The organism is Bacillus sp. H1a, from assembly GCF_000633475.1.
GTDB lineage: Bacteria > Bacillota > Bacilli > Bacillales > Bacillaceae_G > Bacillus_A > Bacillus_A paramycoides.
Genome location: NZ_AYMH01000001.1, coordinates 230686 through 288356, shown reverse-complemented (window position 1 = coordinate 288356; position 57671 = coordinate 230686). Strand labels below are relative to the sequence as shown.

48 protein-coding genes and 1 pseudogene (2 of these 49 only partly in view) are annotated in these 57671 nt (G+C 32.7%); all 49 read right to left on the bottom strand.

The features are described from left to right. Nucleotides 1-165: the 5' portion of a glycosyltransferase family 2 protein gene (locus tag U860_RS0101370; protein WP_025147117.1), read on the bottom strand. Its footprint begins 612 nt before the window's first position; 165 of the gene's 777 nt are visible here — the first part of the coding sequence; the start codon lies at nt 163-165; its stop codon lies beyond the left edge, outside the window. 93 nt (nt 166-258) lie between these two features. Next, complete coding sequence (locus U860_RS0101365; protein WP_025147116.1) at nt 259-1662, bottom strand: lipopolysaccharide biosynthesis protein; 1404 nt, start codon at nt 1660-1662, stop codon at nt 259-261. 124 nt (nt 1663-1786) lie between these two features. Continuing rightward, nucleotides 1787-2773 carry a glycosyltransferase family 4 protein gene (locus U860_RS0101360; protein WP_025147115.1) on the bottom strand — a complete coding sequence of 329 codons (987 nt, stop codon included), beginning with the start codon at nt 2771-2773 and terminating at the stop codon, nt 1787-1789. Nucleotide 2774: 1 nt separating this feature from the next. After that, on the bottom strand, nt 2775-3575 hold the full coding sequence (locus U860_RS0101355) for a glycosyltransferase family A protein (protein WP_025147114.1): 801 nt from the start codon (nt 3573-3575) through the stop codon (nt 2775-2777). Between the two features lie 77 nt (nt 3576-3652). Beyond that, entirely contained in the window at nt 3653-4819 is a 1167-nt protein-coding gene (locus U860_RS0101350) for a glycosyltransferase family 2 protein (RefSeq protein ID WP_025147113.1), read from the bottom strand. A gap of 21 nt (nt 4820-4840) precedes the next feature. Then, nucleotides 4841-5454, bottom strand: a pseudogene (locus tag U860_RS30995) (acetyltransferase). Continuing rightward, on the bottom strand, nt 5451-6095 hold the full coding sequence (locus U860_RS0101340; protein WP_025147112.1) for a sugar transferase: 645 nt from the start codon (nt 6093-6095) through the stop codon (nt 5451-5453). Before U860_RS0101340 ends, U860_RS30995 begins: the two are co-directional and overlap by 4 nt. After that, on the bottom strand, nt 6095-7210 hold the full coding sequence (locus U860_RS0101335) for an aminotransferase class I/II-fold pyridoxal phosphate-dependent enzyme (protein ID WP_025147111.1): 1116 nt from the start codon (nt 7208-7210) through the stop codon (nt 6095-6097). The genes U860_RS0101340 and U860_RS0101335 overlap by 1 nt, the downstream gene beginning before the upstream one ends. Nucleotides 7211-7233: 23 nt before the next feature. Next, nucleotides 7234-9045: a nucleoside-diphosphate sugar epimerase/dehydratase gene (locus U860_RS0101330; RefSeq protein ID WP_025147110.1), complete on the bottom strand. Its 1812-nt coding sequence runs from the start codon at nt 9043-9045 to the stop codon at nt 7234-7236. Nucleotides 9046-9105: 60 nt separating this feature from the next. Further along, nucleotides 9106-9987: a UTP--glucose-1-phosphate uridylyltransferase GalU gene (gene galU / locus U860_RS0101325; RefSeq protein ID WP_025147109.1), complete on the bottom strand. Its 882-nt coding sequence runs from the start codon at nt 9985-9987 to the stop codon at nt 9106-9108. 231 nt (nt 9988-10218) lie between these two features. After that, entirely contained in the window at nt 10219-10986 is a 768-nt protein-coding gene (locus U860_RS0101320) for a CpsB/CapC family capsule biosynthesis tyrosine phosphatase (RefSeq protein WP_025147108.1), read from the bottom strand. 83 nt (nt 10987-11069) lie between these two features. Beyond that, nucleotides 11070-11759 carry a CpsD/CapB family tyrosine-protein kinase gene (locus tag U860_RS0101315; RefSeq protein ID WP_025147107.1) on the bottom strand — a complete coding sequence of 230 codons (690 nt, stop codon included), beginning with the start codon at nt 11757-11759 and terminating at the stop codon, nt 11070-11072. Then, on the bottom strand, nt 11749-12489 hold the full coding sequence (locus U860_RS0101310) for a Wzz/FepE/Etk N-terminal domain-containing protein (protein ID WP_025147106.1): 741 nt from the start codon (nt 12487-12489) through the stop codon (nt 11749-11751). The genes U860_RS0101315 and U860_RS0101310 overlap by 11 nt, the downstream gene beginning before the upstream one ends. Before the next feature lie 602 nt (nt 12490-13091). Next, nucleotides 13092-13526: a 3-hydroxyacyl-ACP dehydratase FabZ gene (fabZ, locus tag U860_RS0101305; protein ID WP_002184592.1), complete on the bottom strand. Its 435-nt coding sequence runs from the start codon at nt 13524-13526 to the stop codon at nt 13092-13094. Between the two features lie 1194 nt (nt 13527-14720). Beyond that, nucleotides 14721-16523 (bottom strand): ABC transporter ATP-binding protein, encoded by a 1803-nt coding sequence (locus tag U860_RS0101300; RefSeq protein ID WP_025147105.1) that lies wholly within the window; start codon nt 16521-16523, stop codon nt 14721-14723. A gap of 2 nt (nt 16524-16525) precedes the next feature. Continuing rightward, complete coding sequence (locus U860_RS0101295; protein WP_025147104.1) at nt 16526-17713, bottom strand: nucleotidyltransferase family protein; 1188 nt, start codon at nt 17711-17713, stop codon at nt 16526-16528. 22 nt (nt 17714-17735) lie between these two features. Beyond that, entirely contained in the window at nt 17736-18188 is a 453-nt protein-coding gene (locus tag U860_RS0101290) for a lasso peptide biosynthesis B2 protein (RefSeq protein WP_025147103.1), read from the bottom strand. A 45-nt stretch (nt 18189-18233) separates the two neighbouring features. Then, complete coding sequence (locus U860_RS0101285) at nt 18234-18533, bottom strand: lasso peptide biosynthesis PqqD family chaperone (protein WP_000095761.1); 300 nt, start codon at nt 18531-18533, stop codon at nt 18234-18236. Next, entirely contained in the window at nt 18533-19462 is a 930-nt protein-coding gene (locus U860_RS0101280) for an aldolase (protein WP_025147102.1), read from the bottom strand. The genes U860_RS0101285 and U860_RS0101280 overlap by 1 nt, the downstream gene beginning before the upstream one ends. A 107-nt stretch (nt 19463-19569) precedes the next feature. Beyond that, nucleotides 19570-19701: a paeninodin family lasso peptide gene (locus U860_RS34840; protein ID WP_000808480.1), complete on the bottom strand. Its 132-nt coding sequence runs from the start codon at nt 19699-19701 to the stop codon at nt 19570-19572. A gap of 14 nt (nt 19702-19715) precedes the next feature. Then, the gene (locus tag U860_RS0101270; RefSeq protein WP_025147101.1) at nt 19716-21653 is read right to left on the bottom strand and encodes a lasso peptide isopeptide bond-forming cyclase; all 1938 of its coding nucleotides are present in this window, start codon (nt 21651-21653) and stop codon (nt 19716-19718) included. A 1029-nt stretch (nt 21654-22682) separates the two neighbouring features. Further along, nucleotides 22683-23852: an aminotransferase class I/II-fold pyridoxal phosphate-dependent enzyme gene (locus U860_RS0101265; RefSeq protein WP_025147100.1), complete on the bottom strand. Its 1170-nt coding sequence runs from the start codon at nt 23850-23852 to the stop codon at nt 22683-22685. 13 nt (nt 23853-23865) lie between these two features. Then, nucleotides 23866-24498, bottom strand: a complete 633-nt coding sequence (locus U860_RS0101260) for an acetyltransferase (RefSeq protein ID WP_025147099.1) — start codon at nt 24496-24498, stop codon at nt 23866-23868. 13 nt (nt 24499-24511) lie between these two features. Continuing rightward, nucleotides 24512-25108 carry a sugar transferase gene (locus U860_RS0101255; RefSeq protein ID WP_025147098.1) on the bottom strand — a complete coding sequence of 199 codons (597 nt, stop codon included), beginning with the start codon at nt 25106-25108 and terminating at the stop codon, nt 24512-24514. Between the two features lie 347 nt (nt 25109-25455). After that, on the bottom strand, nt 25456-27003 hold the full coding sequence (locus U860_RS0101250) for an oligosaccharide flippase family protein (protein WP_025147097.1): 1548 nt from the start codon (nt 27001-27003) through the stop codon (nt 25456-25458). 48 nt (nt 27004-27051) lie between these two features. Beyond that, a complete protein-coding gene (locus tag U860_RS0101245; protein ID WP_025147096.1) occupies nt 27052-28059 on the bottom strand; it encodes a glycosyltransferase in 1008 nt (335 codons plus the stop codon). A gap of 43 nt (nt 28060-28102) precedes the next feature. Beyond that, a complete protein-coding gene (locus U860_RS0101240; protein WP_025147095.1) occupies nt 28103-29029 on the bottom strand; it encodes an SP_1767 family glycosyltransferase in 927 nt (308 codons plus the stop codon). Nucleotides 29030-29157: 128 nt separating this feature from the next. Continuing rightward, nucleotides 29158-30324: an acyltransferase gene (locus U860_RS0101235; RefSeq protein ID WP_025147094.1), complete on the bottom strand. Its 1167-nt coding sequence runs from the start codon at nt 30322-30324 to the stop codon at nt 29158-29160. 71 nt (nt 30325-30395) lie between these two features. After that, nucleotides 30396-31577: a glycoside hydrolase family 88 protein gene (locus U860_RS0101230; protein WP_025147093.1), complete on the bottom strand. Its 1182-nt coding sequence runs from the start codon at nt 31575-31577 to the stop codon at nt 30396-30398. A gap of 20 nt (nt 31578-31597) precedes the next feature. Beyond that, nucleotides 31598-32779 carry a glycosyltransferase gene (locus U860_RS0101225; RefSeq protein ID WP_025147092.1) on the bottom strand — a complete coding sequence of 394 codons (1182 nt, stop codon included), beginning with the start codon at nt 32777-32779 and terminating at the stop codon, nt 31598-31600. Nucleotides 32780-32791: 12 nt separating this feature from the next. Then, on the bottom strand, nt 32792-33982 hold the full coding sequence (locus tag U860_RS0101220) for a glycosyltransferase (protein ID WP_025147091.1): 1191 nt from the start codon (nt 33980-33982) through the stop codon (nt 32792-32794). A gap of 13 nt (nt 33983-33995) precedes the next feature. Beyond that, the gene (locus tag U860_RS0101215) at nt 33996-35156 is read right to left on the bottom strand and encodes a polysaccharide pyruvyl transferase family protein (RefSeq protein WP_025147090.1); all 1161 of its coding nucleotides are present in this window, start codon (nt 35154-35156) and stop codon (nt 33996-33998) included. Between the two features lie 17 nt (nt 35157-35173). Next, nucleotides 35174-36205 carry a glycosyltransferase gene (locus tag U860_RS0101210; protein ID WP_025147089.1) on the bottom strand — a complete coding sequence of 344 codons (1032 nt, stop codon included), beginning with the start codon at nt 36203-36205 and terminating at the stop codon, nt 35174-35176. Between the two features lie 84 nt (nt 36206-36289). Next, a complete protein-coding gene (locus U860_RS0101205; RefSeq protein ID WP_025147088.1) occupies nt 36290-37486 on the bottom strand; it encodes a glycosyltransferase in 1197 nt (398 codons plus the stop codon). Nucleotides 37487-37495: 9 nt separating this feature from the next. Further along, entirely contained in the window at nt 37496-38236 is a 741-nt protein-coding gene (locus tag U860_RS0101200; RefSeq protein WP_025147087.1) for a capsular polysaccharide synthesis protein, read from the bottom strand. A 103-nt stretch (nt 38237-38339) separates the two neighbouring features. After that, nucleotides 38340-39413 (bottom strand): EpsG family protein, encoded by a 1074-nt coding sequence (locus U860_RS0101195; protein ID WP_025147086.1) that lies wholly within the window; start codon nt 39411-39413, stop codon nt 38340-38342. Nucleotides 39414-39563: 150 nt separating this feature from the next. Beyond that, complete coding sequence (locus tag U860_RS0101190) at nt 39564-40466, bottom strand: glycosyltransferase family 2 protein (RefSeq protein WP_025147085.1); 903 nt, start codon at nt 40464-40466, stop codon at nt 39564-39566. Nucleotides 40467-40496: 30 nt separating this feature from the next. Next, entirely contained in the window at nt 40497-41588 is a 1092-nt protein-coding gene (locus U860_RS0101185; protein ID WP_025147084.1) for a hypothetical protein, read from the bottom strand. A gap of 57 nt (nt 41589-41645) precedes the next feature. Continuing rightward, nucleotides 41646-42746, bottom strand: a complete 1101-nt coding sequence (locus U860_RS0101180; protein WP_025147083.1) for a glycosyltransferase family 1 protein — start codon at nt 42744-42746, stop codon at nt 41646-41648. Beyond that, on the bottom strand, nt 42731-43885 hold the full coding sequence (locus U860_RS0101175; RefSeq protein ID WP_025147082.1) for a glycosyltransferase family 4 protein: 1155 nt from the start codon (nt 43883-43885) through the stop codon (nt 42731-42733). The genes U860_RS0101180 and U860_RS0101175 overlap by 16 nt, the downstream gene beginning before the upstream one ends. 115 nt (nt 43886-44000) lie before the next feature. Then, nucleotides 44001-45815: a nucleoside-diphosphate sugar epimerase/dehydratase gene (locus tag U860_RS0101170; protein WP_025147081.1), complete on the bottom strand. Its 1815-nt coding sequence runs from the start codon at nt 45813-45815 to the stop codon at nt 44001-44003. A 441-nt stretch (nt 45816-46256) separates the two neighbouring features. Next, on the bottom strand, nt 46257-46916 hold the full coding sequence (locus tag U860_RS0101165) for a CpsD/CapB family tyrosine-protein kinase (protein ID WP_025147080.1): 660 nt from the start codon (nt 46914-46916) through the stop codon (nt 46257-46259). Then, nucleotides 46906-47604, bottom strand: coding sequence for a Wzz/FepE/Etk N-terminal domain-containing protein (locus U860_RS0101160; RefSeq protein WP_025147079.1), 699 nt, complete (start codon nt 47602-47604; stop codon nt 46906-46908). Before U860_RS0101160 ends, U860_RS0101165 begins: the two co-directional genes overlap by 11 nt. A gap of 558 nt (nt 47605-48162) precedes the next feature. After that, a complete protein-coding gene (galU, locus tag U860_RS0101155) occupies nt 48163-49044 on the bottom strand; it encodes a UTP--glucose-1-phosphate uridylyltransferase GalU (RefSeq protein WP_025147078.1) in 882 nt (293 codons plus the stop codon). A gap of 310 nt (nt 49045-49354) precedes the next feature. Beyond that, nucleotides 49355-50515 carry a glycosyltransferase family 4 protein gene (locus U860_RS0101150; protein ID WP_240184442.1) on the bottom strand — a complete coding sequence of 387 codons (1161 nt, stop codon included), beginning with the start codon at nt 50513-50515 and terminating at the stop codon, nt 49355-49357. A gap of 62 nt (nt 50516-50577) precedes the next feature. Then, on the bottom strand, nt 50578-53826 hold the full coding sequence (locus U860_RS0101145; protein WP_025147076.1) for a CDP-glycerol glycerophosphotransferase family protein: 3249 nt from the start codon (nt 53824-53826) through the stop codon (nt 50578-50580). A 207-nt stretch (nt 53827-54033) separates the two neighbouring features. Then, nucleotides 54034-55626, bottom strand: coding sequence for a CDP-glycerol glycerophosphotransferase family protein (locus U860_RS0101140; RefSeq protein ID WP_025147075.1), 1593 nt, complete (start codon nt 55624-55626; stop codon nt 54034-54036). 145 nt (nt 55627-55771) lie between these two features. Further along, nucleotides 55772-57400 carry a teichoic acids export ABC transporter ATP-binding subunit TagH gene (gene tagH / locus U860_RS0101135; RefSeq protein ID WP_025147074.1) on the bottom strand — a complete coding sequence of 543 codons (1629 nt, stop codon included), beginning with the start codon at nt 57398-57400 and terminating at the stop codon, nt 55772-55774. A gap of 15 nt (nt 57401-57415) precedes the next feature. Beyond that, on the bottom strand, nt 57416-57671 hold the 3' portion of the coding sequence (locus tag U860_RS0101130; protein ID WP_025147073.1) for an ABC transporter permease. Its footprint extends 548 nt past the window's final position; the window shows 256 of its 804 coding nt (coding positions 549-804); its start codon lies off the right edge, out of view — the gene reads right to left on this strand; it ends in the stop codon at nt 57416-57418.

Here is a 57671-nt window from a genome sequence, read left to right as displayed (position 1 = left end):
ATCTTCTTTTATAAAACCATCAACTTTTTGTTCTGTCTTATCAGTTGATCCGTCATCAATAATTAACCATTCAAAATCTCGGAATGATTGTTTCTTTAAGGAGTCATATAAAACCCCTAACTCATTTTCTCTATTATAGGTTGGAGTAAAAATAGTATATTTCATCTTCTGTCCTCTCTAATCTCAATTTTCATATAACAAATTACTATAAAAAATCTAGATAGAAGGGGAATTTTTGTAATTCGTTAGCATTCCTTTTTATCTAGTTGATCTTAATAAATCTAATACAGTTATCAGGATATTTTTAAAAATATAAATTAAGATAACCGCTAAAATTAATACAAAAAGAATCAAGTATATTCCTTCGAAGTAATAAAACACAAAAATGGAAATTGTTAAAGTAGCTATTCCTCCATATAGTACGGAAGCTTCCAGGCTAATATTGTATTGCTTCTTTAGTTTAATTGTAATTATTAAGCCATTAATAAAGAAGGCTATTGTAAGAGAGATTGTTGCACCTATTAATCCAAAAATATTAGTTAATAAAACTAATCCGAGTACATTAACAACCGCACTAATTAGAGTAGGCATTAATAATTTACTTGATTCCTTCTCTGCTAAAAATAAAGTACTCGCAAAACTTGCATATGAATTAATTAATACACCTATAAATGTAATAGGAATAATTGTTAGTGCTTCGTGATACTGTTCTGCAATTATATATGGAAATATAAGTTTAATAATAATTAACGAGATTGAACCAACATATAAAATAACTTTTAATATATAGTTCAAACTTTTTCCATAATACCCCTTTTTATTTTCTTCTTTCCCCATAGAATATGACATTTCATACCATGCTAATTGAAAAGAATTAACCACTAACACCATTACGCTAGATAAACGATTAGTAACCCCGTATAATCCATTTTCATACATCCCTAATTTATTACTGATTACGAGTCTAATTAGTCCACTTAAAAGCCAATAAGATATAGTTGTTAGGCAGAGCGGTAAAGAAAAAAGTATTAGCTTCTTTATTAGAGAAAGGGAAACTGTACTCATTTTAAAATTACTTATTATTTTAACTTTTATTTCTAGTATCATAATTTGAAGTAGCGTTCCGACAATATATGAAATATATAATGCTTCAATTCCCATATCATAAATTACAATTAAAATTATATTAATCAAAATACTAATAATACTATTCAGTAAACCTGTCGCTACTAATAAAGTATTCTTCGAAAAGCTTCTAGCCACAAAATTATAATAATACTGAAAAGCAAATAACACTCCTTGAATAAAAATTAAATATTTGTAATGGATATTATAATCAATATAATTAATCATAGTAAAAAAAGTGATACTATATAAAAATGCTCCAAAAATTTGAATTGTAATTCCATTTGAAATTACAGCATATTTATCCGTTATCTTCTCATAATCAAAAGTGAAACGAAAGATTCCATCCCACACTTGAAAGAATAGGATTGGAATTACTAAATTAATCAAAGAAATAGTTAAATCGTAATACCCAAAAGATTCAGGACTTATTCTCGCGGTGTATAATGGTAACAAAAAAATCCCTATTAACTTAGTCAATGTATTACCTATAAAAAATACCCCTGATGTCCTTATAAATTGTTTTAAATAATTCATTTATGCTCTCAGTCCTTATAATTCAGCCATTAGAATCTATATACTCTACATAGTTTTTTATCTACTAATTCATTTCCCTAAACATATTTTTATCATAATTAATCCGAACTCATTTATAATATTTCTATTTTTTGAGTGTATCCACTATTTGAATAGCAGCAAATTCCACAGATGTTTCTTTTGGATTCATACTACTAATCAGCTTCTTATTATTGCTATTAGCAAGTAAAAATTTTATTTTTTTTGAAATTTCATTCACATCATAAGTGTTGTAAACGATGTCATCATCTTCTAAATCTGGAATTACCGATCTAGCGCCAGTTTCCTTGGATAAAAGCAAATCGCATCCATTAACCAGGGCCTCAATAGGAGCAAGTCCAAAAGTCTCGAAACTACTATTTTGTACAAATAACTTTGCCCTTTGATAATAAAAGGATATTTCATCATGTGGCACCTTTTGATAATATTGAACAAAAGGAAACGAAAGGATTTCTTCGAGATCCTTTCCTTCATTTCCTATAACAATAAGTTGAAGGTCCATTTGATCTTTTTGATTAATTAAATCAATTGCCTTACAAATTGATTTAATATTTTTTAACGGTACACCTCCTCCAACTGCCATTAAAGTATGTTCTTCTCTTCCTATATTTACTTTTCTAGCTGCAGTAAGAATTCCCCAATCAATCCCATTATTTACATAGGTTAGTTTATCTTCATATTGGGGATAATTTTCTTTCATCCAATACATAAAATTTTCGGAAACGCAAATAATTATAGGGGCTAATTCTAATACCTTATTTTCGATATCAACATCATTTTGATTATAATTCCCGTTAATTTCTCCTTCTATATTACGACATCCATGCATTAAATACGCAGATTTAACCCCTAACAATTTAGAAATTTTAAATCCTATAATATTTATTTTAGACATTCCAGAAAAGAGAACTGCATCTACTTTTCGTAGTTTAACGACAAGCTCCAAAACCCTACCAATTATTGACCTTTTTTCTAAAAACATAGTACTACTAGGTAAATTTTTCTTTAGTGCTTTATTAACATTTGCTGGACCAGTGTTACCAATAAGATCTCCTACAAATAATAACCTCAAATCACTTCTCTCCCAGTTTTCTTTTATACTCTTGATGACCGTTGAACATTTCTCTAATTGCCTGAAGTACAGTCATATTAGATTTATATTTCTTATAATGCCTAAATGCAAATTGCAATATAAGTACTGCCGCCCACCTTTTTGATAGCGCACTAAATATTGCACCACGATCATGAAAATATTTTTTATTAAATCCTTTAAACCAAGAAGATTCACCAATATATAAATCGGCAATCTTAATGGGTTCATATTTGATTTTTAATCCTTTTCTTAAACATTCATATAAAAATATATTTTCTTCTCCCATCCTATAAATAGAACCTGCTCCAAATTGCTCATTAAATTGAATGTTTGCTTTTTTAATTTTTTCAATTCTAAATGCAATTTCGACAGAAGAAGTTTTTAAGGAACTAAGATATCCTAATTTTTTACTTTGATTTTCATACGTTTTGAATGGCTTATTAATTCCTTCAACCTGGAATCTAACAATGTCATAATCTGGATTTTCATCAAATGTCTTTTGGATTAATTCACTATAATTATCAACGTATACTAGGTCATCGTCTGCTAACAAAACAATACCGTCATCATGTGAATTAGATATTGCCTTATTACGACTTTTACTTAATCCTATATCCTCGCTACACGCATAAGTTAATTTATAGTTCTGTACACATAAAGCTTCTTGTTTTTCATACCCACACTGATTTACTATTACTGCATCCGATGATATATTCATCTTTTCAAACAAATCAACAGGGTTTGACCTATTCATTGTTGAGACTAATACCTGAACACACATATTTTCACACCCTAAACTCGATAAATAAAATAATTACTTTCTTCCAATAACATATATCCTACAATTGAAAACTTTATCTATCTTGTACTCTCAGCTTTTTCCCAAAACGGTTTTGCTTTTCCAGTCAATATATTATAGACACCGACCCATTGTGCAATTATCGTGACACAATAATAATAAGTTAACGTTACATACTTATTATTTGTTTTAGTTATTACTTTTATCAATGCCATGAAATAAAATAGCACTTGTCCAATAAATGTTATTAAATAAAACCACGATGCTGTTACCAGTAACGCATTGGATATTAGTACCACAAGATGTGCGATCCATAGCAAATACCTGCATGTTCTATGTCCAAAATAAAAATAAGAAAACCATTTATACTTAAATATATTAAGTATCCTTATATCTGGTAAAATATGCTTCAAAATAATTCGATTCATTCTTACTTTACGACCAAATTCATCTTCAATAACTTCACCAGCTTTTTCATAAGCAATTGCATCATGATTCGCAATCGCCCTTTTTCCTTGAAGTGCATACAATGGCGGCATTGCACTATCATGGCATTGTATTGGAGTAAAGTCATAATAATCCTTAACTCTACATGCATATAAAGCCCCATTACCAGCTGTTATAGTTTGCATTCTTCCTTCAATTTCACGCATCACCATATCGCTATCCCAATAACTTGCTTCAGCATTACTTACATCACTAGACCCTTGATTAACAATCATTAATCTTCCCGAAACATACGCAATTTCTTCTGACATAAATGCTGCCATAAGTTCTTTAACAGATTTTTTATCCATCATAGAGTTTGCATCCGTCATAACTAAATACTCTGTTTTCACAGTTTTTTGTGCTTCATTTTGTGCATTTGTTTTCCCTTTGCGAGCTTTCACTTCATAAATTCGCATTTTTCTATCTTGATTTTCCTTGATAAACTCTCTAACAATTTCATTCGTTTTGTCTGTACTGTTATCAGAAGCTATTAAGAATTCTATTTTATCTTTGGGGTAATCTAACTCTAAAATATTATGAAGTTTATCTAAAATTACTTTTTCCTCATTATGAGCAACTATCATAACAGTTACTGTTGGCTGATGAGAATAATTCTTTTCAAGCTTTCGATTCTTATATAAACTTCCAATTAATTTTAATGATATAGGATAACCCACCATCGCCCAAACTATAATAAATCCACTTATATAAAATAGATATTTATATACCGATTCCATTTATCTTCTCCCTTAATTTTTCTATTCGTCTATCCTTTTTGCCGGAACCCCTACATAAGTTCCAATTTCATTTATATCTCTAATTACCACCGCTCCTGCACCAAATTGGCATTCACTAACAATACTAATGTTATTACTTACTATACTAACCAAGTGCCCAATCCAACCTTTACTGTACCAGCTAAATACGCACCTGGTGATATATGAACGTAATCCTCGATTATATTGTCATAATCTATTGTAGAAGCAGTATTAATAATGCACCCTTTTCCAATTTTGGTACAACAGTTAATGACAGTGCCTGCCATAACTATAGTTCCCGCTTCTAAATAAACTTGTTCTCCAATAATTGCACCCGGATGAACTAAAACCGGAATGCTAGCTCCTTCAGCTTCAAGTTGTCTCTGAATCTTCTCACGTATAGCATTATTACCAATTCCAACAAAGAATTCATAATCATCTATGTACTTTGAAATACTTGTTGATTCATCAATTATTTCTATTCCCATTGAAGATTTTACATTTTGGTTATCATCTAAAAAAGCAATACTCTGCCATTTATTCATTTTCAGTGCGCTATCAGCTATAACTTTCCCGTGACCATTAGCACCTATTATAAGAAGTTTTTTTGTCATAACTTGATACTTCCTTTGCCATTCCCTTTAAATGGCTCCATAGTAGCAGCAGTTTCTGAATTAATTCCTTCTCTAATAAAGACTTTCTTAATCGTTAAAAGAATAATTTTCCAATCCATAATGAAACTTACATCCTCAACATACTCTACATCATAATTAAACTTTTCTTCCCAACTAATAGCATTCCGACCGTTAACTTGTGCTAAACCTGATAATCCTGGCCTAACTTCATGACGGCGCTTTTGATGTTCATTATATAACGATAGATACTGAACTAATAAAGGTCTAGGTCCTATAATTGACATATCACCTTTAAAGATATTAAACAGACCTGGTAACTCATCAAGTGATGTCGAGCGTAAAAATTTACCGAACTTAGTAAGTCTTACACTATCAGGTAACAGCTCACCATTTTCATCTTTTTCATCTGTCATTGTTCTAAATTTATACATTTTAAAAATGTTCCCATGTAATCCTGGTCGCTCTTGTTTAAATAACACTGGACTGCCTAACTTTGTTTTCACGAGAAAAGCTACTATAAGAAATACCGGACTAAGCACTATAATAGCAATTAAAGACAGCGTAAAATCCATTGGTCTTTTTATAAACTTTCTATAGGCGCTACCTTTAGAGCTCCTCATTATGCTAACCACAATCCTTTAATAATTTTCACGATTCTATCTAAATCTTCATCCGTCATTTTCGTATCACTTGGTAAGCAAACACCCTTCTCAAATAACTTCTCTGCTACACCTGTTCCAACAAAATCATACTTCTCAAAGAATGGTTGCAAGTGCATTGGTTTCCAAACTGGTCTAGATTCAATGTTTTCCTTTTCAAGAGCTTCCATCACATCGATTGGTCGAATCTTACCATTCAAAGTCATAGAACTTAACCAATAGTTTGGTTCATTCCAATCATTGCTAGGCATAAACTCAATGCCTTCAAGATTTCCTAATTCTCTCTTATAAAACTCGAATATGTATCTTTTCTTCTGAACTCTCTGATCTAATACTTTAAGCTGCCCTCTACCAATTCCGGCAACTACATTACTCATACGATAGTTAAAGCCTAATTCACTATGTTGATAATGTCTTGCTTGATCTCTGCTTTGAGTAGCCCAAAATCTTACTTTTGAAATTCGTTCCTTATCATTAGAAACGAGCATACCGCCACCAGAAGTAGTAATAATCTTATTTCCGTTAAAAGAGAAAATACCATAATCTCCAAAACTTCCAGTATGCTTACCTTTATAATAAGTACCTAAAGACTCCGCTGCATCTTCAATTAAAGTAACACCGTACTTTTTACAAAGTTCAACGATCTTATCCATATCCGAAGAAAGCCCATAAAGATGAACCACTATAACTGCCTTTACGCTTGGATATTTTTTGAATGCCTCTTCCAATGCTTTAGGACACATATTCCAAGTTTCATAATCACTATCTATAAAGACAGGAGTAGCATTTTGATAAATAATAGGATTTGCAGTAGCTGAGAATGTAAGTGTTTGACAAAAAACAACATCCCCCTTCCCTACTTCCGCCGCTTTTAGGGCCAGATGAATTGCAGCTGTTCCAGAAGATAGTGCTGCCGCTGCTTTAGATCCCACTTTCATAGCTAATTCTTTTTCGAATCCATTCACATTTTCCCCAAGTGGTGCAATCCAATTTGTATCGAAAGCTTCCTTAACATAATGCATTTCATAACCTTCATCACTCATATGTGGTGATGAAAGAAATATTCTGTCTCCCATTTAAAAAACTTCCTTCCCTTAAATTAATGTTTAAGATTAACTTTATTATTGGCAATATCTAATAATCGTCCTCTTATTTCCTCTTTACTAATTTCCTCAAAATCATTCATAAACTGTCTTAAAATCTCTTGATCCATTAAAACAGCTTTTCCTATATGAATCTTAGGGAATATTTGCTCCGGATGAATTTCACCTTCATTTAATAACTCTTCATACATTTTTTCACCTGGTCTTAATCCAGTAAATTCAATTCCAATTTCCTCAATTGAATACCCTGAAAGAGTAATTAAATTTTTAGCTAAATCAACAATCTTTACTGGGTCCCCCATATCTAGTACGAACAATTCTCCACCTCTAGCTAGCGTTCCAGCCTGAATAACTAATCTTGAAGCTTCCGGTATTGTCATAAAGTAACGAATCATATCAGGGTGAGTAACTGTTACAGGTCCACCTTTTTGAATTTGTTTCTTAAATAACGGGATTACACTTCCCCTACTTCCAAGAACATTACCGAATCTAACTGCAACAAAACGTGTACCAGTACTAATGGATGCCATATGTTGGACAATCATTTCCGCAAATCGTTTTGTAGCTCCCATTACATTCGTCGGATTTACCGCTTTATCTGTAGAAACCATTACGAACGTATTTACTTTAAATGTATCAGCCGCTTCTGCTACATTTTTCGTACCAAAAATATTATTTTTTACAGCCTCTTCAGGATTACGTTCCATTAAAGGTACATGCTTATGTGCAGCTGCATGATATACGATATATGGTTGATGCTTGTTCATTATTTCAAAGATTTTATTTCGATCTTGAATATCAGCAATTTCTGTCGTAATTTCCACTGTATCTTTATAAGTAACTCGCATTTCCATTTCAATAGTATAAATGCTATTTTCACCATGTCCTAAAAGAACAATTTTTGCAGGATTATACTTCATCACTTGACGACAAATTTCTGATCCAATTGATCCGCCCGCACCCGTTACTAAAATCGTTTTACCTGCAATCTTTTCCCCGATGCCCGCGTCATCTAATTGAATTGGCTCCCTACCTAATAAATCTTCCACTTGTACGTCTCGAAATTCATTAACAGAAACTTTGCCATCTAAAAGATCTTCAAGCATTGGTACAATTTGCGTTTTTGCTTTCGTTTTTGTACACTTCTCAAAAATTTCGTTTATTTGATTTCTATTTAAAGAAGGAATAGCAATAATGATATGCTCTATATCATTATCTTCCACAATCTCTTGAATATGATTTGTTGTACCAACAACCGGCACATTATAAATCTCCAATTTTTGTTTATTTCTATCATCATCAACAAACGCAATTGGATATAGATCCACTTCTTTATTATGTTGCAATTGTCTTACTACCATAGTTCCCGCTGAACCAGCACCGATAATCAATGTTCGTTTTTTATCTGTAGCTTTCGTAATATATGTATCGCGAAACATACGCCATACAAAGCGAGAACTACCAATTAATAATAAATGTAACATCCATGCGATTGCTAAAATTCGAACATAAATATCATGATTTATAATTTGTTGAACAATTGCTGTTACAATAATAGAAAGTGTAATTGCTTTAAATATTTGTATTAATTCTCCAACACTTGCATATTCCCATGCCTTATTATAAAGCTTATAAATAGCTGCAAAAATATGATGGCTACACAATAATGTAATAGAACTAATAATTACTGTCGTAGGAATTCTGTTTAATACATTAGGATGTACGAACCAATAACTTAAATACACGGCGGTTAATACGATAAATGAATCTAATAAAATTAATAATGAGAGCCGTTTTTGATAACTCAATATATATGTTCCCTTCTTTATATAATTAGTATCTTATTTATAATAAAAAGGTACATTCGCTTATGAATGTACCTCTTCCTTTTTTACAAGTCCCTCTATATATTTCATTAAATCTAATTTCAACTCTTCATTTTGAAGTGCCATTTCAATCGTTGTTTTAATAAATCCGAATTTTCCCCCAACATCATATCGAGTACCTTCAAAATCATATGCAAACACACGTTGGATTTCATTTAAACGTTGAATCGCATCTGTTAATTGAATTTCTCCACCTGCACCTGTTTGTTGGTCCTCAGGGAACATGAAAATTTCTGGTGTTAATACGTAACGCCCCATAATTGCTAAATTAGATGGTGCTGTTCCCTGTGCTGGTTTTTCAACAAATCGGCACACCTGATATTGACGACCATTTTGCGTGATTGGATCAATAATTCCATAACGATGCGTTTCATTTTCGGGTACTGTTTGCACACCAATTACAGACGAATGTGTTGCCTCGTACTCATTCATCAACTGACGTAAACATGGCGTATCAGCTTGTACGATATCATCACCAAGTAATACTGCAAATGGCTCATTCCCAATAAATTTACGAGCACACCATACTGCGTGACCTAATCCTTTTGGTTCTTTTTGTCTTATGTAATGAATATTAATCTTTGAAGATGCTTGTACTTTTTCAAGCATTTCATATTTACCTTTTTCTAAAAGGTTTTGTTCCAGTTCAAAAGAATGCTCAAAATGATCTTCAATTGCACATTTTCCTTTTCCAGTTACAATAATAATATCTTCAATGCCAGATTCAATTGCTTCTTCTACAATGCACTGAATCGTCGGTTTATCAACGATAGGTAACATTTCTTTCGGCATCGCTTTCGTCGCTGGTAAAAATCTTGTTCCCAGTCCAGCAGCTGGAATAATTGCTTTCCTTACTTTTTTCAAATCAGTACCCCTAAGTTTTTCTATATATATTAATGTAACGATAATAAAAAACCTACCTATAGAGTCATATTTATAACTCCATAGGTAGAGTTTCAATTATGGGCATCTAACCCTACCTCACATCATGCTTTTGACAACAAACGCGTCTAAGGTAGAAATTTACTCTACCCACAGCATAGCCGAGTGTCTCCATTGATATTGGTTAGGAGGCATCACCAAGTGGTTTTCTCTTTAAAAGAGACCGAATATTTTTTTTCGTCTTATTTTCTCGGGCTCTTCTCGATAAATCATTTTTCCACTTATTAGTTCATATGTATTTTCTTTGAAGTAGTACAATGTAGAACTTCCAAATGTTTTCTCTACTGTTTCATACGCAGCTTGCAAGTGAAAGGAGCGCGTTGTTGTGTTATGAGCATCTGATGATATGACATGTGTTAAATGATGCTCAATAAGTTGCAATGAAAACTTCTTGATTTTCTTTCCGAACTTCCCTGTGACGCTTCCTGCGGTAATTTGTGTCAGTGCCCCTTGATTGACGAGCTTATACAACACATCGGGGCGTTCAATAATTTCCATATTCCGTTCTGGATGAACAATAACCGGCGTGATCCCTTTCACACGTAATTCATATAACATTTTTTCTGCATAGCGCGGGACATGGTTTGCTGGAAATTCAATTAATATATATTTATCGGTACGATTCAGTGTAATAATACGTCCCAAATCATAGTCTTCTAATAACTCTCCGTACAACCTGATTTCTTGGCCAGGTAAAATGGTTAAATTGATATCCTCTTCTTTTAATCTTTCATTTAACTGCTTTACCTGATGAAGAATGCTTTCTGCTAGATTCATATAAACCCCATTTTGGTGATGAGGAGTAGCAACGATTGTATGAATTCCTTCTTCGCATGCTGCCTTTGCCATTGCAATGCTGTCTTCGATTGATTGTGCTCCATCATCGACATTAGGCAAGATATGACAATGTAAATCAATCATTCTATTTCATCCCCTCTCCACATATTCTTCACATACTGAATATAAGAAGAAAAGATGAATGTTCACCTTCCCTTCTTTTGCATTTAGTTAGAACCGTAATAGTAATATTCGGATCCATTTTGTTCTTTATCGTTTAAGACAACGCCAAGTAATGTACCTTTTGCGCTATCCAATGATTGTTTTGCTTTAAGTGCCGCCTCTTTTTCTGTTGCACCACTTCGAATAACAAGTACAGAAGCATCACATTGATTTGCCATAATTTGTGCATCTGTAACTGGTAAGATTGGTGATGTGTCAAAAATGACAAGGTCATACGTGCCATAAGCTTCTGAAAGTAAATCTTTCATCGAGCTTGCACCCAGTAATTCCGCTGGATTTGGTGGGATTGGACCACATGGTAAAAATGTTAAATTACCGATTTTCGTTTGTGTCACACATGTTTCTAGTGTTTTACTACGTGTTAATACACTTGTTAAGCCAAATATATTATCCACTTGCATCATTTGATGTAATGCTGGTTTACGTAAGTCTGCATCGATAAGTAATACTTTCTTACCTTGTTGTGCGAAAACAGTTGCAATATTAGCAGCCGTTGTTGTCTTTCCTTCACTTTGATTCGCAGATGTTACGATAAGAGAACGAATCTTCTTATCAACAGATGCAAATTCAATATTTGTTCGTATATTTCGGTATTGCTCTGACACAGCTGATTTTGGTTGTTCATATGCAATCAGCTGACGGCGAGCACGTAATATTTTTTTCTTAAGAACCAATTGTATGACCCCCTACTCTCTTCGTTGCTGATAAACTACCGCTCTTTGTGCCATCTTCCTCCATATGAGAAACGACGCCAAGAACTGGTACAGCAAGTAGTTTTTCAATATCTTCTTCTTTTTTCAACGTGTTATCTAAGTACTCTAGTAAGAATGCAATTCCAACAGAAGCCATTAATCCAACAACAAATGCAATTGCTATATTTAACTTTTTATTTGGTTTGATTGGTGACTGACCTTCTGCTACTTCTGCTTTTGATAAGATCGTTACGTTATCAATACTCATAATTTTTGCAATTTCACTTTTGAATATTTCCGCTGTTGTATTTGCGATATCACGAGCTAGTTTTACATCTTTATCTTGAACTGTAACAGCTATTACTTGTGAATCTTTCTCGTTTTCTACATTAATTTTTCCATTTAACTCTTGAGTAGACATGCCTAACTTTAATTCACTCTTCACCCTATCTAAAATTACAGGGCTTTTTACAATGATCTTATATGTATTAGTTAATTGCACATTGGTTTGCACTTCGTTATACTGGATGATTCTCTCATCTTGTTTCTTTTGGTTAACAAGAATTTGCGTCGAAGTCTGATAAATCGGCGTTATAAAGTAGAAACTTACGATCGCGCTTACAAGTGCTGCACCAATCGTAATTACAAGGATCATAACTAATCGTTTTCTTAAAATAGCAAATAACTCTTTCAAACTTATTGTTTCTTCCATGCCTTCCTCCAGCTTTCAATAATTTGTTATAAAAACTTCTGAAAATAAATAATTTGTCAGGTTTTAGGCTGACAACAAAAATCTGGTATCTAGTCCTAAAATTGTTTAGCAATAAATAACTATTTAACATATTACAGAACTTACATTAGTATAGCAAGAATAGTTGAGAAAATTATTGGAAAAATTGACAAATATTACACTACCGAATCTGACGAATTTCGACACAGTTTTTAATGTATAGGTTTTCATTTGTTATAAACTGTCAATATATGGGTATTATTAGTATTACTAGTGAATATACCATTGATTGATCTGTGTATTTATACTATCCTGTTTATACAAATCTTACCTTTGTTAATTTTTATTTTGTTTTTTCTTACTCTTTCAATATCTTTTTTCAGACTTTAGTTGATAAACTTTTTTTTCGAAAGTCCCCTATATTTTTTAATCAAACGTTTGTTTAAAAGTAAGAGAACTTACCTATCGACAAATCCTCTTACTTTTCGTCCATTTCTTCATAATTCGCTTCAATAACAATAAAAAAGATGAATGACCATACTCTCTTCATTCATCTTCCAACGTAAAGTTATGTTAACAAATCTTTATTCTTTCTTATCACCAATTGCAAATGTGATTTCAGCTTCACAAGCGATTTCACCATTTACAGTTGCTACTGCTTTTCCTTTTCCAATCGGTCCACGGACACGTGTCATTTCGACTTCTAAGCGAAGTTGATCACCTGGGCGAACTTGACGTTTGAAGCGGCAGTTATCAATGCCAGCAAAGAATGCAAGGCGACCGCGATTTTCTTCCTTCTTCAGTACCGCAACAGCACCCACCTGTGCTAATGCTTCTACAATTAGAACACCTGGCATCACAGGATAATCTGGAAAGTGTCCATTAAAGTATTCCTCATTTGCCGTTACATTTTTAATCCCAACCGCACGCTTTCCTTCTTCAACTTCTAGAATTTGATCGACTAGTAGAAATGGATAACGATGTGGAATAATTTCTTTAATCTGTTGAATATCTAGCATATCATTCTCTCCTTATATACCAAATTGGTCATACCACCAACACACTGTCCTTATTATCCCATTCTCCATTGTTTTTGTCACGAAAAACAAGAAATGCTTTCTACCCAAAATATCTATTAGGACTATTCATACAAAAAAGATACACCCTTTTCCCTTCGCTAATCGGTATAACAAAATAATAGCAATTAACACGGAGGTTGGAAAAAGGTGTATATCAAAGTTAGGGAGAGGAAATATACATTATTTTCCCTATGTGTCGTATTCATAGCTCATTATAAAGGACAAAAATAAGAAAGAAAAATTTAATATTTACTCCTTTTTACCATCATACCCTTAATTTTCTACAAATTTCTACAAATTTCTTCATTTTTCTTATATTATCTTAAATAGCATATCTAGAAATTAAGATTCGTAATCCAGAACACTATGCTTTATAAAAAAATAAATCTTCGTGGATTAGCCTTTAATAAAAATCCTATAAAATATCATCACAAAAGATACATTTACATTTCACAGAAATATCTAACATTGCATATAAATTCTTTTAAATCTATTTAACAATACATAAAAATAAAGTATAACTAATAAGAAATTGTCGCTTTTCCTTGTTTATCTGTTAAATAAGGCATTCCGGAGTATTTGAGAGAAAAACTCAAATGAAATAAAAAGAAATACTTATATAATATTCTTCACTATCTCTCTTTCATCTCCTCAAATCGTTTCCCTTCTTAATTACTTATATAAAATTAGTAGCAATTCAAAATACTAACAATTCATTAGGCACTACCTCTCATTAATCACTGACCATAAAAATGTCTACAAGGTGCTTCAAAATATATTATCACAACTACACTAATAAACCTTTATATACAAAAAGCAGCGAGACCTCTAGTCCTAAAGACGGGGGGTCTCGCTGCTTTTTGTTATATGGTATAAATAAAATCAGGTTCCTTGTTAAATTATAACATGGATATTTATACATGTATATAGATGGCATATTAATAAGTCACAAAAAGTATTTCTAGTTTTTTAATGGTCACACAATTAAATTAAGCTCATATTTCCATAAAAAGACCAGTACACAAATACCAATTGTCCCCCAAACCATAAATAATCAAATTGTGTTACCGGCCCGAAAGAAATAAAGGCAGTGTATTCCTTAAATTTATAAAAAATAATTGTGACTAGTCATATTTAAATATTTACCTTAGCCTGTTGTCCAAGTAGGCTACTAAACAAACCACTTTCATCTTTTGCCAGTTGTGTGAAACTACCGTGTTGAATAATTTGTCCTTGATCCATTACAATTACTTGGTCAGCTTTACGTATAGTAGATAGCCTATGTGCAATGACAATAATTGTCATGCTTCCTTTCAATCTTTCCAATGCTTCTTGTATTTTCGCTTCATTTTCAGCATCTAGAGCACTTGTTGCCTCATCCAGTACTAAAATAGAAGGTTTTCGAAGTATCGCTCTAGCCAGAACAAGACGTTGTCGTTCTCCTCCTGAAAGCTTGACTCCCCTATCGCCAATCATTGTATCCAATCCTTGCGAGAGCCTGCTAACAAACTCAGCGGAAGCAGAAAATTCCAAAGCTTCCCAAAGCTGCTCCTCACTTGCATTTGGTTCAACCATTCTCAAATTGTCTCTTATACTGGCATTGAATAGAAATGGATCTTGAGGAACATAGCTAATAGATTTCCTCAATGATAATAAGTCCTTACTTGTCAACGGTTTGTTATCTATTAATAACTGACCGCTCTCCGGCTGCATAAGTCCCATTATGATATCAATTAATGTACTCTTTCCAGCACCGGAACGCCCTGAGATAGCTGTCATACAATTTGCAGGAATACGCAAATTAATATCTTTAAGTGAGTACACAGCATTTTCTTTATTGTAGCGGAAAGAGATATTTTGACACTCAATAGATTGTTCTATCTGCATAGGATTTATACAATCATAATCCTGCTCTATATCTTGCAATTCTATACTTTTCTTACACTCTTCCTGTAATTGCAGCAAATCTTTAAAAGCGGGAAGATTCGCTGCAATTTGTTCCATGTTGGATTGTATACCTGCAAATCGTGGCCACAAACGAGAAAATATAAGAATAATTAATAATAATTGCTCCGTTTTCGTCTGAAACAGCTTAACAGATAGAAAGATAAGAATAGCAATGAAAACAGCTGATGCAATTTTATAAAAGAGTTGAGAATTATTTCTCACCTTAATATATGCAAACTGTTCACGTTCCACATCTTCTACCCAATTACGTAACCACGTATAACGAGATCGTTCTAGTGTATTGCTCTTAATATCCTTAATTCCATTAAAATGATCAGTTATACCTGCAAGATACGCTTTTGAATTCTCTGAGGTTCGACCACCTAATCTTTTTGATTTTTTAATAAATCTTCGTGAAAGAAAGGCGAGTACCACAGCGCAACATAGTACAAAAATTGTTATATCTGCCGCTAACCAAAAAGCGAAACCAATCTGTATAAATGTAAACATTAAAGAAGTGAGCAACTGTAAAAATAAATTAGTGCCTGCGCTAACACGCCCTAATTCCGTTGTCAAAGAATTGATAAGATCTGATTTTCTCTTTTTCACAAAAAAACTCCAGTTGGCCTGCAACAATCCACGATAAGTTTCCAATCTCAAATGATTAATAAAACGTATCTGGATTTTCGCATTACGAACTGTTATATTCCTTTGCAAAAGCGCTTGTCCCACGACCAATATAATATATATTCCTAATACAAGTGGTAATCCTAAAGTAGTTGGAAACTCACCTAGGAATCCAAGAACCCCTGAAAGAGGACTTGTCTGTTCATTCATCTTCGCAATACCGCTAATACTTATCATAGGAATTAATAATAAAATGCCGATTCCTTCTACAAGACTAACCAATACCATTCCCATGAGATTAACAATGAGAATGTTTCCAGTAAAAGAGTATAACCGCTTTGTAAAATATAAAATATTTCTCATTTTCACTTCTCCTTACGGTACCTCATTTCCCTCCAAATCCATAAAGCCGGCCGCAAAGGGAAATATAAAACATGCAGTTGTTTTGGCAGTGGTAAAGTTTCCACATCCTGAGGATAAGGATACAACCAACTAAGATGAAACAGTAGCTTTTGAGAGCTTGTCTTTAACAAATATAAATATCGCTCATGATATTTTGAAACTTCTTCTGGGACAGGATCTGTATGTAAGTTAATCATATTTTCCAAGTAATATATAGCAAGCTGCGCTAATTGCGTTACCCTTCTCCCTGACATTAATACTTTTGCCTCTTCCGCTATTATAAGAGTATCTAAAAGCTCAGAAGATAAAATAAGCGCCTGACCTACCAGTTGTTTACATCCATATCTTTCTAACATAACAGTGAGTTCTTCCCAATCTATTTCTTGCCTTACCATACGGTCAATGTCCGTTAACCATCGAAGCCTGGACCAACCATGCCTAGTCCCATGAGTCACAAGAAACATAAACAAATCCTCTCTACCTAAAAAATAGACAGGATAATTTGTGACAGGACTCGTCCTCTTTCGCCCCCATAACTCATCGAAGCGTGGTTCCTTTCCCGGTCCTGGGTGTAGTCGCCAATGAATCTCCAATTTCACCTTACTTATCGGATGCATGTAAGTTGTATGGTGGCGTCTCCACTTCCATTCATTCATAACCGTCGGAAAATCATCCTCTTTGACATAACCATTCTTTACAAGTAATTCGTTCACTTTTCCAAGATCATCTATAGGAACAAGGGCATCCAGATCCCCTGATGTTCGAAGGGAAACATCTCCATATAAGTCTGCGCCAAGAATAGGGCCCTTCAAAAATAGAAGTTGAAGTTGGTTTTCAGCAAATAATTTACTTACTTTTCCCATTTCCCCACTTAAATGAAGCATATGGAATGTATTCCTTTTAAAATATGTACTTAATACTTGCACAACATTTGATGGAACTAACTGTTTATCAATAGATTTCATTTTTGGATAAATAAACGCGTACATGCGATGATGCAGCGCCAGTTTCAAAAATTTGTTCCAATCAATATTTATGAACCAGTCTCCCGGGATTTCTTGTATCTCTTTATCTTCCTTCTTTATAATTTCAAGTAACAATTTTAGTTCTTTAGGTAAATGACTCAAATCAAGATTACAACCGGTATACATCTCATTCTCCTTCAAGATTTTTTTACCCTATCCTTTTTGCAAATTTACCAACAACGGTAAATCTCTTCATTTCTTCTACGCCAGTAATATAAAAGGGCCCGCTACGTAACCACGCATGGGCAATCATATTTCCCGTCTCATCTTTCGCGGTCCCTAAGTAAAGGGTACTTTCAATTTGACGCTTCTCCAACATTTTCATTGCAGCGATAGCTTTAACGAGACACTGGCTTTCCCAAAATGTATAACGGCTCATCATATGCACTGCTTGAGAAATTTCCCTTAACGTAATCTTTTCCGATTCATCATAGCTTAAAGACGTTTCTGCCATATGAATTCCTAATATAGGAGCAGCTTTAGAAAACGGTATACTTTTAAGAATACGAGCCCAGCCTAAATAAAAGAAAGCTTCTATAAGTAATAATTTTGTTCTCATATCGAACGACAAGAAAGCTTTGGCTTTATTTATGATATTCATCGATCCTACTCCTAATCTATTAAATCTGGAACGTTCAATTAAAAATCAAAGTTTTTCATCAACCGAGATTAACCCTTCTGCATACAAATGATTTAAGAAAGAGAGTACTTGTTCCTTACATTCTGCCTCTTCAATCATATATCGAGACAATAATATATCAATCACTTGATTGACAGATATTAATTCATTAATTAAACTCCAAATTTCACCACCTATACCTCCTAAGTTATAGTATTTCCCATTATGGATGCTCATCATCACTTTCTCCCCATCCATATCGCTCACTACATTTTCCTGACCCTGTACAACAAAACTGTGTAATGAAATTGTTTGTTTACTACTCATTATTTTTCCTCCTCTTTTAAAGACTCTAGAATTTTGGATACTAAATCATGTGCCGTAAACTTTGAAATAGGACGTCTCAATTGAAACATATCTATTTCGTTTACGATATTTGTTGAATGCATAAAGTGCCATTCCATCATCCCCAATCGTGGGATTAATGAATTCCTATATGTATGACGCAGCAATGTGCGTAGTCTCTCCAGTCCTTCAATCTGCTGAAGTTCAACATCCCCATTTTCTACTTTCACTAATTCGAATACACCTGCCAATGGTAATGGTTCCTCGAAAAAGTTAGCTGTAACGGGGACAGCATATTTAGTTTCCCTTTCAAATAATGGCTGATAATGCGCTGTCTCCATTCCAAACTGATCAAGACTCTCTTTCCATAACTTTTGTTGCGGGTAAGATGGTGTAACAAAAGGAATATTATCCTCAGAAAGAGACACAGCAATTACATCATCGCTTAAAAGCTTATAGCCTTTGCTTAAAAGGGCTGATGCAAGAGTTGATTTTCCAGCTCCTGATCTTCCTACAAAAGCATACGCCTTTCCATTGATGGCTATTACACTTCCATGCAGAGGGAGTATTTTTCTCTGCATCAACAATGCCCCCATACAAGTCCCAAGAATATAAAGCCGAATCTTATCTTGATCAGACCCTTTCATAGGTGAAACAATAATTTTTTCTCCATTTTGAATACAAAACGTAGCAGTTTCGGGGATTTGAAACATAATTAACTCTTCTTCAACTACAAACACTGACTTCGGAGAAGATAACTCTCCCCATAATTGAGACAAGTCTGCAGTTTCTATTTTTACGTCTACTTCATTTTCGTAATTACTTACTTGAGGCAATTCCGGCAGGGGAATCTCACTTAATAGGGCTAATCCGAAGGCTTTGTAAATCTCTTTCTTTACAGTATGTATCATCTTTCTCACTCCAAATAGTTGAAAAATTGATTAAAAAAAACCCTTATACCGTAATTAAACTATATAAGGGCTGTAAAGCATATAAATCTCATTTAAATATTAGTGCATTAGCTGTGGTGAAGAGCGCCTTGCTCATCCTCATCTTCAAAAACTTGGTCAACAAGTCTCTTTCCAGGTCCAGCCATTGTCATGTTGATATCAAGCACTTCTAATACTGGTGATTGCCATTCTTGTTTCATAATTTCACCCCCTTTCAAATATATTTTTTGATAAATCGATAAACAATAAGGCTACGCATTAAAATTCTAAAATCTGGATCAAACACGTATTCTACTCGTGGTTCTCCTTGAATTTTCAAAATCGCGCTCTTAATAATCTCTATATTAAAAAAGTTAGAGGCCACTGGGTCTTTACTAAGCTGCTGAAGTTCCTCGATAAACATTTTCCATGAAGGAATCATGCGATGAACCACATCAGCTGCCTGTATTCCCCGCACACGTTGATTTAATCTTACTTTGTCAGGAAGAAATCCTTTTGTGGACCTCCGGACAAGTGCACGATTTAAGCCATTTTGAACAAATTGTTCGAGTGGTAACGATAAACAGAATCGAATTACCCGTAAGTCATTCGTTGGATCATGCCCTTGTAAACCATAACGCAAGGAGAGCTTTGTTCCACTTGTACCCGTTGTATTCCACAAGTTTAGCTGTTCAAAATGTTTCTGCCTTATTTCATATAAATTTGGGATAGAAGCCCCTGTTACTTTCACACCATGTTCTTCAAGCTTCCTAAATACATCAGTACGTTTTGCAAGTTCTGGACTAACTAACGTTGGCAGTTCATATTGCTGTTCCGAGGAAAACATGTTTTTTATCGATGGAAATGCTTTCTCCCCTACAACTTTCAGTATTCTCGATTTTTTGACCCCAACGTTCTTACCATACAAATCAATTTCACGATAAAGCTGCAGCCAGCTGAATTTTTTAAGTAAAATCGCATAATAATCTAAAGCTGGCCCCCAAGAGATTGTGAAATTTCCTCTGGCTCCATTTAAGAGCACCCCAATCCCTTGTTGTTGGGCTTTTTCATAAATTCCTTTCACCCAGACGGAATTTTCGAAAAATTTGTATGGCATCTCCATAATCTCAAGCCAATCATCAATTTCTGAGAAAGAATTTTCTCCCGGGAAATTCAAATAATTCTCTTTAATATTCCCTACATGTTGTACTGTAGTTTGGATAAATGGCTTTTCATCAGCAATCGTATGACCACGAGTCCAATCAGTAAACCCTTCTGCAGGTACTGAGCTGAATGTATATAATTTTTTGTTTTCTTTTTGCAGGGCTCTCGCAGCAAAGCTAGCAACAGCTCCTGAATCTAATCCCCCACTTAAATGAGAACCAACGTTACGATGAGTACGTAACCTTGATGTTACCGCGCTTTCAAATACGTCCCTGAACGCCTCTTCATAATCTTCATTTGATTTGAGTTGCAACTGCTCCTCTACAAATAACGTGTCGTATTTCGCAATACTAACTCTTCCCTTAACTACGGAGATAGTATGAGAAGGCGGGACTTGCTCTATATTTTTATGCACTGTTGAAAATGCATCTATTGTATCAAGCATATTAGGTATCGCCAAATATTCAGCTAACCATTGCTCATTCAATTCCTTCCCGACGTACGGTAAAGAAAACAGCGGTTGTATGCTAGTACAAAAAGCAAATTGATTTTGATTGCGGTAAAAGTAAAAAGTCCGACTTCCTGAAAAATCACGTGCACCAAAGAGCAATTGCTTTCTCTCATCCCAAATCATAAAAGCAAAATCACCAATTAGATACTTTGGTACATGCTCTCCCCACTTTTGATAAGCGAGTAAAATCAACTTACTATCAGGCATCTCTCTTCTATGTACCTTTTCTACTTGCAATCTATCGAATAATTCATTGCGATTATCAATAATAGCATCAGCAGTTATAACCAACTGTGTTTCATAATCATAGTAAGGTAATTGTTCATTAATAGATTCAGATGTTATCCATTTTGCATGAGAGCCCAAAAAAATATTTTCCTTGTGCCATATATCGGTATTGTCACCTGGATAACGAGATAAATCCTTCATGATTCCAATCCTATGTTCAGGCGGTATCGGTTCTCCATTTAAATGATAAATTCCGGTTATTGCACTCATTTTTTTCCTCCCACTACGAGACAATTAAGGGAAAACCCGATGGATAAGCAAATTACCAGATATATCAAAAAAATGTTATTAATATACCAGAAAACCCTTTCCTCAAACTACCTCGTTTACGCATAACAGATTTTAAAACCCAACTTTATAGCCTTAAATCTTTTTTCAGTTGAAGTATTCAAGCCTTCAGGCTACCTATCCTATTGTAAACCCTTGCATTTTAATTTCCTCAAAAAAATGAACAAAGGTGTGATTCTCTTAATTCTAATCAAGATATTACCATCTGAATTTTATATGAATAAAAATCCTTGAATTTAATATATTAATAAAACGTTTATATTCTTTATAAAGAATATAAACTCAGATTAACATTTCACTATTGCATTGTCAAGTATCTATATACTCAAAAGAATGAATATTTATATATCTTTTTTAGTAACTGTAAAAACAAATAATACAATAAAATTTTAATCGGTAGGAGGCTTTACATCCCTAACTATTAATCTCACCAATCGAGCTTTTACGAACATTCCATCTATTTTCTTAGTTTCCCTAAAATCTTAAGGTAGTGCTCTTAATGCTCATAAATAGCAGGATAAACGTTATATCTTACAAATACACAGGAGAATTTTCATCTTTTTATATTTTAAAAATTTCTGTGCTATGATATTTTATATAATTTATTATTAACCCATTAATTAAAGTTGATTTTTCACGTGTTATGTTCTCTATTACTTTATTCTCCTGCTTCTTTAATCGAAACAGGAGAATAACCTTTTTATATTCATACCATTTTCACAAAGGGGGTGATATAATATGCGTTTACCACTAATAAGAAATACCATTCGCATTTACCATAAGATTATGTACGCTTACTATTTCACTCTTTATAGGGATTGCCGTGACTTTCATTCAAAGAAAATTTTTTTCCGTAAAATGAGATTTCACAAAAACAGCACTGAATGAGATATTAAATACTCCTAGTTCATTAACACCTTTCTTAATTAAAGCAGTTTCTATTTTTTATCTTTACATGCCAGCACTTACCATCAATATATCCTTAATACATGTAATAACTCTTGTCTGATCTTTTTCTGTCATACCTGATCCAGACGGAAGGCATACGCCTGTTTCAAATAATTTTCTAGAAACATCCTCATTCTCACTATGCGGATAATACATTACATCTTCAAACAAAGGTTGCATATGAAGAGGCTTCCAAACAGGACGCGCCTCAATGTTTTCATTTTCCAGTTGTTTCAGTAATGCCTGAATCGGTACTCCTGTTTTTTCTTCATCTACAGTAAGAACTGTAAGCCACCGGTTTGAATAAGTATCCTCTAACTCAGGCATAAACTGTATCCCTGGAATATGAGATAATTCTTGATAAAATCTATCAAATATTCGTCTTCTTGCATGTACCCTCTCTTGTAAGACCTGCAGCTGTGCTCTACCTACACCTGCTAAAATATTACTCATACGATAATTATATCCAACCTCACTATGTTGGTAGTGTGGAGCCGGATCTCTTGCTTGAGTAGCTAAAAATCTTGCTTTTCTCAATGCTTCGACATCATTCGAAACAAGCATCCCTCCACCTGAAGTTGTAATGATTTTATTGCCGTTGAACGAATAAATACCAAATTTCCCAAATGTCCCGCTTGCTTTACCTTTATAGGAAGAACCAAGCGATTCTGCTGCATCTTCTATCACTGGGATATCATATTCATTACATAACGAAAGAATTTCATCCATTTTAGCGCTTTGTCCATATAAATTTACAACAATGACAGCTTTCGGAAGTATTCCTTTCTCATTTGCATCACGTAATGCACGTTCTAAAGCTTGTGGCGACATATTCCACGTTTCAAGCTCAGAATCAATAAATACTGGTTTAGCCCCTAAATATAAAATTGGATTTGCGCTCGCTATAAAAGTAAGACTTGAACAAAACACCGTATCTCCATCTTTTACATCCAGTAAGCGAAGTGCCAAATGGATAGCAGAGGTTCCTGAACTAACTGCAGCCGCATCAAGAACTCCAACATGGGATGAAAGTTCACTTTCAAACGCATCTACATTTGGACCAAGTGGAGCAATCCAATTCATATCAAATGCTTCCCCTATATATTTTTGTTCATTACCGCTCATATGTGGAGCGGAGAGATAGATTCTTGTTTTTTCCTGTGAGTATACCACTTTAAACACTCTCCTATAATTCTTTTTTTATTACTCTAGCTGGAATGCCAACTGCCTTACAATTCGCTACAATGTCACAGATCACTGTTGCTCCGGCACCGATAACGGACCAATCGCCAATTGTGATATTTGGAATCACATTAACTCCTGCTCCTATATGTACTCCTGTTCCTACAGTAACGGATCCTGTAAGCACTGCATTTGGGGAAATATGTGCAAAATCATTTACCTTATTATCATGTTCAATAATAGCGCCTGAATTGACAATAACGTGATTCCCAATTTCAACATCTGCATTAACAATTGCACCTGGCATAATAACCGTACCAGCCCCAATCTTTGCACTTAAACTAACAATAGATTGTTTATGTATAAGCGTCGCATAGCGATGACTGGGAATCTCTAACTGTTCCATAATTATATTTCTTGTTCTGTTATTCCCTATAGCTATCACGAACTTTGTATCTACATGCTCATCCATTAACTTTACAGCTGCAGAAATAGGTCCAAAATAAACACCATCCTCAATTTTCAACTCTTTATACACATCATCTAATTGCGCAATGATTTCATAATTTCCATACGATAGGATAATATCTCGGATTACTTTACTATGACCACCTGCCCCAATCATAATTATTCGCATCCATCTCACCTCCTCAAGAATTCTTTGTACCATTAAATTTTTCCACAGTTACATGCCCAACCTGATTGATTCCTTCTGACTTAAATACTTTCTTTGCCGTTAACAACAAAATTCTCATATCAAGCCAAAAAGTCCGTTTTTTTGCATACCATACATCAAAATCAAATTTTTCCTCCCAAGAAATCGCGTTTCTGCCATTTACTTGGGCCCATCCCGTAATCCCTGGTCTGACATTATGTCGCTTGGCCTGCTCTTCTGTGTATAGTTCCAAATACTCCATCAATAATGGTCTTGGACCTACCAAACTTAAGTCCCCTTTTATAACATTAAACAACTGTGGCAATTCATCTAAACTATATTTTCTTAGAAACCCTCCGAAACGGGTAAACCTTACATCATCGGGCAACGCATTTCCCTCACTATCCTTCTCGTCAGTCATAGTTCTAAACTTATAAAGAAAAAAAGGGACACCATGCAATCCCGGGCGTTGCTGCTTAAATATGATAGGGGAACCCAACTTAATTCTAACTAAAACAGCCACTATTATAATAAGAGGTAAAAGAAACACCAATAATGACAAAGAAACGAACAAATCGAAAAGTCTTTTCATATATAATCATACTCCTAATTTGGTTTATGTATTAACCTCTACTCCATAACTGCCTAAAACTTCTATCTTCATAAAAAGCAGTCCCATTCATAGTTGAAAAATAACGAATTGATTTACTTTTTTATTTAAGGACATGTCATGCAAAATATTTAATTAAAATACTCAGTAATAAGAACACCACCATATTCAACAGAACATAGTGGTGTTTCATTTCTAAAAGATTCTTAATACTTTCCTTTTATTTACTTGCTCTTACTTTAAAGTATTATAATCTTGTGTCAATTCATTAGGCGCTGGCCCTCGATGGATTGGGTTAGTAACGGGATAATAGAAATGTAGATTTCAAATTAAAAAGTGCCCTTTTTGTTTGACTGAATTTTCACCCTCAGGTTTCCCATTATACTTTTAACAACTCCAAATAAATACTTAAATTCATCTGTCTTATAAAAAACAAATACATAAATAGCATTTGGAATTATTAAACAAATCATCCCTCTTAATATTAATTCTAGTAATCCATTATACGGAATAAGACCGCATATTAAACTTGTGATAACACAAGCTCCTAGCCCTATCATCACATAGTAAGTATATTTTAAAAAATAATCCCTAACCGGTTTACGGAATACTTTCTTATATACTAAATAAGGAGCAATCCAAAATGGAACCACTAGTGTACTTATAAGTGTTCCAATAAAAACACCTGTTATGCCCATATATTGCACCAAGACAATAGAAGCCACCAGATTCACGGCAGCCTCTAAAAAGGGCGCATACCTATCTTCATGAAAAATCCCTGATGTTGTTTTGACCATAGATATAGAACGTCTCATTCCTGATACATAAAAATTCATCATTAATATAATTAACACACTTATATCCATAATAAATTTCGAACCAATCCATAAAGTAATAAAGGGTTGCATTATAATATATAAAAATATGGAAAAAAATGAGTATATCCAAAAATTACAAAGCATAGTAACCTTAAATATGCTATAAATTTTTTCATCGCTTTCTTTTGCAACCAAATTCCCTACACTATGATTAATATTATCAAAGATTTGATTTATAAAGGTTCTACAAATGTTAATTAACATATAATAATTTGAATACAATCCAACAGCTGTAACACTGACAAAAGACGCAATTAACATGTTATCAGTACCAAAGACAATATATCCACCTATATTATGTAGCACCAAAGCCTTTACATTTTTAACAATATTACTTTTGGTTTCACTATCTAATTTGCTTGCTGCTTTATTTTTTAAAAATGGGTACATCTTATCTACCAATATAGCCAAGAACGCAGAGGTACTGATTGTTATAATAATATCGATTATTAGATATAAAATATAACTATGCGTAAAGTATAAAATTCCTATTTTAACGCAAGTAGATATAATAGATGAGATAGAATAAATCCCTGTAACAATATATCCCTTTTGACAAACATTTAAAAATGAAGTTTTATAAGAAAATAGATAAGATGAAGCTGTATTAATTAAAAATATAATATAAATAAAATGAATATTGTCTACCTTTGCATCTTTAGCGATATATCCAAGAAAAGGTAACAAAAGTAATCCTAGTAACAATACTATTAAAGCTATTGCCATATATGCCTTTCTATAAAAATTCATAAGCATATTGATTCTATCCTGATTATTTTCTGCCACTGGTTTATATAGATTATATATGATAGCAGATCCTATTCCTGCTTCAGCTAAAGATAACATTCCTAATATATTAGTAAATAATCCATTTACCCCCAGATACTCAACACCTAAATAAGTAATAAATATGGTTCTGGAAGCAAAACTTAGTAACGTAATAATAACTTGACTACCTATACCGGCTGATATATTAATTATTGAATTTTTAACTCTCATTTTTCCTCCCACTTCAGAAAGTATGAAAACACTTTCAACCCAAGGGTATTACCTGATTTCTCTTTTATATGCTGCAACTATTAAAGGGTACACTTTAAACTTTATTGCCAAATAATATATATACTCCTTAAAGTTATTGCATCGATATGAAAAACCAATTCCTTTTACACTATCTGAGAACATTTCATAATTCACTATTCTACGAAAAGCATTATTAACATCCACATTAGGATCGCTTTTCAAATTATTAATCAACAGTCTATATATATGATTTATATAATAATTAGCCATATCTTTTTTAAATTGCTTATCGTGTAGTAAACCAAATTCTTGTGAAAGTTGTCTTCTCATTTGATATTGTAAAACTAAACTGTTCTCTAAATTTGGTTTATACGGAACCCTCATTAAGCTATTTGGATTATTAATAGTATAAAAATAAAGAACTTCTGAGACTGCACATACCCTTTGTGAGTGCAATAAAAACTCTAAATTAAAAATAACATCTTCTCCAATAAACACTTGTTCATTAAATCTGATGCTTTTTTCTTTTATAATGCTTAAATTGTATATGTACCTCCATGCAAAGCATAGATCATTCTTGGAATGAACACTTGGAGAGCTCAGTACAAAATCTCTCCCGTTCATAACAGTATCTAATTTGAAGTTAGGAATAATACTATTATTATTTGGAACAGTTTTGTATCCGCATATTACAGCATCACACTTTTTATCTTCCGCAATACCATATAACCTAGTAAAATAGTTTTCGCTTACCTCATCATCGGGATCTATAAACACTATATACTTCCCTGTAGCAGCTTCGATCCCTGCATTCCTTGCGCTACTCACTCCTCCATTCTCTTTATAGATTACTTTAATTCTATTATCCTTTTCTAAATATTCTTCACATATTTCACCACATTTATCTGTTGAACCATCATTGACTAGAACTAATTCAACATTGACGAAAGGCTGTTTTAAAACACTTTCAATACATCTAACTAACCATTTTTCCACATTATATATGGGAACAATAACACTTATTAATTCATGCAATCCTTTCACCTCTACATTACTTACATAAGTTAAACCCTCATGCCTATCTTATTACAGCTTTAATTTCGCTTAAATATTTCTCATCTTGAATATCGCCCACATTTTGTCCAGCACCTGCTTCACATACGTACTTATTTTCAATTTTGATTTTAGTTTTTGCTTGTCTTAAAAACCATTCGTATTCAATATCCACATGCCCTATATCAATTGCTTGATATCCCTCTTTATACAAATCATATGCTAATATAGTAGCAGTAGGCCCTATTGCTAATAGAATCAATTTAGATTTATTATTTTTTTTTGCTGCTGTTAAGATTTTATTGTAATGTAAGAATGCGTGCTCCTCTGGTACTAAAATCCTTTCAATTGATTTAGCATTGTCAAACAGATCATTTCCAATACCTAATCTACTCTTACTGCCCTCTATTAAAACTATATCCCTATCTTTCCATATTAATTTTAATAATATAAACCATTCTTTACATTTTGACTTATCTCGAAAGGGATAATAGAATCTCGATATAAAGGAATTATAATATATTTTTCCCTTCTTCAAGTCTTTATACCACTTTAATCTATATTTTGCAGTATGAAGACTCCAATAATCCTTTGGTTCATCTGCATATTTTGATAAATCTTGAAAAACATCCGGTAAACAAACTAAGAACTTCTCATCTTCACTTAGCAATATTTCTTTTAATCTTTTTGATAACAAATGATCAGCTCGTTGAAATGTTATATCTAGATTATGAATTAATTTAAATTCACCATCACCATACCTGGCTACGGAAGCTTTATCATGAATAATTTTTTTTAAAGTTTCATCTATAGATTGAATTCTAGGGGGCTTGAAAAAGCACTTCGTGAATCGATCTTTTATGATAGTTAATCGATTCAAACCCTGAATTTTCATATCGATCAATTTATTCCAAATAAAAACTAACATACTTTTTATTTTTATTTGCACCATACCAAGCTCCTTTCTAATACTTTTCTCGATAGAGCATTAGATTATCTTTCCTCTTTTTCTTAAGAAAATTACTCTTATCCCTCTATTCACATCGTACATAATATTTATTCTTATTATTCCCCAATTTTTCAACTAGCCTTTTTTCTCAACGAAATATCGCCCCTAGAATTTTTAGTGGCAAGTTTCCGGCCTATTTTTATTGATGGAATTTCAATAAATTTATAACATAAGACCGACACAACCATAGTAAATAAGAAAGAAATTAATAAAATTAAAGGCACCGATATCTTTCCATAGAAAATATGAACTGTTGTTAATAGAACAATTGGATGTACTAAATAAAGACTATATGATATTTCCCCTATAAATTGTACTGGCTTAATCAGTAATAATTTAGAAAATAGTTTTGAACTTAGAGCGGATAGAATAATTAAAACTGCACCAAAACATATATACCAATCGATGATAATAAGATACAACTCATAATCAATTTCACCAATTAGTTTGGAAAGTAACATAAATGGGATACGTGGATAGCTAAAAAATAAAAGACCTAAAGGCAATAATATATATTTTACTTTTGAATTAATAATTTTACTCACTAAATATTCTCTATTTTTGGCTAGTAGTGCACCAATAATAAACATTGAGCTATAATGTAATGTGATAAAGTAATTGGTGGATACTGGCATATTAAATTCGCTTGGAATGTTCTTCATTAATAAATAACCAATAACTGAGAAAAACATCGCTATCCCAATACTTACTTTCCAGTTTACTCTAAGTAAAAGAAAAATAATTAAAGGAAACACTATGGAAATCCGCATCTCGTGAACTAATGACCAAATCACCATAATAAACGCATCAGAATTAAATTCTCTCAAGAATAAAATATGATCCATTACTCTATTAAAAGAAACTTCTATGTTCCATGAACCCCATTGTACCAAACCAGGAACGGTACCAATTTTAGAATGAATCCCCAATTTGATTCCTATTGCAATAAAAAGAATCACAATATAAGGAATATAAATCCTACAAACTCTTTTAATAAGATACTTTAAATAATTAAATTCCGTCCCTTTATAAAAAGGCAAGGATAGAACAAATCCACTTAACACAAAAAATATAATAACAGCCGAATGACCCTGCCATAATATAGAAAAACAGGCCCCAAATGTTGAATACATTACCTTTTTACCTAATATCGGAAATAATGCTAAGAAGTGTCCTAATAGAACAATGATTGCAGCAATACCCCGAAGGGAATCCAATTCTTTATAACGTCTCGTCATAATTCTTCCCTCTGTTCTAAAATAAATTCATTAATCTAACTATTAAAATTTAGTCACCCTTATAAGGATGACTAAATTTTATAATTATTACGTAAGTTAATTAATCTAATACAAAACCCTTGTGTGAATGGCAATATATCGAATAACGTAGAATATACACCTATATCCTTCGTATCACCTTGAGAGAAGTCGACCGCTCCGTTTCTTCTTGTCACTCCCATCAAATAACCGATAGCTTTATCTGCACTTTCCAAACATTCCTTTGAAATATCTTCTATCTTTGCTGCATTCAACATAAACCATCCCAGTGTGGATGTAGCGGAAGAATCTGGTCCGCATTCGTTCCTGGTTACAGTCCAATTCCAATTACCTTGTTGTTGAAATTTCATCGTAGCTTTTGCAAATTTACGTACACTTTCTTCTAATACAGGTTTATAGCTGTTGTTTTCCGGTAATTCATTCCACGTATCTATAAGACCTATAGCAAACCATCCAAGACCTCTTCCCCAGCCATATAAACCTAGAGGAACTTTATCTTCTAATCTATAAGCATGACATGGTATATGACTTAAGTTTAACATTCCATATGTTTCATATTCTTTAATCTGCTTTACAGCCAAATCTATACACTCACTTTTGTTATACCTAATGCCGTAAGTCACTAAGAATGGACATATGAAACCAATGGTATCTACATATCGATACCCCTTCATAAACTTTCTATATTCTATCGTACCATCCTCACCTATATGTTCTTGTATCATTTCCCAAGTAGCATCCAAAGCTTTTTTATATTTATCTATCTCCCCAAAATCCAGCTTCATAATAGCATAAGCCAGTATTGCTCCATCTACATACTGAGGTTTGTGTACCCACTGACCGTTAGAATCAAATTTGGAGTTCAAAAACTTTGTGATTTCATGTTTTACTGCTCTGTCATCATTATATTTCAGGTATTCAGACAACCCTAATATTAAAGATGCTTCTTGCCAATGCTGTATAGCGCTTTTCGTATAATTTCCTTTCAGCATATCGATTATTATTAATCTTGTATTATCAGTTACCTTAATCTTTGGCGTGTTATTTAGCCATTTAATACCTATATTAATAATTGACTGATTCCATAAACTTTTATCGGTATATCTTCCTATTTTTATTCTCCCCAACCAGCTCTTGCATATAGGGACGAAATCAATCATTATAATAATTGCGATTACGGCAAGTAACACAAAGCACGCTGCCTGTATAATCATATAATTATGTCCTTTCTATACTACTTGAATAATGTATATAATTTTGTTATTTCCGACTCGGTTCCTAACTTTTCATCTGATAAGTTATTTATTAACTTATTTCTTAATTCTTCATGATGTATTAATTTTTTAATTCCCTCTGAAAGTGAGTGAGCATCCATGTCTACAATAATCCCATTTTCTTCATTGTCGATTTGGTCTTTAGCCGTACTAAAGTTTGTTACCACTATTGGTTTATGCAATATTTTTGCCTCGTCTATCGCTATAGACTTCCCTTCAAATCTAGATGGTTGTACGTATATATCTGCTACTCTTATGTACGGATACGGATTTTCTTTCAATCCTAACAATAAAAAATGGTCTTGAAGTTCGTTTTCTTCTATTATTTTTTTAAATTTATCTCGGTCTTTGCCTTCTCCGATAATGTACCACTTTATGTCATATCCATTCCCAATCAGATCCTTACATGCTTCTATGGCCAAATCAAATCCCTTTTCACTACTTAATCTTCCTACAGAAACAAGCTTTATCCCTTTATGTTCTATATCTACCTTTTCCTGTGACATTTTATTTATCGTACTTGGAGAGACTACGTTATGAATAACACCTATCTTGTCGTTATATATAGGAAATCTTTTCCTTAAAACATTGGCACATTCCTCAGACACCGTTACTATATGATTCAATGAATGAAAATAACCCATATCAATTTTAGAATCCATTCCTAACTTGTCATAATCAGTATGTATGAAACCGATTTTCTTATCCGCTTTAACCTTTTCTATACAAAAATAAACCGGATTCTTCTCTAAGTACCCAATAGCCACATCATATTTTTTATTTATAGTCTGGAGGGATTTTGATAGATATCGCCATACTCTCTGTTCACAACGAGCTTTGTTTTTCTCACTTTTAAATATGTAACCTGCACAAATCCTTGAGAAGGCTATATCTAATCTTCCTTGTCGCAAACATTTAATGGTGGCTGCTTTTATTGGCATATCAAAATATTGATACTCAGCAGGTTCGTCCAATATATTCACGTGCTTAGGGATTTTATTAAAAAATAAACCTTCGTGCTTAAATAAAAATAAATCCACATTATAGCGAGAGTAATCCATCGTATGTAACAGAGAAATTAATGATTTCTCAGCCCCACCACAGTTCAAATTATTAATAACAAATAATACGTCTTTTTTCATAATAATCACCTTTTAAAGAATTCCGTAGAGCTTATTTATTTCTTTTTCGGTTCCTAACGTTTCTGTAGATAAATTATTTACGATTCTTTCCCTCAATTCTATATCTGTGATAAGCCTTTCAATTTCAGTTGCAATTCCTTCTTCAGACATCTCGGTAATAATTCCGTTTATTCTATGATCTATTTGATCTTTTGCAGTTTCAAAGTTGGTCACTACTATCGGTTTACACAGTATCTTTGCCTCATCAATTGCTATAGACTTACCCTCATACCTAGATGGCTGTACATATACATCTGCTTTTTGTATATAAGGATATGGATTTTCTCGAACACCTAAGATTTTAAAATGTTGGGATAGATGATTATCTTCTATTAAACTTTCTAATTTATCTCTTTCATCCCCATCCCCTAGTACATACCACTTTATCTTGTATCCTTTTTCTAGAATTAACTTACAAGATTTCACCGCTAAATCTAAACCCTTTTCATGACTTAATCTAGCGACAGTAATAATATTAGTATAATTTCTATCAAACAAACTATCATCTTTTATATCTTCTTTAGATAAATCATATATAATCCTAGGGGCTACTATATTATATATAACCGTAACTTTATTTTTTAAATGTGGAAAGTTTTCCTGTAACGATTTTGCACACTCTTCTGAAACCGTTATTAGATTATCTAGTTGTTCAAAATATGGATTATCAAACTGACGATCCATACCTGAATTCGAGTAGTTTGTATGTATCCATCCGGCCTTTTTTTTCGCATTCACTTTATCAACTACAAAATATATTGAAGACTTCTCAAGATAACCAATTGCTACATCGTACTCTTTCCTTAAAACTTCAAATGACTTACTTTGATATTCCCATGTATACTGTTCTGAAATAGCAGCATTCTTTATCAATCTATTCTTAATGGTGAACATCAATCTTGAATATGCCAATTTAATTTGCCCATTCTTTAAAAAGCCCATTATTGAATTTTTAAGGCTCGATGCAAATATTTTATAATCACTTGGCAAATCTAATATATCTACCTCTCTTGGTATTGAATTCATGAATGTTCCTGTTTTACTAAACAAAAATAAATCTACATCATATAAACTGTAATCTATTTGTGATAGTAGATTTATCAAGCTTTTCTCTCCACCACCAGTAGATAAACTAGGCATAACAAATAGTAGTTTTTTTTTCATAATATACCCCAAATTAATTAGACAATTCTTTCAAATACTCTACTGCTTTGTAGGACATTTTCTTTACATTAGGTATAGATTGTCGTAGCTTTTGCCTTATCTCCTCTTCCTCTCGTACCATCTCATCAAATCTTGCTTTTAATTTATTACTATCAGATATCTCCTCTATATCTAAAACTAATTTTTCTTCCCCAAATATATCTTTAGATATCCCTTTGGACTTTACACTATATCCCAATACCATAGTCGGAATAAAACTAGAGTAAGCAGCTATAGTTGCATGCGTTCGAGCTCCTATAAAGAAACGCATTCTAGCTATATATCCCTTATACTGTATTGCATTTAGGTTATCTGGTAACAGAATCACTCTGCCTGTGTCCTTAAATTCTTGGTAATATTTGTAGAGAACTTCGTAATCATTGTTCCCATCTTCAATAACGTGAGGTGTAAGAGCAATCGTCATATCTGTAGTATTTAATATATGATTAATTAACTTTCTTACCGCAACTTGAGAATTCTCATTTCTATTCCATACAAGCGGGCTAAAATTAAGACCCATTGTATTTCCTTCCTGCCATCCATTAGGCAACTCCAATTCTTCTTTTTCCATTGTAAACGCAGCATCAGCACACAATTGAACGTTATTTAATCCTTGTTTTTTTAACATATTATAGGTAAGACTTTCGCGTGCTAATATTAAATCAAAGAGCTTTAGATCTTCCAACTTTCTTTCAGACATATCCTCTTCTCCTATAGAACATCCCCATAGTACTAGCTTTTTCCCCTGCATTTTTACTCTTCTATCAATCTCATACCACCCAGGTTGCTCTCCATAGCAATAATTATCCCCTCCGATAGATAAACATACATCGGAACTTTTTATATGCTTTATTATGTTATGATGAATTTTCCCTAATGCATAAGATTCATCGTTAAAGAGTTTTACTTTAACTGAGGACAATAACCAATCATATGAATATTTTTTCAGACTGCGGCTAGAACCATCATATATAAAATCTAACTTATTGATTACCTTATCTGTTTCAGGTCTATCTGATGCCAAACATACTTTTGCTCCATCTATTTTTTCTTTTATAATATTTGTAGAAGCTCGAACTATCGCTTCGCACCCTCTATTCAAACTGCCCCCATGGGCAAACATCATAAACTTCACACTAAATTCCTCCAGTTTTATTTATTTCTAAGCCTGCTGTAAGAGACTGCGAAGTATAACCCCACAGTAGATTTTCTTTTAATCATATTTATTAAAAATTTCTCATATCTACCAAGCTTGCTATAAGTTACTTCACAATATAGTGGCAATGCCTCTCTAACATATTTATTACATATCATATTTTTTATGTATTCATATCTCTCACTAAACCGTATTTCCTTAGACGGTTCAAAATAAATATATACGTAGGAAATTACACTATTTATAAACTTTCTTGATTTCAATTCACGTATCTTTGCCTTATCGATCTTTTCGATGTAAATTTTCGGCAGTTCCATATTATATACTTCCACAGCTCGCTTGAAATAATCTTTTTTTGAGATATCCCGAGTTGCGCTACCCGCTACATCCCTATAATAATACCCCGTGTAATCTATATATTTCATATTAGTTGCATTACTAAAAAATTGAATATTAAACATTCCATCTTCTCCTAATGCAACCTTCTCTGGAAACTTCACATTATTTTTCGTTATTATGCTATTTTTATAAATTTTGTTTACAGCAGTATTTAAATTATCGCTTTTAAGAAAATAGGGCAATATCTCTTTATTTATATATTCCTTTTCCAGAACAATATTAATTGGAAATGGATATTCAATTGTTACCTTATGCCCTTCAATCTCACTTCTTAAATTTGATATAATTACATCACAATTGCTTTGTTTTGCTGAATTATACAGAGTTTCATACATATCCGCTTCTACATAATCATCAGCATCAACAAATCCAATATATTCACCATTAGCTATAAGAATTCCTTGATTCCTTGCAATACTCACACCTTGATTTTTTTGATTTATAAGTATAATCCTGTCATCTAGTGCCCTATACTTTTCAATAATCTCTACACTATTGTCCGTTGAACCATCATTGATAAAGATAAATTCGCAGTTATGAAGTACCTGATTTAACAGTGATTCTATACACCGAGTAATATATTTACCAGCATTATAAACCGGTATAATTACACTGACGTTTCTATTCATGAGCAAATCACCCCTTTGCTTCGAATCTCTTATACTTTCATTTTTTAAAATTTTTGTAGTTGTACCAGTACACTTAATAAACTTTTAAGCCTCCATAATTTCATACAACTTATTTAATTCATACTTATTACTATAATCAGTATTACTACAATTGTTAGCTAACTGCTCTCTTACGGTAGCATCCCTATACAATTTTTCGATTCCATCTGCTATTCCTTCAACGGATAATTCCGTAATATATCCGTCAACCCCATTTTTCACTTGACTGTTTGCGGTTGTATAATTTGTAATTAGGACTGGTTTTGCAAGTATCTGAGCCTCTCCTACTGTAACAGCTTTTCCCTCATATCTAGATGGTTGGACATATAAATCAGCTTCTTTTATATATGGATATGGATTAATTTGCTTTCCTAGCAACACAAAGCTATTTTCTAATTTCAAATCCCTTATTAGATTTTTAATCATTGTTTCGTCTCCACCATATCCAACTACATACCAGGCTATATTCTCATAGCCTTTATCTTTCAATATCCTTAAAGCCCTAACAGCATTATCGATTCCTTTTGCATGAGATAGTCTAGCCACAGTTATAACTTTAAAACGGTTATCAAGAAGCATAGGGGTATCTATTTCTTCATTCGCCATGTCTCTAATAAACTGCGGGGAGGTTATATTTTCCATTACTATAACCTTATTTTTTAATGCACTATATTTTTTTAAAAATGAATTTTTGCATGCTTCTGATACAGCTACAATATAATCAAATTTATTCCATACTTTTAAATCCATCTCTATATCTGTCTCAATTGTAGAATAATCTGTATGAATCCATGCTATTTTTTTCTTAGCCTTGACCTTATCTGCTACAAAATAATGCGGCCACAAATAACTAATTGCAACATCATACTCTTTATCTAGTTTAGGTAAAAATGGAATAGCATATTTCCACATTAATTGCATTTGATAATATCCTGTCTCTACTATTCCTTTAGCTTTTCCTGCAAAACGAGTATTTATCTTAGATAAAATTCTAGAAAATCCAATGCCATACTCTTTATCCTTTAAAGTTTCTCCGATTGACTTCCTAAAGGTGGTGTATTGTGGAACTTCTTCTAATAAATTCACCTTGTTACAAACTAATTCCATAAAATCCCCTTGATGCCTATACAGCATTAAATCAACAGCGTATTTTTTGTAATCAAAACCCTCAAGCATACTTATAAGGCTTCTTTCTACTCCTCCAACTTCCATATCAAATGAGGCCACCAGTATATCCTTCATATATGCCTCCTAATTTTTTGTAACAAATTTTCTTATCCGCGCTATATTTTCTCCACCTATAACCTTAGATGCTAACAGTTTTAAACCACTCTTCAATCTCGCTTTAGGTGGTAACCAACTTTTATAAAAATGATGCATTGCATATGTATTTGGAGTAATAAATTTTCTACAGTTAATATAATCATATGGAGAAAAATATGTTTGAGGATAGAAGGCTCCTACCCCACTTATTTCTTGATATTTTCCATTCAACTGTAATCCTTTATTTTTTAGTATCTCGCTTATAATGGCCACATTGGTTAAACTGTCATACTTTCCATCCTCTTTAATAAAACTTTTTTCTTCGTATGAATCTAGAAACATTTTTATTAACACATTTCCTTTAGTGGCTCCTATTGTACTTGTAGCTATATAGTTCTCTTGTTCAAATCCCCAAAATGAATCATGATGTAGCATATCATCAAAAGATTTGAATACCTCCACATCCGTATCTAAGTAAATTCCTCCAAATTTATAAAGAGCGTATACTCTTACATAATCACTTACAAATGCAAATTTTTTGTATTCATAGGCTTCCTTGACATATAAATTACAATTTATATCAAAATTATCTTCATTCCACTCAATTATTTCATAACCAGCCAAATTCTCTTTCCAGCTATCTATACATTTTTTTACTATTATTGGTTTTTCTCCTTTACCAAACCAACAATAGTGAATGATGCGTGGAATCTTTTCTGTAAATGCCAACCCAGTATCCCCTTTCTAAACTATATAGAATAATATACCTATACACCTAAATTTCCATATTTCATTGATCAACTAGTCATTAACATATTTCACCTTAAAAAACTTAGAAATTTAAAAAATTACTTTTATAAACAATGTTTAATGTTATTACATTCTCGTATGCATAGAAAATAAAATAAAATACTAATATTGCATAATAAACTAGTTTTTGGTCTTTATCAGTAAATAATTTTATAATCCATGAAATTAAAATTAATTGGTATAATCCAAAATATATAGAAAATCTTGCAAAAATCCAATTTTGTGTTGAAATTATCATGAATACAAGTCCTAATATAGACATATTTACTATATAGTCACTTTTAGGAAATATTTCCCTGAGTTTCTCTCTTCCAATGTAAGCAATAATAATTGGAGGAATATTAACTCCAACTCTAAGTATATTTGCTCCGCCCTCAGAAAAGTTCTTGTAATCTCCATACTGACTATCTCCTATGACTGAGAATAAGGTATCTAAAAATTGATTAAACCCTATAACTATGAGTACAGAGCAAAAAAGGGTTACATACGTTTCCCATGACCATGCTTTTCTCCTAATCATAAAATATATTGGAATAAGGATAAGTGCAGTTTGATGTATTGTTGATGCAAATAGAATAATTAGAATATACTTTTTCCAGTTACCTTCAAATATATATTTTGTTGCAGCAAAAATAATTGCTGCTGCAAGAAATTGCCTTATCCCATTCATTGATATTAAATACATTCCACCTGTTATATATACATATAAACTTAATTCGAACATTCTTGTATATTTATATAAAACCAATACAATAAGCACATTTGTTATTAGTGCCGTTACAAAAATCAATATTTGAGGGTCATTAGAGAACTGTTTTAAAATCATCTGAAGCACATTAAACCCCATATCTTTTCCTTCTTTTATATGTTCCCAATCAAACGTATCTTTTTTATAAGAATACATATAAAAAAAAGTATCCCCGATATTATTACGGAGACCAGACACCATTACAAGAATAACCATTGTTAAAAATACTAACAGCTTATTTGGCTTTGATTGAACAATGTGTGGTCCCATTATCACAGGAGTAGAAAAATATCTTGCTAAAAAAGAAAGAATATAAACTAAGGCCAGCGTAACCCAAAATATAAACATTTTTAAATTCCTTTCATATTATAGATTGTAAATATAAAACTCTTTGCTATTCTTTAACCAAATAATTCAATAATATAACCTATCAGTCCTATATTTCTCTTACAATCTAAATACATATGACAATAAAATACACAGTTAATTAAAGACCTACTATTTATTTTTCAAAACAGTAGCTTTACTTGTCTTTTGAATATAAAAATGAAGCATAATCCCAAAAGGTATAGCCACCAAAGTAATAAATTTACATGGGGACTCAATGAGAAATTTATAGTTTTTGATCATCAAGTTGCTAGATACATAATGTATAGATTCTCGAAATTTTTCTTTTAATGTAGGAGCATATTTCATAGCAACTTTTCTAAAGAATGAAAACCCTTGGGGATTTTTTCTATATTGCTTAATAATGTTCATGCTAGATCCATCTGCTAAATATTCAACATGACAAAGAACTTTATTCATGATGAGTAACGGATGCTCTTGATCAATAAGAATATATTTATAACTTAGAGGACAGTACTTTTCGCCCGGAAATATTGGATATGGTGGGGTTTTTCGTGTTAACTCTGATCGATAAACTAACTTTTTATCACCTGTGACTTTATATTTCGCATGCAAATCTGTCAGTTTAGATTCCTTCACATGTTCCGGCATCATCGTTCCAATAACTTTTCCATTTGGATTAGCGTCTAATCCTATTATGCCAGCGTAATCATTACTTCCATACTCCTTCCAAAAACGAGTGATATTTTCAACGGCATCATCCGCCATATAATCATCAGAATCAATACAAACATTAAGTTCCGTATCAATTAATTCGTAAGCAGTATTATGTGCCCCGTGCATTCCCTGATTCTCTTGATAATGATACTGAATTGAGATACTGCCTTGGGAAATCCAATTTTCTATTAACTCTCTTGTATCATCTGTAGATCCATCATCAATAATTAACCAAACAAAATCCTTACTTGTCTGTCGCTTTAAACTTTCATAACATAAATGCAGCGTGTAAGCACGGTTAAATGTAGGTGTAAAAATTGTAAGAGTAGGTTTCAATTTACATCTCTCCATCAATCATCTAATCTATTAAAATTCATCCCCTAATATTGTTAATATACTATTTAATACTAATCTATCAGGTCTTACATATTCATGGTAATATCTATAATTGTTAGTCATCATTTGATATCTATAATTTTCATCATTTGATAAAGTATATATTTGATTTATACATTCTTCTGGTGTTTTAAAAACAAGATAATTTTGACCATCACGAAAATCACCTGGGACTTCATAATGTAATTCTTCTGTTACTATAGCCTTGCTTGCTGCAACATACTCCGCAAATTTCCAACCAATAGATTGATGTAATCCCATAGTTGCAATACAAATTGCAGATTCTTTTACCTTTCTTAGGTAATTATTCCGTTCAGTAGCTTTTCCGTCTTCTATAACAATATCCGCATAATTTTTATATGCAAATTCTGATGGTGCTATTCCTCCATAAAATTTATCCCCAAACTCTTTTCGACAAAGCCTAATACATGTTGCTCGAAAATCATTAATATATGCTCGTTCTTCCTTTTTATTCAGAGAAATTTGCCCTTCATAATCTCCATTTACATCCCATAGCCTAGCCATAAAAAGAATTTTTGAATCTATTTCCTTATGAGGTATATCTTCAAAAGAATTAATACGATATAAACCATTGTAATATTGAGACAACGGAACCTTCCGTATTATTTTCTTAATTTTCTCCCTCAGTGGATCTTGAGGCGTCGGTGAATGCGCAATATTTCCAGGTATTGTAACCATATAATTTAATCCAAGAGGATAAATTTTTTCCTTATGCCTTAACTTTGAATTATAAAAACTATTAAAACTTCGCTTAAAGTAAAAGTCGTATTTTTCTAACAACACATTCATAAACTCAACATAATCCTGATTTTGCTTAAGCAAATTATCATAACCATCATTAACATCATATAACACTCGAGTTTTCCCGTTGATTATAACTTCCATCATATTATAAGGTAATTGATCTTGATGATTCTTACTAAGTTTCTCTATCCTCAAGTCTATTACTCCTTGTCGAGCAAGTAGAACAAAACCTGCAGTTATATTATAAAGATGCAGCGGAACTTCTCCTAGCCTAAGACAACATGAAACTCTTGACATCATTGTGCTCCTTTTTAATCTTTTAGACATTATTTAAAATATAGAAGTTACTATTAATTAAAGCGCTTGAAGATAAAAATTCTCAAGCCAAGTAGCCGATTCACTTATATCATATCCTTCTTTCTTGATATACCCTTCTACATCTTGCATACGTTTATTGACATCCAATATATCCTGAGCCCATATTTCGGGGGAGGTATTTATGCTTTCAAAGCTCACTAGACCTGCTCCCATGTCTACTTCTTTAGTTATTGCATCCGAGATTACACAAGATAACCCAGCTCCTTGCGCTTCTATAAGAGTAACAGGCAATCCTTCATGAATGGATGGGAATGCAAATACATCAAAAGCTTGAAGTAAATGGTCGATATCGCTCCTTATGCCAAGAAACTTTACATTAGCCCCTAAATTTAATTCTTCCACTTTTTGTTCAATCTTTACCCGTAACGGACCATCCCCCACCAAAACAAGAACGGAATTTCTTCTAAGTTTAACTAACTGAGCAAACACTTCTATAAGGAATCCATGATTTTTTTGATGCGCAAACCTTCCTACATGCCCTACTACAAAGTTATCAACTGTAAGATTTAGTTCCTCTCTTATCTGTTTTCTAATTTCGGGGGAAAATGAAAACCTTTCAGGCTCAATTCCATTTTTTAAAATTTTGGCAGTACCTGTTTTACCTGCAAATAACCAGCGAGATGCTGCATCCGAGCATGCTAGAAGATGTGTCGCACTTCGTAATATATACTTCCCTGCATACCACTTATATACTTTCGCAGCAACTCCCCCTTCACTGCTAGTATTGTGACTATGTGCGATACGAATTGGTATACCTGCTTTCTTAGCTGCACGTAGCACAAATCCACTCATCTTATCCATGTGGGAGTGTATAATCCTATATTCTTGATGAGATTCAAAAAAATTATCTAAAGACTTTATGTATTCGTTATGACCACTATCAGTAATATATGGAATCCTGTGCACTTTCCCACCTAATTCTGATATTTCTGTATCGAAAACACCTTCCTTACAAGTAAGAAAATCAAACTGCACTTTATTTCGATCTATATTCCGGTACAAGTTCATAATAAGGGTTTCTGCACCACCACGGTTCATATTGACTACAACATGTAAGATTCTTAATGGACAATCCAATCTAACGCCTCCGTTCCACTCATAAACATGGTGTAAATATAGCTCTTTTCTTCTAATACTTTATTGACGGCATAATTATTTTTAATAATCTCACGACCAGACTCTCCGAATATGCCTTGTAAGCCACTATTTTCAGCAAGATATTTTATCTTTTCTGCCATTGTCTGTATGTCTTCACGACCTACTATCCAACCATTTACACCATTTTGAATTAACTCTTTATGGCCCCTGTTCTCACTGGCTATAACAGGCAATCCGCAAGCCATCGCTTCCATAATATTAACTGGTAACCCCTCACGTAGACTGGATGCAACAGAAATATCACAAATAGGTAAAATTTTTGCAATATCATTCCTATAACCAAGGAAATCTATCATTTCAAATACACCCATTTGTTTAGCCAAATTTTTGCAATCATTTATCAAAGGACCATTCCCAGCCAATAGAAGCCTCGCATTGGGAACATGATCTTTTATTAAGGCCAATGAACGAATCAAAAACTGCTGATTTTTATTTTTATTAAACTCAGCCGCATAAAACATTAAAAAATCATCCGGTTTATAACCCATCTCAATCCTTAGACAATTCTTTTGAGCCTCACTAACTGGTTTAAAATATTCTGTGTCCACTCCCACCCCATGAATTTGTTCAATTTTAGGTACTTTAAACCTTCGCTGAACAGCCAAGTTATAATCTTCTTGGTTAATTGTAATGAGGCAATCTGTATAATTTGCTAGCATTTTTTCAATTGGATAATATAACAGCCAATTTGCAAGCGGGGCACCTTTACAAAAATGAAATCCATGTGCAGTATATAAAACTTTTGTTCCATGCTTTCTAGATTTTCTTGCTGCCAAACGTGCAACGGCTCCCCCCATCGGGGTATGACAATGAATAATTTTATATTGATTTTCATCAATAATCTCTTTCAGCTCTTTATAAGCCTTAATATTCCTAAATTGCAAAGGTGACCTTTGAATAGAAATGTCATACTTCTTATCCACATATGGAAGTTCTATGTTGCCAGCAGCAGCAACATGGACTTCCCAGCCTTGTTCTTTAAACCATTTCATATACGGCAAATGAAATGCTTTAAAGTGAAAGTCTACCGTCGCACAAAATAATACTTTATTTTCCATATATATCACCCTAAAATTGTTATATTGTAACTAACCACCTGTGCATACTTCATTCTCATTTCTCTACATAGTAAAACATAAGTCTAAGCATATATGTGCAGATCAAAATCCATATTTACATCATATTTTGTGGAGTTATATGACTATTTGCCAATGTCAATACACGTTTTCTTAATTCCGTCTTCTCGAGATTCTTATAAGTTTGGAGAACTGCTTCAATTTCGTTTATACAAAGGTTCGATGTTTTACCTATATAAATTTTAGGATGAATTTGTTGTTCATGTATTTCTTCTTTTTTCAATAGTTCTTCAAAGAGCTTTTCTCCAGGTCTTATTCCAGTGAACTCTATTTGTATTTCTTCTAGGGAATTTCCTGATAATGTAATTAAATTTTTTGCAAGATCTACTATTTTTACAGGATCCCCCATATCTAACACAAATATTTCTCCACCTTTAGCTAATGCACCAGCCTGTATTACAAGCTTGGACGCCTCTGGAATTGTCATAAAGTAACGAATCATATCTGGATGTGTAACCGTAACTGGACCACCTTGCTTAATTTGTTTTTTAAACAACGGTATAACACTACCGCGGCTTCCTAGTACATTACCAAATCTTACAGCCACAAACTTTGTATTACTTGTTTTGTCCAAGTTTTGAATTACCATTTCAGCAAGCCTTTTTGTTGCTCCCATTACACTTGTCGGATTCACAGCTTTATCTGTAGAAATCATTACAAACGTCTCGACTCCATTCCAGCTTGCCGCTTTTGCCACGTTCGTTGTCCCAATTAAATTGTTTTTGATAGCTTCTTCGGGGTTACGTTCCATCAATGGTACATGCTTATGTGCAGCGGCATGATAAACAACTTGAGGCTGATATTGACTCATGACTGACATCATTTTCAGATCATCCTGTACATCAGCAATCTCTGTGGTAAAGACAATATCTGTGTCACCGTATAGCTCTTTCAATTCCATTTCGATAGAATAAATACTATTTTCGCCATGACCTAATAAAATCAATTGTTTTGGGTTGAATTTTGCAATTTGACGACAAATTTCAGATCCAATTGAACCACCCGCACCAGTTACTAAAATAATTTTATTAGTAATAAATTCTGAAATACTTTCAATATCCAATTCAACAGGATCACGTCCTAATAAATCGTCTACTTGGACATCACGAAATTCATTCACTGAAACTTTTCCAGTCACTAAATCCTCTAGCATTGGAAGAATTTGCGTTTTTATTTTTGTCTTGGAACATTCTTGAAAAATCATATTTAATGCTTTCTTGCTAAGTGAAGGAATTGCTATTATGATGCTATCAATATCTAATTGCTGAACAGCAAATTCAATACGGTCAACTCCTCCAATTACCGGTATTCCAAGAATATCCAACCCCTGTTTCTTTATATTATCATCTATAAATGCCACAGGCAGTAATTCAGTATCATTACTATTCAAAAGTTGCCTTACAACCATTGTACCTGCAGAGCCCGCACCAATAATTAGTGTTCTTTTTTTGTTGTCCCCTTTTTGAATATAAGCATCTCTGAACATCCGCCATAGAAAACGTGATCCTCCAATTAGTAAAATATGAATCATCCACGTTACAACAAGGAGACGGAAATAAATATCTTGAACCAATATTTGTTGTACTATCGCTGTTGTGATAACAGAAAGTGTGATTGCTTTTAAAATAATTAGCAATTCTCCTACACTTGCATACTCCCACGCTTTTTTATAAAGCTTATAAATAAAAGAAAAAATATGATGGCTAAGTAGCAGCGTCATTGCACTCACTACGATGGGAAATGTTATGACATTGAAATCAGCACTTACTAAGAAGCGACTAAAGAAAACCGTAGTTAATACGATTAAGGAATCAATTAAAATTAATAAGGATAATCTCTGGCGATACGTCATAATAGGCCCCCCTCTCTAAATTTTATATATATAACAAAAGGAAATCTTCATAATTGTTATCTTAGAATTAAAAGATTTATATATTGGACATGTCTAGCTAAACATATAGACAAGGAAAATAATCAATAACCAACCAATACAAAGTTCCTATCTACAAAATCCTTTAGAAAGACTTTCTAGACAAGAACTTCAAATAAGTTTGGGCATCCAACCCTCCCTCACACCACACTCTTGACGACTAACGTCTAAGGTTCTTCAACCCACAGTATGATCGAGTGTCTCCATTGATAGTGGTAAGGAGACATCACCGTACCCTATAATTTTTTATAGGTGGCCTTTCATTCTCTACTATAAAATATATAAAAAGCTTCTCATCCTTACGTCACCCATTAGGAAAGCGTTGTATTATTATTTTATGTATAATCAATTCTAATAAATCTCTTATACTTTTTTATTTAGAATAGCCCCTACAAGCTTTCCTTTTGTTAAATCTAATGCCCTATTCGCTTCAACAACTGCTTCACTAGCAGTTTGATAGCAACTTAGCACTAATAATACCCCATCACATTGACTAGCTAGTATATTTGTATCTATAACCTCAAGAAGGGGCGAAGAATCAAATAAAATAATGTCGTACTGTGCTATTGCTTTGCTAATTAAATTTTGCATAGATGGTAAACTAAGCATCTCAGCTGGATTATTAATTTCGGGACCACTTGTCAATATATGTACATTTTTGATTTCTGTCTGCATTACCACTTTTTCTAATGCTGCTTTTCCCTCCAAAACATTTGTTAATCCAGATTTATTTTCCATTCCAAAAATCGCATGTAGTTCCGGAGTTCGTAAATCCGCATCAACCACTAAGACTTTTTCATCTTGCTGAGCCATAGAAACAGCCAAATTTGCCACAGTAGTGGTTTTACCTTCTCCATATCCAGGGGAAGTAATAATTATAGTTCTTGTTTTGTCAGTTCCAATTGCAAATTGAAGGTTAGTACGAATTGTTCGATAATCCTCAGCCATCTTCGATTTTGGAGCTATATGAGCAATTAAATGACTATTATCAAGGATACGGCTTTGTTTTTTATTATGAATCAAATGTTTTCCCCTCCACTATTACACTTTCTCTCTTACTTGTTTTATCTACTATATTATTTTTCTTCATCTGAGAAACACTTCCTAAAACGGGAACCGGTAATAATTTTTCAATGCTACGTTCCGATTTAATTGTTTCATCAAGGGAATCCAATATAAAGACTACTCCGACACTCAATATGAGACCGGCAGCCAAGGCCATCTCAATTGCTTTTGCATGATTCAAGTTTATCGGTAAAGGATGCTCTTGTACTTTTGCTTCTGTTAAGATGCGGACATTCGAAAAATTTAGGATAGCATTGGCCTCTTCTTTATAAACACTTGCTGTAGCATTGGCAATTTTGACTGCCTCCGCTGGATTAGTATCCACAGCTGTAATAACAAAAACCTGCGACTCTTCAATCTTCCCAACACTAACCTGTCCATTCAATGCATCTGCTGATTTTTGCGAATTTAATTGCTGGGCCACTTTCTCTAAAACAATAGGTTCCTTTATCATCACTTTAAGTGTAGCTATAGCATCAGCATTAGCTGGAATGAGGATTCTTGCAGAAGACGCATATAAAGGCGTTTTCATGAAAATGCTATATATACCACCAATACATGCTGCTAATATCGTAATTACTGCAATAATCCAAAATTTTCTTTTTATAACATTAAATAAATTTTTTAAGTTTATTTCCTTTTCCATGTTTCCCCTCCATTACTGTCTATTTAACTAATAAAAAAGCTAATCGCTGGTAAATCAAATCGTATAACCTAAGTTAATCCTGATTATATCGAACATAATTTACTAAATCATAAGTAGAATAAATTTTCTGGGTATATATTTCATTCAGAAAATATATACCTTGTTTCTTTAATCTTAATATACTCATTTAATATTCATTTTAGTTCTTGATAATGAACCCGTCAATATAAATTTATACATCAAATCCAACAATTACCTAAGTATATTTAATTCAATTATCCTTATATAAATTCAAAAATAACTTCATAAATAATTATTTCAAACGAATTAACTTCTTCGTATATTGATATATTATAAAAACTATTTAAAACTGAATTAAACAATATCCTACAAGTTTGACGACTGAAAAAAAGAAGTATTATTAAAAGGCTAATTCCAACAACAGATTCACCTTAACTATTTACCCAACATATTGATTCTGATCCATAAAAATTTTAGCATCCTTTTCTACAAAAAAAGACTTCATTTCTAATGAAGTCTTTTTTGTATCGTTAAAGCTTAGTTACAAACCATTTCGCTTTCCACTAACTTTTTCATATAATCTAATAGCTCTTTTTTTAACTCTTCGTGTTGCAGTGCCATTTCAATTGTTGTTTGAATAAACCCTAGTTTTTCTCCGACATCATAGCGTTTTCCTTCGAAATCATATGCAAATACACGTTGAATTTCATTTAAACGCTGAATCGCATCTGTTAACTGAATTTCTCCGCCTGCCCCTGTTTGTTGATCTTCTAAGAACATAAAGATTTCTGGAGTTAACACGTAACGCCCCATAATCGCTAAGCTAGATGGTGCTGTTCCTTTAGCAGGTTTTTCAACAAATTTACTCACTTGATAACTGCGATCCTTTTGCTCCAGCGGATCAATAATACCATAGCGATGCGTTTCATTCTCCGGAACAGTTTGAACACCAATTACTGATGATTGTGTATTCTCATATTGATTCATTAATTGGCGTAAGCACGGCGTATCCGCTTGAACAATATCATCACCAAGTAGTACCGCAAATGGCTCATTTCCAATAAATTTACGAGCACACCAAACAGCATGTCCTAAACCTTTAGGCTCTTTTTGGCGAATATAATGAATATTGATCTTTGAAGACTCTTGTACTTTTTCAAGAGTTTCATACTTTCCTTTTGATAGTAAGTTTTGTTCTAATTCAAAGGAATGATCGAAATGATCTTCAATTGCACGTTTTCCTTTTCCTGTTACGATAATAATATCTTCAATTCCAGACGCAATTGCCTCTTCCACGATATATTGAATTGTTGGTTTATCAACAATTGGTAACATTTCTTTTGGCATTGCTTTTGTTGCTGGCAGGAAGCGAGTCCCTAATCCAGCTGCTGGAATAATAGCTTTTCTTACTTTTTTCAATGATATTCCTCCTAGTAATAATTCTAAGGATAATTATATTAAGTCTTAAAATCTAACTGCTAATAAAAAATACCTTATAAGCTAATTAATGATTACAGTATTAAATACATTCGTTGCCCCTATATATAAAGTAAATTAATATATGAGAATAATCCTAATCCACTCTTCACAGTCCCGTAAATCCCTCACCAACAGAAGTCTCACTTTATACAAAAAGCCTATCACAATTATTATAATTTTTATCTTGAAACAAAAAATCTCCTATATATCTACATATTTACTTGGAGTTCCCTCCTGTAAAATAATTAATTTATATTGATACCTTAGCTAATGCTTTTTTATCTTGTTTTATTGTTTTTTGTGCTTGATCCTCTAAAATATTTTCCCATTTACCCCCAACGACATTGAAAGTATATCTTTCGACATTCTTTTTAGCATTCCGACCATACTCTTTTCTTAATTCTTCAGACTCAATTAGCATCATTAATGAATTAGCTAATTCCTCTACATTTCCTTCTTCTACTAGAATACCATCTTCTTTATGTGTAATAACTTCTCTAGGACCCGTACATGCAAAACCTACACAAGGAACTCCAACAGACATTGCTTCAATGATTACCATTCCAAAGGATTCATACCTAGAACTTAAAGCATATATAGAAGCATTACGCATTTCACCTATAATATTATTTGTCTTTTGCATAAGGAAAATATTATTATACGCTTTTTCCTCAAAGATTTTTTCGCGAAGCGCCTCTTCCTCTATTCCAGATCCAAAAATCTTCAGCTTCCAATCAGGATGTTTTTTGATAACTTTAGAAAAAGCTGGAATTAAGAGATCGAATCCCTTTTCAGGAGCATAACGCCCAGCCGCAATAACCACTTTTTTATCTAGATCCGCTGTTTCATTCGGAATATCTGTGGCATTTTCTACTTTGTATAAATCTACCTTACTTCCTGTTAATAACTGCTCATAGTCATTAATTTCGGAGTCTGTTAAGCATGTTAGAGCATCTAGCTTTTTATAATATTTCTTTATTTTATTTTGCAATCCTGGTGCATGACCGGCAAAATACAGATGTTCTTGCCCAATTTTTATTACATCTTTCTTTACAAACTTTGTAGCTAAAATATTAAAAGAAGGTATCGTCGTAATTAAAATTCCTTTGTTTATCTTTTTAAGTGCTGCAATAATTTTAAAATCTACAAATAGATTAAACATATGATATAAATCTTCGCTTTTATCTATAAAGAAACTAGGGAATTTCATTAGTATTTTTTTAATGATTTTTTGATATAGCGGTGTGTTTTTACCAAATAACTTTCCTCTTCTTGCATCAAAAATTGGAGTAATATTTACTTTTTTATCAATATCAAACATCGGCTTAGCACTTGTTCTTCTCACACTAATAATTTCTACATCATGATTTTTAGAGGCAAAGTAATTGGCTGTATTTACAACCGTTCTCACCGTTCCACCCATTCCATAAATATTGTATACAAGAAACGTAATTTTCATTTTTCTTCACCTCACTATTTAGGTGTTTTTTTATTAGATAACTTCTTAATTTCGTTATAAATTCTTTCACAGTTGTTCTTATCATGATAAGCATAATATTTTTTAGAATTTATATTATATTTAGGTTTATACTTAAAGTCATTTTCAACATAATCGCTTACGTATTTAATAACTTCTTCTTTTGTATGTGCAATATCCCCAACTAAATCTTTTCTTAAATCTACATAGGAACCTCTATGTTTCAAATAATCATTTACATCAAAATGATAGAAGATTGTTGGCTTTTTCAAATGGTTAAAATCAAATACAACGCTTGAATAGTCCGTAATCATTAAAGAACTGTTTTGCATCAATTCTTTTACACTTTCTTCGCCCAATTTAACAATTTGTATTCTTTCATTTAAAGATGCAAATTCATCCTTATATTTTTTTTGGATTTCAATGTGTGGGAAGAACTTAAGCACTAAATCATGTTTTTCAAGCAAATCATGCAATTTCTTATCTTTTAATAACCCATGGTAATGCACAAAGAAATCAGATGCTAAAAATTCTTCTCTCGAACCAATAATCCATTCTCTCCATGTAGGCATAAGAAGAATTTCCCTTGTTTTCCTAGCTTTGCTTTTATCTTCTAAAGAATCAAACCTAGCTAGTCCAGTAACCATGACTTGCTTCTCTTTAAATTTCATTTCATTGATCATAATACTTTTTTCATGTTCTGAAGAAACAACAAATTTTTTAATCATCCCATTGTATGAGTTTCTATTAAACTGCAGTTTTTTCATCGCAATAATACCATGTTGTAAATAGATAACTTTCTTTGTATTACTTGCCATCTTATTATGAACAATACTTGGAATAACATCTCTAATTCCATGACTTACAATTGTATATTCACTTAAGTAGTATAAAACAAGATGTTTAAAGCTATCGTATCGTAGAACTTTATCTTTATATGGTAAGAGATTATTCATATTTTTATTATTTTCCTTACTCACATAATACGTCTCTTCTTGGATATTTTTCTTAACACAAGATTCAAAAAAGGCAAATCCGTTATCTTGTGCAACTTCTCCTAGATTTTCACCAATAAGCCATACCGTTTTTTTTCTAAACTTTCTCCATACTTTAGCAACACATCTTGCTGCTAAAAGTCTTATCTTTTCACTTGACTTCTCATGTGCTCGTAAATTTCGCGCTTCAAGTGACATTAATCTACTCTTTTTATCAAAGAAAATTGACAGATATAAATCATCCGCTACTCTTATCGCATTTGATTTAAAGGTCGAATTCTTATTAATAACATCTAAATCCTTACCAAATAATTTTGCTTGGACGATATTATTATTTACACGTGCAGAAAAATAAATTTCCCATCTACCTTGTTCATAAGACCCAATAGATTTGATAAATGCTAGGTCCATATTACATACATATTCATTTATACTTTTTGACTTAAGCTGCTGTTTTATAATTTCTTTTGTTTGACTATGCCTCAAAACTAATTCTGCATCTTGCAATACAAACTGGTCTTGTATTGTTAGCTGAATTGTAAATTTCACGTGCTTTTTCTTTGCATCCATCGTGATACAATGTGCTTGAAGAGAGTTCCGTATTGAAACAGACAGTTCATTTCCATTTGTATAGTAAGGTTGAATTTGTATCGGATATCCATTAGCATCTTTATTTAATGGTGGATATATCATGACCTTTGCTTTATTTTGGATATCATCTAAATTAGAGGCTAATCTAAACACAATGTTATTTCCATTACCCTCAATATAAATCATAAACTGTAAGTTTACTTCACCGATTGTTTCTATATCAAATGAATCCCAATCATATGAGCTATTAAAATAATAGCCTCCGTCTCCTTCTGAAAATTCATTTATACAATCGATTTTTAAACCCATAGATTCCTCATGAAGATACACATCTTTTAAAACATAGTTAACATCCGGAATGCTTACAAAGCCTTTTACGATTAGCTTACTCGCTTCATAATCAACTCTAATAACATCACAGTATACTCCTTCATCTCTAACCAATACTGCTAAATTATTATCTAAAGTAACATACGGTCGAATTCTTTTTATAGTACCGGATCGGGTATAAATTGTTTTAGGTATAACTACAAAGTCCATTTTAGATCCTAGGGTAGAATCTAGATTTAATGGCACTCTATCTTTAACCCCGCTCACTTTAAAACTTAAGAACACATCCCAAATTCCCTTTTCTTCAAAGAAATCACCTTCTTCAAACGCTATTGTCTTTGTAAAAGAATGGTTTATTATCCTAATAGGATGTGATTGGTGTCTTTTCGTATCTCGATGGACAAACAATAACTCTACCATCTGATTTTCCGCATCCACCATATAATTAAATTGCACGAATCCTTCGATAGTGAGCTTGTTTTGTCCTAAATTTACAGTTTTAATTTTAGTAGAAACCATTCTCTCTTCATTTTTTTCAATTTTAAGAATTAATTCCTGTTTATTATTACGAGAAAACACGTGATAATACAATTGATCATTATATCGAAAATAATTTCCGACTACTTTTCTTTCTTCTTTATTTTCAACCTTTATTAATACAGACTTGCCATTAAGCTCCCCTTCGCAATACAATTCCCAGTTACCTTCATATAAAGGATTTCCCTTTAAATTCAGCGTTACTTGATATTCATTTGTACTGTCATTCACTTTTAAATCTGTTAAGTTTTTCACTTCTTTTGTAAGGCCGTTTTTCAAAAAGAACTCTTTTAAACAAACCTCTCTACGCTTAGACTTCGGGGAGAAATCCCCCAGTATTACAAAATCTTTTTCTTCATTTTCAAAAATTTCATTTGCAGAGACAACAATACCTACAGAGTCTTTTCTACTAAATTCAACAAACTGTTCAACTGAATTAATCGCATTCACTTGAAAAATTGTGTTATCAGGACATATAAAGAATTCTTTCTCCAAATTGTTATATACATGAAGAACAACAATGTCTTTATCTAGTTGTAAATAAACTTTTAATTTTCCATTATTCGTTATTTCGGAAAGTCCTGAAATTGGTAGAATACATATAATTCTATCTTTATGGATTTTCATACTAGATAGTGATAACTGTTTTTTAGAATTTCCTTTATGAATAAATAATCCCTTTACTCTCTCATAAATATCTTGCATATTTCCATCTGTTTGTATAGAGATTTCAAGTTCGATGCTTTTATTTTGCGTAATTTTCATTTCTTCCAATAACACTTTTACTTTCAATTCAATCTCACCTTTCATCTGCTAACAGTTAAATCCACTATCCGACTACTTTGTGTCCGTTCCTCTATTTACAATTTATGTTCTATAACTTATATAAAAAATTATCCTAACTACTATCATTAGTAAGAGTGGTATTACTATATTTAAATAAATAAAACGTAGTATACTTATTTATTTAATTAATAATATAACGAAAAAAGGGCGGATTTAGTTTTTCAGTTGATCTCTCTTTGCAAGGATCTCCAGGACAATTCTCTTTGAGTTGTTTTGATCAATATATGAGAATAAATGATTTCTAAGCAATTTATACCTTTCTTTCTCCTTAAATTCATTGTGCATATAGAAAGTTAAGAGTTGAACTAGTTCATCCACATGCACACATCTATCTCCAAATAATTCATGTTCTACGTTTAAATAACCATTCATTATATGATCGAACTGAAAGAAAATAATTGGTTTTTTTAAATAATACATATCCCAAGAAACACTAGAATAATCTGTTATAAGCAGTGAAGATTCCATTATCAACTCATTAATTTTTATATCTTTGTATTTTACAAATTGTACATTTGAAGTATTACACTCAAAATAACGAATAGAACTATGAATTCTTGGATGCATACAAAATTTTAAAATAACGTTATGTTTCTCTAGTTGTTCAACAAGGGTTGTATCATTTAGCAACCTTTCATATTGCCTATAAAATTGACTATCTAAAAACTCTTCCTCTGATATCTCATCTAGCCACTCTCGCCATGTCGGCAGCAATAGAATTTGTTTTTGCTCCCCACTCTTATCTTGCAAATAATCCCACCTTGCTAATCCACTCACAATGATTTCATCTTCTGTATAATTAAAAAATTGTTTTACAATTTCTTTTTCATATTCCGAAGATACACAAAATAAATTCGTTCCATTCGGGCTACCTTTTTTAAAAATTGAATCCACCTTTTTCAAACCTAGCACACCATGTTGTAGAAAAACGTGCTTTTTAGTATGAATAACTTTCTTTAACGTTCCCCTGTTTTCTTTCCATATATAACAATGTGCCTTTGACTCAGAAGATATCATAAGTGTACTAGCAAGGAGATAAATCATATACTTGATACTCATAAAGTCGATAACTTTATCCTCATATTGATCAAGCATCTTATAGTCATTAGACTTTTTGTTAATCACATAATATAGATTGGGAATTTGCTTATGATCATAGCAATACTTAAAGAAATAATAAGAATTATCTTGTGCGGTATGGCCAAATTTCTCATATACTAATACAATGCCTTTTCGATCCCAATGCCATTTAAATGTATAATATATGATTAATGCCAGCTTTTCTTTCAAAGCATATTTTAACTGATCATAGGTTCCCTTCCTTCGATAATGTAAGCTGAGTCCACCTTTAACAGTCACATATGGATATACTACATATCCATCTTCACCATGGTCACGCTGTAATCGATTGTTTAGCTTTCTATTAACAATATAGCTGGGATGTTTAATTCGATAACTTTTAAGTTCATCGGATTTCAAATGTACATAAAAATCCCAAAAAAACGGGCCTAGCTCAAGTTGACCCAGCTCTATTTCAAAGATAATCTTTTTTTCAAATTCATTTACGCTACTTTCCTGATACGGGAGTTGATAAACTTTATCTCTGTTCCTTTTTTTTAAAGTTATAGCCTCGACCGTACATTTATCTCTGCATTTTACTCTAATAGCAAACTGCCATTTTCCTTTTTTCTTCTTAAATGACGTTATTCGTATTTTAGAAATTAACTTTCCGGAGGATTTGACCATTCGCTTCACTCTTTCTTTAGCACTTCAACGAATCGAATTTATATAGTAGAATATATGATTTTAAAGAAATTTGTATGTTATAACTCAACTATAGCGATATACGAAGGTTTTAATCCCACCGTAATCATGTAAACACTTCATCAATTTAATTAGCATGTAAAAATATAGATATTTGATCAACGGTTATACCATCTGCGGATGAAAATTTAAAATCATATTTATCAGAGCGATATATAAATGATGCTCCGTCTTCACTTACTAACTGCGCTTGACCTAAATTCTCTAACATCGCCACCTTAGGAATAGACATATTCTGTATTGTAACCTGTTTTACAGTGAACTGATGGTTATATAGAACATTGATATTTTCATAACTATTTAATGTACCCTCTAATAGTTCTTCGGTGTTTTTTGGCTTCCCTATCACACCTTGTACATCTTGTTGATTTTTTCCTAATAAGGATATACCACTTTCAAAGTTTTGATTTGAGCCCGATAGCCCCTTTAACTTGTTGGAGATAACCTCATACTGTAAAGCTGAGCTAAAAGGAATCGTACTTGACACACCCTCACTAATCCATCCTTCTGTTCCATCTTCATATACAATTTCCAACCAGTTTATATCGTTTTTTTCATCTTTTTGCTGTGTCTTTACCACAAACGGTGTACCAAATTCCATCATAGCTACTTGTTTACCATTTAGATTTGGCATACTTCTGATCTTTGCCTTTGCCATTTTCACATATCGAATATCTAAATCCGCCAATGGATTTTTTCTCTTTTCATTAGACACTTGTTTCTTTTTACTTTCAGCTTCCGCCTGGGGAGGCTGGACAAACAGATCCTTTTTCAAATAAGCAGTACTTCCAGCTCCGATACATAAGACCAATCCTGCCAATGGAATCATATATTTTTTCTTCCGTTTCCTTGGATTTAATCTAGTATGTGCAATATCTAAAGCCTTAGCGTCTTCCTGCTTCATTTCCTGACCGGCTTGTTTTCTCTGTGCTTCTTCTTTAAATTTTTGTTGCTCCTCTTTACTCATAGCACGGTATTCTTTTAAAAACTGTTCGTATTTAGGCATTACGTCTTGCATAAGCCCATAATCCTTAATTTCACCATATTCAATCCATAACGCTTTTGTACAAAATTGCTTTACTTGTCCTAATGAATGACTCACAAAAAAGATCGTTTTCCCTTGTTCTTTAAATTCATTCATTCGTTTTAAACACTTATCTGTAAATGTTTGGTCACCTACAGACAAGGCTTCATCAATAACTAAAACATCTGGATTAATATTCACAGAAATTGCAAAACCAAGGCGAGATTTCATACCGCTAGAATATTTTTTTACAGGCATATCAATAAACTTACCAATATCGGCAAACTCGATAATTCCTGGTGTTAATGTTTGAATCTCATCCTTACTTAGCCCCATCATCAAACATTTCAATTCAATATTTTCTCGGCCTGTTAATTGGTTATTAAGTCCGGCAGCTATAGCAATAAGTGATATTTTACCCTTTATATCAATAGTTCCTGCCGTAGGTGGTGTAATACCAGCAATTAAATTAGACATTGTTGATTTACCAGATCCATTTACACCAATAATACCAATTACATCACCTTTTTGGGCTTCAAAACTTAAATTTCTTAACGCGTAGAAATCTTCACCAAACCCGCCCGGATATATAATATCCTTTAACTTATCAGAACTTTTACTATGCATTTTATATTTTTTTGTTACATTATGAAACTTCACTGAATAGTTCATTTTTTACAATCCTCATTATAGATAGTCTACAAAATGTTTTCTAAATTTCACATGTACTGCTGTACCAATCAATAGCATAAAGAACACAATTCCCCAGAAATACAATGTATACATTATATCTTCATAAAACCAACCCGTTCCTAAAAAAGCATTTCGATAGCCTTGGACTATGTAGCATAATGGATTCAGCTGCATAATCTTTTGTAAAACAAGCGGTAACTTCTCAGGGGTCCATAAAATGGGAGTTAAATAGAGTAGCATCCGCATTAAA

Bases quoted from the DNA above. Each gene is read 5' to 3' on its own strand.
- U860_RS0101160 (WP_025147079.1), bottom strand. From the start codon at position 47,604: ATGGAAAAGGAAATAAACTTAAAAAATTTATTTAATGTTATAAAAAGA.
- fabZ (WP_002184592.1), bottom strand. From the start codon at position 13,526: ATGCTAGATATTCAACAGATTAAAGAAATTATTCCACATCGTTATCCA.
- U860_RS0101295 (WP_025147104.1), bottom strand. From the start codon at position 17,713: ATGTATACCGGTTGTAATCTTGATTTGAGTCATTTACCTAAAGAACTA.
- U860_RS0101240 (WP_025147095.1), bottom strand. From the start codon at position 29,029: ATGGTGCAAATAAAAATAAAAAGTATGTTAGTTTTTATTTGGAATAAA.
- U860_RS0101340 (WP_025147112.1), bottom strand. From the start codon at position 6,095: ATGAGGAGCTCTAAAGGTAGCGCCTATAGAAAGTTTATAAAAAGACCA.
- U860_RS0101205 (WP_025147088.1), bottom strand. From the start codon at position 37,486: ATGAAGGATATACTGGTGGCCTCATTTGATATGGAAGTTGGAGGAGTA.
- U860_RS0101210 (WP_025147089.1), bottom strand. From the start codon at position 36,205: ATGAATAGAAACGTCAGTGTAATTATACCGGTTTATAATGCTGGTAAA.
- U860_RS0101230 (WP_025147093.1), bottom strand. From the start codon at position 31,577: ATGATTATACAGGCAGCGTGCTTTGTGTTACTTGCCGTAATCGCAATT.
- U860_RS0101350 (WP_025147113.1), bottom strand. From the start codon at position 4,819: ATGGAATCGGTATATAAATATCTATTTTATATAAGTGGATTTATTATA.
- U860_RS0101175 (WP_025147082.1), bottom strand. From the start codon at position 43,885: ATGGAAAATAAAGTATTATTTTGTGCGACGGTAGACTTTCACTTTAAA.
- U860_RS0101195 (WP_025147086.1), bottom strand. From the start codon at position 39,413: ATGTTTATATTTTGGGTTACGCTGGCCTTAGTTTATATTCTTTCTTTT.
- U860_RS0101170 (WP_025147081.1), bottom strand. From the start codon at position 45,815: ATGACGTATCGCCAGAGATTATCCTTATTAATTTTAATTGATTCCTTA.
- U860_RS0101185 (WP_025147084.1), bottom strand. From the start codon at position 41,588: ATGTCAAGAGTTTCATGTTGTCTTAGGCTAGGAGAAGTTCCGCTGCAT.
- U860_RS0101270 (WP_025147101.1), bottom strand. From the start codon at position 21,653: ATGAGTGCAATAACCGGAATTTATCATTTAAATGGAGAACCGATACCG.
- U860_RS0101250 (WP_025147097.1), bottom strand. From the start codon at position 27,003: ATGAGAGTTAAAAATTCAATAATTAATATATCAGCCGGTATAGGTAGT.
- U860_RS0101280 (WP_025147102.1), bottom strand. From the start codon at position 19,462: ATGATACATACTGTAAAGAAAGAGATTTACAAAGCCTTCGGATTAGCC.
- U860_RS0101355 (WP_025147114.1), bottom strand. From the start codon at position 3,575: ATGTGTGTTCAGGTATTAGTCTCAACAATGAATAGGTCAAACCCTGTT.
- U860_RS0101255 (WP_025147098.1), bottom strand. From the start codon at position 25,108: ATGAAAAGACTTTTCGATTTGTTCGTTTCTTTGTCATTATTGGTGTTT.
- U860_RS34840 (WP_000808480.1), bottom strand. From the start codon at position 19,701: ATGAAACAAGAATGGCAATCACCAGTATTAGAAGTGCTTGATATCAAC.
- U860_RS0101235 (WP_025147094.1), bottom strand. From the start codon at position 30,324: ATGACGAGACGTTATAAAGAATTGGATTCCCTTCGGGGTATTGCTGCA.
- U860_RS0101285 (WP_000095761.1), bottom strand. From the start codon at position 18,533: ATGAGTAGTAAACAAACAATTTCATTACACAGTTTTGTTGTACAGGGT.
- U860_RS0101300 (WP_025147105.1), bottom strand. From the start codon at position 16,523: ATGAGAAATATTTTATATTTTACAAAGCGGTTATACTCTTTTACTGGA.
- U860_RS0101220 (WP_025147091.1), bottom strand. From the start codon at position 33,982: ATGAAAAAAAAACTACTATTTGTTATGCCTAGTTTATCTACTGGTGGT.
- U860_RS0101310 (WP_025147106.1), bottom strand. From the start codon at position 12,489: ATGGAAGAAACAATAAGTTTGAAAGAGTTATTTGCTATTTTAAGAAAA.
- U860_RS0101320 (WP_025147108.1), bottom strand. From the start codon at position 10,986: ATGATTGATTTACATTGTCATATCTTGCCTAATGTCGATGATGGAGCA.
- tagH (WP_025147074.1), bottom strand. From the start codon at position 57,400: ATGAACTATTCAGTGAAGTTTCATAATGTAACAAAAAAATATAAAATG.
- U860_RS0101365 (WP_025147116.1), bottom strand. From the start codon at position 1,662: ATGAATTATTTAAAACAATTTATAAGGACATCAGGGGTATTTTTTATA.
- U860_RS0101140 (WP_025147075.1), bottom strand. From the start codon at position 55,626: ATGGTCAAATCCTCCGGAAAGTTAATTTCTAAAATACGAATAACGTCA.
- U860_RS0101260 (WP_025147099.1), bottom strand. From the start codon at position 24,498: ATGCGAATAATTATGATTGGGGCAGGTGGTCATAGTAAAGTAATCCGA.
- U860_RS0101290 (WP_025147103.1), bottom strand. From the start codon at position 18,188: ATGAATATCATAAATAAAGCCAAAGCTTTCTTGTCGTTCGATATGAGA.
- U860_RS0101335 (WP_025147111.1), bottom strand. From the start codon at position 7,210: ATGGGAGACAGAATATTTCTTTCATCACCACATATGAGTGATGAAGGT.
- U860_RS0101225 (WP_025147092.1), bottom strand. From the start codon at position 32,779: ATGAAAAAAGACGTATTATTTGTTATTAATAATTTGAACTGTGGTGGG.